Origin of the sequence: Acidovorax sp. SUPP950, assembly GCF_030158935.1 — a bacterium.
In the GTDB taxonomy this organism is placed as follows: Bacteria; Pseudomonadota; Gammaproteobacteria; order Burkholderiales; family Burkholderiaceae_C; genus Paracidovorax.
This window is the reverse complement of the sequence record NZ_BQXE01000001.1, coordinates 1,742,701-1,799,191: the sequence shown is the minus strand read 5'-3', so window position 1 is coordinate 1,799,191 and position 56,491 is coordinate 1,742,701. Positions and strand designations below refer to the sequence as shown.

General features: G+C 69.1%; 48 protein-coding genes, 1 tRNA gene and 1 CRISPR repeat array (1 of these 50 cut by a window edge). Of the genes, 24 read left to right on the top strand and 25 right to left on the bottom strand.

Annotated features, from left to right (window positions below; all coding sequences use genetic code 11):
* Positions 1-122 precede the first annotated feature (122 nt).
* Entirely contained in the window at positions 123-1,595 is a 1,473-nt protein-coding gene (locus AVME950_RS08320; RefSeq protein WP_284429413.1) for a cryptochrome/photolyase family protein, read from the bottom strand.
* 21 nt (positions 1,596-1,616) lie between these two features.
* Between AVME950_RS08320 and AVME950_RS08315 the strand changes: the two genes are divergently transcribed.
* The 6 genes from AVME950_RS08315 to AVME950_RS08290 all read left to right on the top strand — a co-directional run bounded on the left by AVME950_RS08315 (position 1,617) and on the right by AVME950_RS08290 (position 6,295).
* A complete protein-coding gene (locus AVME950_RS08315; protein ID WP_284429412.1) occupies positions 1,617-2,216 on the top strand; it encodes a YqgE/AlgH family protein in 600 nt (199 codons plus the stop codon).
* The gene (gene ruvX / locus AVME950_RS08310) at positions 2,213-2,647 is read left to right on the top strand and encodes a Holliday junction resolvase RuvX (RefSeq protein WP_284393231.1); all 435 of its coding nucleotides are present in this window, start codon (positions 2,213-2,215) and stop codon (positions 2,645-2,647) included. The genes AVME950_RS08315 and ruvX overlap by 4 nt, the downstream gene beginning before the upstream one ends.
* On the top strand, positions 2,644-3,186 hold the full coding sequence (pyrR, locus tag AVME950_RS08305; RefSeq protein WP_284429411.1) for a bifunctional pyr operon transcriptional regulator/uracil phosphoribosyltransferase PyrR: 543 nt from the start codon (positions 2,644-2,646) through the stop codon (positions 3,184-3,186). Before ruvX ends, pyrR begins: the two co-directional genes overlap by 4 nt.
* Entirely contained in the window at positions 3,090-4,151 is a 1,062-nt protein-coding gene (locus AVME950_RS08300; RefSeq protein ID WP_487089147.1) for an aspartate carbamoyltransferase catalytic subunit, read from the top strand. Before pyrR ends, AVME950_RS08300 begins: the two co-directional genes overlap by 97 nt.
* A gap of 70 nt (positions 4,152-4,221) precedes the next feature.
* The gene (locus AVME950_RS08295) at positions 4,222-5,523 is read left to right on the top strand and encodes a dihydroorotase (protein ID WP_272567375.1); all 1,302 of its coding nucleotides are present in this window, start codon (positions 4,222-4,224) and stop codon (positions 5,521-5,523) included.
* 31 nt (positions 5,524-5,554) lie between these two features.
* A complete protein-coding gene (locus tag AVME950_RS08290) occupies positions 5,555-6,295 on the top strand; it encodes a lysophospholipid acyltransferase family protein (RefSeq protein ID WP_284429410.1) in 741 nt (246 codons plus the stop codon).
* A 79-nt stretch (positions 6,296-6,374) separates the two neighbouring features.
* Here the strand turns inward: AVME950_RS08290 and AVME950_RS08285 are convergent, their stop codons facing one another.
* A complete protein-coding gene (locus AVME950_RS08285; protein ID WP_284429409.1) occupies positions 6,375-6,827 on the bottom strand; it encodes an Lrp/AsnC family transcriptional regulator in 453 nt (150 codons plus the stop codon).
* Between the two features lie 319 nt (positions 6,828-7,146).
* Between AVME950_RS08285 and AVME950_RS08280 the strand changes: the two genes are divergently transcribed.
* Together AVME950_RS08280 and AVME950_RS08275 are read left to right on the top strand one after the other, a co-directional pair.
* Positions 7,147-7,911: a 2OG-Fe dioxygenase family protein gene (locus AVME950_RS08280; protein ID WP_284429408.1), complete on the top strand. Its 765-nt coding sequence runs from the start codon at positions 7,147-7,149 to the stop codon at positions 7,909-7,911.
* Positions 7,912-7,914: 3 nt separating this feature from the next.
* Positions 7,915-8,829 carry a LysO family transporter gene (locus AVME950_RS08275; RefSeq protein ID WP_284429407.1) on the top strand — a complete coding sequence of 305 codons (915 nt, stop codon included), beginning with the start codon at positions 7,915-7,917 and terminating at the stop codon, positions 8,827-8,829.
* A gap of 68 nt (positions 8,830-8,897) precedes the next feature.
* Here the strand turns inward: AVME950_RS08275 and AVME950_RS08270 are convergent, their stop codons facing one another.
* Entirely contained in the window at positions 8,898-9,965 is a 1,068-nt protein-coding gene (locus AVME950_RS08270; protein WP_284429406.1) for an ABC transporter ATP-binding protein, read from the bottom strand.
* Between the two features lie 148 nt (positions 9,966-10,113).
* Between AVME950_RS08270 and AVME950_RS08265 the strand changes: the two genes are divergently transcribed.
* Positions 10,114-11,742, top strand: coding sequence for an ABC transporter permease (locus AVME950_RS08265; protein WP_284429405.1), 1,629 nt, complete (start codon positions 10,114-10,116; stop codon positions 11,740-11,742).
* Positions 11,743-11,775: 33 nt separating this feature from the next.
* Positions 11,776-13,350: direct repeats of the CRISPR family, unit length 32 nt; unit sequence GTTTCAACCCACGCGCCCGCACGGGGCGCGAC.
* A gap of 203 nt (positions 13,351-13,553) precedes the next feature.
* Here AVME950_RS08265 and cas2 read toward each other — a convergent pair.
* The 7 genes from cas2 to AVME950_RS08230 are packed head-to-tail and all read right to left on the bottom strand — an operon-like array spanning position 13,554 to position 21,287.
* Entirely contained in the window at positions 13,554-13,844 is a 291-nt protein-coding gene (gene cas2, locus AVME950_RS08260) for a CRISPR-associated endonuclease Cas2 (RefSeq protein WP_284429404.1), read from the bottom strand.
* A gap of 13 nt (positions 13,845-13,857) precedes the next feature.
* Positions 13,858-14,898: a type I-C CRISPR-associated endonuclease Cas1c gene (gene cas1c / locus AVME950_RS08255; protein WP_284429403.1), complete on the bottom strand. Its 1,041-nt coding sequence runs from the start codon at positions 14,896-14,898 to the stop codon at positions 13,858-13,860.
* Positions 14,883-15,542 (bottom strand): CRISPR-associated protein Cas4, encoded by a 660-nt coding sequence (gene cas4, locus AVME950_RS08250; RefSeq protein ID WP_284429402.1) that lies wholly within the window; start codon positions 15,540-15,542, stop codon positions 14,883-14,885. The genes cas1c and cas4 overlap by 16 nt, the downstream gene beginning before the upstream one ends.
* A 28-nt stretch (positions 15,543-15,570) precedes the next feature.
* Positions 15,571-16,452 carry a type I-C CRISPR-associated protein Cas7/Csd2 gene (cas7c, locus tag AVME950_RS08245; RefSeq protein WP_284429401.1) on the bottom strand — a complete coding sequence of 294 codons (882 nt, stop codon included), beginning with the start codon at positions 16,450-16,452 and terminating at the stop codon, positions 15,571-15,573.
* Complete coding sequence (gene cas8c, locus AVME950_RS08240; protein WP_284429400.1) at positions 16,449-18,275, bottom strand: type I-C CRISPR-associated protein Cas8c/Csd1; 1,827 nt, start codon at positions 18,273-18,275, stop codon at positions 16,449-16,451. Before cas8c ends, cas7c begins: the two co-directional genes overlap by 4 nt.
* Positions 18,272-18,946 (bottom strand): type I-C CRISPR-associated protein Cas5c, encoded by a 675-nt coding sequence (gene cas5c, locus AVME950_RS08235; protein WP_284429399.1) that lies wholly within the window; start codon positions 18,944-18,946, stop codon positions 18,272-18,274. The genes cas8c and cas5c overlap by 4 nt, the downstream gene beginning before the upstream one ends.
* Positions 18,947-18,998: 52 nt before the next feature.
* Complete coding sequence (locus tag AVME950_RS08230) at positions 18,999-21,287, bottom strand: CRISPR-associated endonuclease Cas3'' (RefSeq protein WP_284429398.1); 2,289 nt, start codon at positions 21,285-21,287, stop codon at positions 18,999-19,001.
* A gap of 247 nt (positions 21,288-21,534) precedes the next feature.
* Between AVME950_RS08230 and AVME950_RS08225 the strand changes: the two genes are divergently transcribed.
* The 4 genes from AVME950_RS08225 to AVME950_RS08210 all read left to right on the top strand — a co-directional run bounded on the left by AVME950_RS08225 (position 21,535) and on the right by AVME950_RS08210 (position 26,777).
* Complete coding sequence (locus AVME950_RS08225) at positions 21,535-23,064, top strand: DegQ family serine endoprotease (RefSeq protein WP_284429397.1); 1,530 nt, start codon at positions 21,535-21,537, stop codon at positions 23,062-23,064.
* A 166-nt stretch (positions 23,065-23,230) separates the two neighbouring features.
* The gene (locus AVME950_RS08220) at positions 23,231-23,890 is read left to right on the top strand and encodes a response regulator transcription factor (RefSeq protein WP_272565085.1); all 660 of its coding nucleotides are present in this window, start codon (positions 23,231-23,233) and stop codon (positions 23,888-23,890) included.
* Positions 23,890-25,380, top strand: coding sequence for an ATP-binding protein (locus AVME950_RS08215; protein ID WP_502869387.1), 1,491 nt, complete (start codon positions 23,890-23,892; stop codon positions 25,378-25,380). Before AVME950_RS08220 ends, AVME950_RS08215 begins: the two co-directional genes overlap by 1 nt.
* Positions 25,377-26,777 carry a phospholipase D-like domain-containing protein gene (locus AVME950_RS08210; protein WP_284429395.1) on the top strand — a complete coding sequence of 467 codons (1,401 nt, stop codon included), beginning with the start codon at positions 25,377-25,379 and terminating at the stop codon, positions 26,775-26,777. Before AVME950_RS08215 ends, AVME950_RS08210 begins: the two co-directional genes overlap by 4 nt.
* Positions 26,778-26,921: 144 nt before the next feature.
* On the opposite strand, the gene AVME950_RS08205 is transcribed toward AVME950_RS08210, so the two are convergent.
* From AVME950_RS08205 to AVME950_RS08195, 3 genes are all read right to left on the bottom strand, one after another.
* Entirely contained in the window at positions 26,922-28,457 is a 1,536-nt protein-coding gene (locus tag AVME950_RS08205) for a PepSY domain-containing protein (protein ID WP_284429394.1), read from the bottom strand.
* Between the two features lie 21 nt (positions 28,458-28,478).
* Complete coding sequence (locus tag AVME950_RS08200; RefSeq protein ID WP_284429393.1) at positions 28,479-30,746, bottom strand: TonB-dependent receptor; 2,268 nt, start codon at positions 30,744-30,746, stop codon at positions 28,479-28,481.
* Between the two features lie 187 nt (positions 30,747-30,933).
* Positions 30,934-31,317: a DUF2946 family protein gene (locus tag AVME950_RS08195; RefSeq protein WP_284429392.1), complete on the bottom strand. Its 384-nt coding sequence runs from the start codon at positions 31,315-31,317 to the stop codon at positions 30,934-30,936.
* A 205-nt stretch (positions 31,318-31,522) separates the two neighbouring features.
* Here AVME950_RS08195 and AVME950_RS08190 point away from each other — a divergent pair, with 205 nt between their 5' ends.
* The 5 genes from AVME950_RS08190 (at position 31,523) to AVME950_RS08170 (ending at position 35,751) form a co-directional block, all read left to right on the top strand.
* Entirely contained in the window at positions 31,523-32,044 is a 522-nt protein-coding gene (locus AVME950_RS08190; RefSeq protein ID WP_284429391.1) for a DUF2127 domain-containing protein, read from the top strand.
* Positions 32,045-32,262: 218 nt separating this feature from the next.
* The gene (locus AVME950_RS08185) at positions 32,263-33,777 is read left to right on the top strand and encodes a lyase family protein (RefSeq protein ID WP_284429390.1); all 1,515 of its coding nucleotides are present in this window, start codon (positions 32,263-32,265) and stop codon (positions 33,775-33,777) included.
* 52 nt (positions 33,778-33,829) lie between these two features.
* Positions 33,830-34,273: an META domain-containing protein gene (locus AVME950_RS08180; protein ID WP_284429389.1), complete on the top strand. Its 444-nt coding sequence runs from the start codon at positions 33,830-33,832 to the stop codon at positions 34,271-34,273.
* Positions 34,274-34,398: 125 nt separating this feature from the next.
* Positions 34,399-34,659: a hypothetical protein gene (locus AVME950_RS08175; RefSeq protein WP_284405358.1), complete on the top strand. Its 261-nt coding sequence runs from the start codon at positions 34,399-34,401 to the stop codon at positions 34,657-34,659.
* Between the two features lie 363 nt (positions 34,660-35,022).
* Positions 35,023-35,751, top strand: a complete 729-nt coding sequence (locus AVME950_RS08170; protein ID WP_284429388.1) for an IPTL-CTERM sorting domain-containing protein — start codon at positions 35,023-35,025, stop codon at positions 35,749-35,751.
* A gap of 233 nt (positions 35,752-35,984) precedes the next feature.
* Here the strand turns inward: AVME950_RS08170 and AVME950_RS08165 are convergent, their stop codons facing one another.
* The gene (locus tag AVME950_RS08165; protein WP_284429387.1) at positions 35,985-36,512 is read right to left on the bottom strand and encodes a hypothetical protein; all 528 of its coding nucleotides are present in this window, start codon (positions 36,510-36,512) and stop codon (positions 35,985-35,987) included.
* 20 nt (positions 36,513-36,532) lie between these two features.
* Positions 36,533-36,607: transfer RNA gene (locus AVME950_RS08160), tRNA-Arg, on the bottom strand.
* A 175-nt stretch (positions 36,608-36,782) separates the two neighbouring features.
* Here AVME950_RS08160 and AVME950_RS08155 point away from each other — a divergent pair.
* The gene (locus tag AVME950_RS08155; protein WP_284429386.1) at positions 36,783-37,277 is read left to right on the top strand and encodes a guanylate cyclase; all 495 of its coding nucleotides are present in this window, start codon (positions 36,783-36,785) and stop codon (positions 37,275-37,277) included.
* A gap of 9 nt (positions 37,278-37,286) precedes the next feature.
* On the opposite strand, the gene AVME950_RS08150 is transcribed toward AVME950_RS08155, so the two are convergent.
* From AVME950_RS08150 to AVME950_RS08125, 6 genes are all read right to left on the bottom strand, one after another.
* Entirely contained in the window at positions 37,287-41,480 is a 4,194-nt protein-coding gene (locus AVME950_RS08150; protein ID WP_284429385.1) for a translocation/assembly module TamB domain-containing protein, read from the bottom strand.
* A gap of 18 nt (positions 41,481-41,498) precedes the next feature.
* Complete coding sequence (locus tag AVME950_RS08145) at positions 41,499-43,451, bottom strand: autotransporter assembly complex protein TamA (protein WP_502869370.1); 1,953 nt, start codon at positions 43,449-43,451, stop codon at positions 41,499-41,501.
* Between the two features lie 98 nt (positions 43,452-43,549).
* Positions 43,550-44,737, bottom strand: a complete 1,188-nt coding sequence (locus tag AVME950_RS08140) for a vWA domain-containing protein (RefSeq protein ID WP_284429383.1) — start codon at positions 44,735-44,737, stop codon at positions 43,550-43,552.
* 28 nt (positions 44,738-44,765) lie between these two features.
* A complete protein-coding gene (locus AVME950_RS08135; protein ID WP_272565070.1) occupies positions 44,766-45,368 on the bottom strand; it encodes a GNAT family N-acetyltransferase in 603 nt (200 codons plus the stop codon).
* Between the two features lie 8 nt (positions 45,369-45,376).
* Entirely contained in the window at positions 45,377-45,607 is a 231-nt protein-coding gene (locus AVME950_RS08130) for a hypothetical protein (RefSeq protein WP_284393299.1), read from the bottom strand.
* Positions 45,608-45,617: 10 nt separating this feature from the next.
* Positions 45,618-46,472 (bottom strand): AAA family ATPase, encoded by an 855-nt coding sequence (locus tag AVME950_RS08125; RefSeq protein ID WP_284393300.1) that lies wholly within the window; start codon positions 46,470-46,472, stop codon positions 45,618-45,620.
* Positions 46,473-46,576: 104 nt separating this feature from the next.
* Between AVME950_RS08125 and AVME950_RS08120 the strand changes: the two genes are divergently transcribed.
* Positions 46,577-47,242, top strand: a complete 666-nt coding sequence (locus AVME950_RS08120; protein ID WP_272565067.1) for a c-type cytochrome — start codon at positions 46,577-46,579, stop codon at positions 47,240-47,242.
* Between the two features lie 210 nt (positions 47,243-47,452).
* Entirely contained in the window at positions 47,453-48,499 is a 1,047-nt protein-coding gene (locus AVME950_RS08115) for a hypothetical protein (protein WP_284429382.1), read from the top strand.
* Between the two features lie 37 nt (positions 48,500-48,536).
* Here the strand turns inward: AVME950_RS08115 and AVME950_RS08110 are convergent, their stop codons facing one another.
* The 4 genes from AVME950_RS08110 to AVME950_RS08095 all read right to left on the bottom strand — a co-directional run bounded on the left by AVME950_RS08110 (position 48,537) and on the right by AVME950_RS08095 (position 54,590).
* Positions 48,537-51,056, bottom strand: a complete 2,520-nt coding sequence (locus AVME950_RS08110; protein WP_284427033.1) for a bifunctional diguanylate cyclase/phosphodiesterase — start codon at positions 51,054-51,056, stop codon at positions 48,537-48,539.
* Positions 51,057-51,218: 162 nt separating this feature from the next.
* Positions 51,219-51,653: a DUF1841 family protein gene (locus AVME950_RS08105; protein WP_284393307.1), complete on the bottom strand. Its 435-nt coding sequence runs from the start codon at positions 51,651-51,653 to the stop codon at positions 51,219-51,221.
* Positions 51,654-51,775: 122 nt separating this feature from the next.
* Positions 51,776-53,629, bottom strand: a complete 1,854-nt coding sequence (locus tag AVME950_RS08100; RefSeq protein ID WP_284429381.1) for a methyl-accepting chemotaxis protein — start codon at positions 53,627-53,629, stop codon at positions 51,776-51,778.
* A gap of 160 nt (positions 53,630-53,789) precedes the next feature.
* Complete coding sequence (locus tag AVME950_RS08095; RefSeq protein ID WP_284429380.1) at positions 53,790-54,590, bottom strand: IclR family transcriptional regulator; 801 nt, start codon at positions 54,588-54,590, stop codon at positions 53,790-53,792.
* Positions 54,591-54,699: 109 nt separating this feature from the next.
* Between AVME950_RS08095 and AVME950_RS08090 the strand changes: the two genes are divergently transcribed.
* The 3 genes in view from AVME950_RS08090 to pcaF are tightly spaced (at most 50 nt apart) and all read left to right on the top strand, a layout consistent with a single transcriptional unit that may run on beyond the window.
* Positions 54,700-55,401, top strand: coding sequence for a 3-oxoacid CoA-transferase subunit A (locus tag AVME950_RS08090; protein WP_284429379.1), 702 nt, complete (start codon positions 54,700-54,702; stop codon positions 55,399-55,401).
* Between the two features lie 29 nt (positions 55,402-55,430).
* A complete protein-coding gene (locus AVME950_RS08085; protein ID WP_284405375.1) occupies positions 55,431-56,084 on the top strand; it encodes a 3-oxoacid CoA-transferase subunit B in 654 nt (217 codons plus the stop codon).
* A gap of 50 nt (positions 56,085-56,134) precedes the next feature.
* Positions 56,135-56,491: the start of a 3-oxoadipyl-CoA thiolase gene (gene pcaF / locus AVME950_RS08080; RefSeq protein ID WP_284429378.1), read on the top strand. It continues 846 nt past the right edge of the window; only the first 357 of its 1,203 coding nucleotides appear in the window; the start codon lies at positions 56,135-56,137; its stop codon lies beyond the right edge, outside the window.

Below are 56,491 nucleotides of genomic sequence, written 5' to 3'. Positions count from 1 at the left end.
TTTCGAGCGGCCCTTTTTCTTTTCATCCAGCGGGCCGGCCGCACCACCAGATCAAGGTGGCTGTCGGCATGGTTGCGCGCTGTCCCGCCAAGGCCATCGCGCCGGCATTCGCCGCCGCCGGGTCAGTCCTTTGCGGCCTTGACCACCCCGTACCGCGCGAGCGTGCGTTGCCGCGCCTCGTCATGGTCCACCACCGGGCGGGGGTAGTCCTTGCCCAGCACCACGCCCGCCGCCTGCAGCTCCAGGGGGGCCGCCGTCCAGGGCGCATGCAGCGCCTTGCCCTGCAGGCCCGCCAGTTGCGGCAGATAGCGGCGGATGAATTGGCCGTCCCGATCGAACTTCTCGCTCTGGCTCACGGGGTTGAAGATGCGAAAGTAGGGCTGGGCGTCGCAGCCGCTGGAGCTGGCCCATTGCCAGCCGCCGTTGTTGGCCGACAGGTCGAAGTCGTTCAGCTTCTCGGCAAAGTAGCGCTCGCCCCATCGCCAGTCGAGACCCAGGTCCTTGGTGAGAAAGCTGGCCACCACCATGCGCAGGCGGTTGTGCATGTAGCCCGTCTGGTTGATCTGCGCCATGGCGGCATCGACCAGCGGGTAGCCCGTGCGGCCCTCGCACCACGCGGCGAACAGGGCTTTGGCGTGGGCGCCGCTTTCCCATTCGATCGCATCGTAGGCCGGCTTGAAGCTGGCGCCCGCCACGTGGGGGTGGTGGGCGAGGATCTGGAAATAGAAGTCGCGCCAGATCAGCTCGCTCAGCCAGGTGGCGGCCCCGGCGCTGCCTTTGCGGCTGCGTTCGTGCGCCGCGCGTGCGGCCACCCGGGGCGACAGCGTGCCAAAGCGCAGGTGCACGCTCAGGTAGCTCGGGCCCTTCACCGCCGGGAAGTCGCGGGCCTCGCCGTAGTGGTCGATGCGGCCGAGGAAGTCCTCGAACAGGGCCTGCGCGCCCTGCATGCCCGTGGGCAGGTGCAGCGACTTCAGGCCCGTGGGCTCGAACCCCAGCGACTGCAGCGACGGCACCCCGCGGCGCAGGCCCGCAGGCCTGGGGGCCAGCCGGGCGGCGTGGCGCTCGACGGGGTAGGAGCTCAGGTAAAAATCGTCGGCCTTGCGCAGCCAGGCATTCTTGTAGGGCGTGAACACGGTGTACGGCGTGCCCGACTGGGTCAGCACCTCGGCGCGTTCGAAGATGCTGTGGTCCTTGAAGGTGAGCAGGCGCTTGCCCATGCCATCCAGGGCGCCGCGCACGCGTGCATCGCGTTCGAGCGCGAGCGGCTCGTCGTCGTGGTTGGCGAACACCGCCTGCACGTCCAGTGCCTGGGCGAGCGCGGGAATGTCCTGGTGGGCGATGGCGTGGCGCACGATCAGGCCGCCATGCGGGTCCTTGGAGAGCGCCCGCAGGGCCTCGTCCAGCTCCACCAGGGATTCGCGGATGAACTCCACGCGCCGGTCCGCGCGGGGCAGGCCGTCGAGGATCTCGCGGTCGAAAACGAACGCGCAATGCACCTGCGCGCACTGGCGCAGGGCGTGGTACAGGGCGGCGTGGTCGTTGCTGCGCAGGTCGCGGCGGAACCAGACAAGGCCCGATGAAAAGGTGTGCTCCATGATCGTCGTTAAAATTGCCAAATGCCTGCCGATTCTGCGCCCATGAACCTGACGCACCATTTCTTGATCGCCATGCCGGGACTGGAAGACGCGTCGTTTGCCCGCAGCGTCGTGTACCTGTGCGAACACAGCGAGCGTGGTGCGCTCGGCCTCATCATCAACAAACCCTCCGACATCAGCCTCAAGGGGCTGTTCGACAAGGTCGATCTGTCGCTGCGCCGCGCCGACCTGTCCCAGGAGCCCGTCTTCCAGGGCGGCCCGGTCCAGACCGAGCGCGGCTTCGTGCTGCACGAGCCCATGCTGACCGACAGCGTGGACACCGACGAATCGGCCTATGCCTCCACCATGACCATTCCGGGCGGGCTGGAGATGACGACCTCCAAGGATGTGCTCGAGGCCCTGTCCACCGGCGCCGGCCCGCGCCGGGTGCTGGTCACCCTGGGCTACGCGTCCTGGGGCGAGGGGCAGCTCGAATCCGAACTGGCCGAAAACAGCTGGCTGACCGTGGGCGCCGACCTGTCGGTGATCTTCGACACGCCGGTGGGCGAGCGCTACGACCGCGCCCTGGGCCTGCTGGGGCTGCAGTCCTGGATGCTCTCGCCCGACGCGGGGCATGCATGAGCGGCACGCCCGCCGCCGCTCCCACCGCCCCGCTGGCCGTCCCCGCGCATTTCCAGAGCTTTCTGGCGCTTGACTTCGGTCTCAAGCGCACCGGGGTCGCGGTGGGTTCGCGCCTGCTGCGCACCGCCACCCCCCAGGCCACCATCCGCGCCGAAGGCGATGCCCGCTTCGCGCAGGTGGCCGAGCGCATCCGCGAATGGCAGCCCGATGCGCTGGTCATCGGCGTGCCCTACCACCCCGACGGCGCGAGCCACGAGAACACCGCGCGCGCCCTCAAGTTCGCGCGCCAGCTGCGCGGGCGCTTCGGCCTGCAGGTGTTCGAGGTGGACGAGCGCTACAGCACCACCGAGGCGCATTCGACCGGCGCCCGCGATGCCGACGCCGCCTCCGCCTGCATCATCCTGGAGCAGTTTTTGAGGAATCTTCCATGAGTGCCACGCCTCCGACTTCACCCACGCCTTCACCGCCCACCCCGGGCACCCTCGCGCTCGACGCCGAAGCGCTGTACCGCGAACTGCTGCGCGGCGTGCGCAGCCTGCGCACCGCCCACACCCAACTGGCGGGCATCGCCTCGGGCGGCGCCTGGCTGGCCAAGCGGCTGCAAAAGGACCTGGGCCTGCCGGGCGAGGCGGGCGTGCTGTCGTCGGCCATGCACCGCGACGATTTCTCGCAGCGCGGCATGGCGGTGAGCGCGCAGACGGCGCTGCCCTTCGACGTGAACGGCGCCGACATCCTGCTGCTGGACGACGTGCTCTACACCGGCCGCACCATCCGCGCGGTGCTCAACGAACTGTTCGACTACGGCCGCCCCGCCAGCGTGCGGCTGGCCGTGCTGGTGGACCGGGGCGGGCGCGAACTGCCGGTGCAGGCCGAATTCGCCGCCGCCCGCGTGGCGCTGCCGGACACGCAATCGCTGGCGCTGGCCCGAACCGAGGCCGGCACCTTCCACTTCCAAGTCCAAGAGGCCTGACGGTGCTGTACAAGCGCAACCCCCAACTGAACGCCAACGGCGAGCTGATCCACCTGCTGTCCATCGAGGGCCTGCCCAAGAGCATCGTCACGCACATCCTCGACACCGCGGCCAACTTCGTGTCGGTGAACGACCGCGAGGTCAAGAAGGTGCCCCTGCTGCGCGGCAAGAGCGTGTTCAACCTGTTCTTCGAAAACAGCACGCGCACCCGCACCACCTTCGAGATCGCCGCCAAGCGCCTGTCTGCCGATGTGATCAACCTGGACATCGCGCGCAGTTCGGCCAGCAAAGGCGAGTCGCTGCTGGACACCATCGCCAACCTCTCGGCGATGGCCGCCGACCTGTTCGTGGTGCGGCACAGCGAATCGGGCGCGCCCTACCTGATCGCCCAGCACGTGGCGCCGCACGTGCACGTCATCAATGCGGGCGATGGCCGGCATGCCCACCCCACCCAGGGGCTGCTGGACATGTACACCATCCGCCACTACAAGAAGGATTTCAGCAACCTCACGGTGGCCATCGTGGGCGACGTGCTGCATTCGCGCGTGGCCCGCTCCGACATCCACGGCCTCACCACGCTCGGCTGCGCCGAGGTGCGCGTGGTGGGCCCGCGCACGCTGGTGCCGACCGACATGGCCCAGATGGGCGTGCGCGTGTGCCACACGCTGGAGGAGGGCATCAAGGACGCCGACGTGGTCATCATGCTGCGCCTGCAGAACGAGCGCATGAGTGGCGCGCTGCTGCCGTCCAGCCAGGAATACTTCAAGAGCTTCGGTCTCACGCCCGAGAAGCTGCAGCTGGCCAAGCCCGATGCCATCGTCATGCACCCGGGCCCCATCAACCGCGGCGTGGAGATCGACTCCGCCGTGGTGGACGGCAAGCAGAGCGTGATCCTGCCGCAGGTCACCTTCGGCATCGCGGTGCGCATGGCGGTGATGTCGATCGTCGCTGGCAACGAGGCGTGATCGTTGCTATGAAATTTATAGCTATATGCCCTAGTGATATCTGCGCTGGCGGCCTTTTTTGCTTAAAACCATGAAGATACTGATCCAGAACGGCCGCGTGATCGACCCTGCCAGCGGCCTCGACCAGACCGGCGATATCGCGCTGGCCGCGGGGCGGGTCATCGCCGTGCAGCGGGTGCCCCGCGACTTCACGCCCAACCGCGTGATCGACGCCACCGGCTGCATCGTGCTGCCCGGGCTGGTGGACCTGGCGGCGCGGCTGCGCGAGCCGGGCCACGAGCACGAGGGCATGCTCGAATCCGAAATGGCGGCGGCCGTGGCCGGCGGCGTGACCAGCCTGGTGTGCCCGCCCGACACCGACCCCGTGCTGGACGAGCCCGGCCTGGTGGAGATGCTCAAGTTCCGCGCCGAGAAGCTGCACCAGGCGCGCCTGTTTCCCCTGGGCGCGCTCACCCGCGGCCTGGCCGGCGAGGTGCTGACCGAAATGGCCGAGCTGACCGAATCCGGCTGCGTGGGCTTCGGCCAGGCCGACGTGCCGCTGGCCAGCACCCAGGTCACGCAGCGCGCGCTGCAGTACGCCGCCACGTTCGGCTACACGGTGTGGCTGCGCCCGCAGGAACTGCACCTGGGGCGCGGCGTGGCGGCCAGCGGGCCGCTGGCCACGCGCCTGGGCCTGTCGGGCGTGCCCGTGGCGGCCGAGACCATCGCGCTGCACACCATCTTCGAGTTGCTCAAGACCACGGGCGCACGCGTGCACCTGTGCCGCATCAGCAGCGCGGCGGGCGTGGAACTGGTGCGCCGCGCCAAGGCCGAGGGCCTGAAGGTGACCTGCGACGTGAGCATCAACTCCCTGCTGCTCACCGACACCGACATCGGCTTCTTCGACAGCCGCGCCCGCCTGTCGCCGCCGCTGCGCCAGCAGCGCGACCGCGACGCCCTCCTGGCCGCGCTGGCCGACGGCACCATCGATGCACTGGTGTCCGACCACACCCCGGTGGACGAAGACGCCAAGACCCTGCCGTTCGCCGAGGCCGAACCGGGCGCGACCGGGCTCGAACTGCTGCTGGGCATCGCCCTCAAGTGGTCCGCCGACCACGGCGTGCCGCTGGCGCGTGCGCTGGCCACCGTCACGTCGGAACCCGCCCGCGTGCTGGGCAGCGCCCTGGGCACGCTGCAGGCCAGCGTGGGCCAGATCGTGGAAGGCGGCGTGGCCGACCTGTGCGTGGTCGATCCCGCCGCGGCCTGGACCGTGGAGGCCGGTGCGCTGCGCAGCCAGGGCAAGCACACGCCGTTCTCCGGCTACGAACTGCCCGGCCGCGTGCGCTGCACCCTGGTGGGCGGGCAGATCGCCTTCGAGCGCGGCAGCGAGTGAGCGTGCGCACCGCCGCCACCGGGCCCGCGGCATGAAGCGCCAGGTCCGCGCCGCATGGCGCCTGGTGCGCGTGCTGGTGCATCTGGTGACCGGGCTGGGCACCGTGGCGCTGCGGTTTCCCCGCATGCCGGAAAGCGAGCAGCACGCGCGCGTGCAGGCCTGGTCGCGGCAGATGCTGGTGCACGCCGGCATCACCCTCGACGTGCGCGGCACGCCCGCGCCCCATGGCCCGGTGCTGCTGGTGGCCAACCACCTGTCCTGGCTCGACATCACCGTCATGCATGCCGCGCGGCATTGCCGGTTCATCTCCAAGTCGGACGTCAAGGGCTGGCCGCTGGTGGGCACGCTCGCCACGGCGGCCGGCACGCTCTACCTGGAGCGCAGTTCGCGCCGCGATGCCGTCCGCATGGTCCGGCTGATGCAGGAAGCGCTGGCGCGCCGCGAGGTGCTGGCCGTGTTTCCCGAAGGCACCACGGCCGATGGCACCGCGCTGCTGCCGTTCCACGCCAACCTGCTGCAGGCCGCCGTGGCCGCCGATGCCCCCGTGCAGCCGGTGGGCCTGTGTTTCGTGGAGCGCGCCACCGGCGCGCCGACCACCGCGCCCAACTACGTGGGCGACGACACCCTGGTCGGTTCCCTGTGGCGCACCTTGACCGCAGACGCCTTGGTGGCGGTGGTGCATTACGGCCCGCTGCAGCAGGCGCAGGGCCGCGACCGCCGCGCCTGGGCCGACGATCTGCGCCACGCCGTGGACGCCCTGCGCCGCCCCTGAGCCACGCCCCAAGGCACGCCTGCCGGCATCGCAGCCATCGGTGCCGCTGCGCCGCTGCGCCGCTGCGCCAGTGTCCGTGTCAATGGGTGCGGGCGGGATCTTCCAGCGGCAGGAGCCGGTTGGCGATCTGCGTGGACTTCACGATGGACGTGCTCGTCGTGGCATACGGCGCGAGCTTGCCCAGGCAAGGGTCCAGCGCGTCGATGTCGCGCAAATAAAGCCGGCAGAAGAATGCGTCGTCGCCAGTGACCTTGTCGCATTGCACGACTTCGTCGATTTCACGAATCACCTGCTCGACCCGGGATAGCTCTCCGGGCAGCGGGCGCACCCGCACGATCGCTGCAATCGGAAACCCAATGGCCTTGGGCGATACCTGGATGGAGAATTTCTCGATCACTCCCTGGTCGATCAGTCGCTTGATCCGTTCGGCGCAACTGGGCTGGGACAGGCCGACCCGCTCGCTGAGCGCTTTCACGGTGGTCTTGGCGTCTTCGTGCAAAGCGCTCAACAGATTCCGATCAATGTTGTCCATATTATTCAAATGAGGTAACAGCTAAAAATATCTAATTTAATTAGGATGATTGGCATTTGAATCTCATTTTTTGCATTCCTCTCATTCGCTCCCCCTTATTAGAATGGGTGCCGTTTCAGCAGAGGGGCAATATAAGCGACCTGGGGCGAAATCGGAGGCGCGATTTTCTCCGGGCTTATGCGGATCGGGCATGGCTTATTGCGTGCCAGGAATGCTGCTGGACTTTCCATGTGGCGCGCTCCCGGCGGTCGGCTCGCGGCAAAGCGACATTTGCCGCCGTGAATCGACCGCGGTGCCGCCTTTTCAATGCAGAGATCAAATGATTCAACACCAGCTCAAGACACACGGTTACTGCCAATTCATCCCCGAGATCGAATGCGATCCCGACGAACTGAAAATCCTGCACCAGGAGTTCGATGGCCTGGAGCACGACCCCTACGCGCCTGCGCAGGTCCAGCGGTTCCGGCGGTATGGCAACGGGATCATCCTTCCGTGGGCCGACCAGGCCGACATCCATTGGATTCCGACGGTGCGGGACGACCAGGGCGCCCGCCTGTCTGGCTACGATCAGGGCGGCAACAACCCGGAGCACCCCGACATCCGGTACTTTCACGCCCTGAGCGAGGCCGCCAAGGCCACCGATTTCCTCGGCGATCTGGTGAAGAAGGATTTCTCGCACACCTTCTGGTCGGAGGCCGACCGCCGTGCACCCATCTACTTCGGCGTGCATTTCGTGAAGCTCCGGTCCGGCTCGTCGTCCGACCTGGGCATCAGCTCACCCGACTGCTTCCACCAGGACGGCGAGCCCTTCACGTTCGCCCATCTGATGCGCCGCACGAAAAGCACCGTGGGCGGCACCAATTACATCGGCACGGTGGAAGCGCGTGGCCTCGGGCTGCACGAAGTGCCCAAGGAGCAGGTCATCGCGGAATTCGAACTCTCGCAGTTTCTCGAGAGCTTCGTGGTGCATGATCCGCGCGTATCCCATTATGTGACGCCCATTCGTCGAAAAGAAAATGAAATGGGTGACGGAGAACGCTGCGTTATACTCATCGACTTTTCCAGAATGAGGCAGAGCATTTAAGCCATGGGTGTTTTTTATTCCTTGCTCCCGATCGTGCTGGCGCTGGTGGGCGGTTTCCTTTCCGGGAAAATCATTCCGCCCCGATTTTGCAAGCGGCTGATCGGTTGGATATTGCCCCTGGTCTGGCTGCTGCTTTTCCTGATCGGCGTGGAGTTTGGCGAGGTCATTCTTTCTGCGCAATCGGTCGGGCAGGTGGTCAGGACGGCCGTGATCTTCGCCCTGCTGACCACCCTGGTGCCCTGCGGCCTGATTTTTGCGGCCGGCATTCGCAGCAGCGGCACGGCGGGCACCAAGGCCGGCAAACTGGGCTTTCACACCATCTGGCCGCCGCTGAAGGAGTGCTGCATCGCCCTGTCCATGGTGGCGCTGGGCAGTGCCCTGTTTTTCGTCAACCAGGCGTATCTGGCCGGTGCCCTCTGGCTGCCATCGAGCTCCGCCATCCTGCTGGCCTTGATCGTGTTGGTGGGCATCGACCTGGCCCACGTCAAGCTCAGTTCCCATTGGTTTTCATGGGCCGTGCTGTCGGTGCCGGTGCTCGTGGTGATCGGATCGTTCGTGGGTGCGGCCGCGGCGTCCTGGGCTACGGGCGAGGCCATGAGAACCTCGCTGGCGCTGTCGAGCGGCTTCGGCTGGTTCACCCTGTCGAGCGTCATGGTGGGGCACCACCTCGGGCAGACCTATGGGACCATGGCGCTGATGACCGACTTGTTCAGGGAGCTGATAGCGATCATCGCGCTCTACGCCATCGGTCGCTACCAGCCCGCGATCGGCATCGGCAGCGCAGGGGCCACGGCACTGGACTCCACGCTGCCGATCGTCAAGCAGGCCTGCCATCCGGATGCGGTTCCGCTGGCCCTGGTGAGCGGCTTCATCCTCACCATCCTGGCCCCCGTCTTCATCGCCTTCTTCCTGTCGTAGACGGCCGCTGTTCGCCTTGGATGGGGGCGAGGCAGGCCGTCGCCACCATCGACGCGCCCATCGCGGGATCAGGCCCGCGGAAACGCCACCACGTGGTCCACCTGCGGGCGAATGCCGATCCACTCGCCCACGGCGTGGTCGTGGTGGCTCGGCACGTGGGCCATCACCGTGAGGCCGTCCCGCAGCTGCAGCGTGTACAGGAACTCCGAGCCCCGGAACGACTTGCGGACGATGCGCGCCTGCACGGGCGAGGCGTCGTCGTGCACCACGTCGTCGGCCCGCAGCAGCACGTCGCATTCCCCGCCGGGGTAGCCCGTGGGCAGGGGGCACTCGGCCGCATCGGTCAGGTCGCCCAGCGGCGTGTGGGCCACCACGTTGTCCCCGCGCTGCTCCAGCGTGGCCGGCGCGAACACCCCGTGGCCGATGAAGTCGGCCACGAAGCGCGTGGCCGGGCGGTGGTAGAGCGCGTAGGCATCGTCCCACTGGTGCAACTGGCCGCTTTCCATCACGCCGATGCGGTCGCCGATGGCGAAGGCCTCCAGCTGATCGTGCGTGACGAACAGCGCCGTGGCGCCGGCCGCTTTCAGAATGCCGCGCACCTCGTGCGCCAGGCGCTCGCGCAGGTCCACGTCCAGGTTGGAAAACGGTTCGTCCAGCAGCATCAGCTGCGGCCGGGGCGCCAGCGCGCGGGCCAGCGCCACGCGCTGCTGCTGCCCGCCGGAGAGCTCGTGCGGAAAGCGTGCGGCGCTGCCCTCCAGGCCCACGAGCCGCAGCACCTCGTCCACGCGCGCTGCCTGTTCGGCGCGCGGCAGGCGGTGGATGCCGAAGGCCACGTTGCGCCCCACGGACAGGTGGGGGAAGAGGGCGTAGTCCTGGAACACCATGCCGATGCGCCGCTGCTCCGGTGGCACGCTGCGGCCCGCGCCGCCGCTCACCACCGCGCCGCTGAGCCGGATCTCGCCGGCCGTCACGGGCTCCAGCCCGGCCACTGCGCGCAGCAGCGTGGTCTTGCCGCAGCCGGAGGGGCCGATGAGCACGCCGATCTCGCCCGCTGCGAGGCCCAGGGTGACGCCGCGCACGGCGGCTTGCGCGCGGCCGGCGTAGCGCACTTCCAGTTGGGAGACTTCAAGGAACATGGCCGCGATTCTAGAAGGCGCCAATGCGTAGAATTCGCATTTGCATCCAGACGACCTTGCCGGTCTGCCCCCTCAGCGCTCGACCGAGGCCGTCTTCGACCGGAATGCCCCGTCCGATTCTCCCGACCCTTCCCTTCAGGGCCCGCCCTTGCCACGCCTTCTTTCCGCCCTGCGATCCATTCCCCTGCTGCTGCTCGCCGCCGCGCTGACCTTGCCGGTGCTGGCCGTGCTTGCGTCGTGGCTGCCGGGCAGCGCCGGTGGCGCCGAGGCCGGGGCCATCCTGCGCGAAATGGCCGTCACGGTGTTACCCGGCTACTCCGCCACCACCGTGTGGCTGGGCCTGGCCGTGGCCATCGGCGCGGCGGTGGTGGGCACAGCGACGGCCGCCGCCGTCACCCTGTTCGACTTTCGCGGCCGCCGCACGCTGGAATGGCTGCTGCTGCTGCCGCTGGCCATGCCGGCCTATGTGACCGCCTACGCGTACACCGACTTCCTGCAGTTCAGCGGCCCGCTGCAGGTGTGGCTGCGCGAAACCTATGGCCTGCAAGGCCGGCTGCTGCCCGAGGTGCGCAGCCTGGGCGGTGCGGTGTGGGTGTTCATCTTCTCGCTCTATCCCTATGTGTACCTGCTGGCCCGCACGGCACTGGGCGAGCGCGCCGCCCACCTCATGGAAGCCGCCCGCCTGCTGGGGGCGCCGCTGGCGCGGCGCGTGCGCACCGTCGCGCTGCCGCTGGCGCGCCCCGCGGTCGCGGCCGGCGTGGCGCTGGTTCTCATGGAAACACTGGCCGACTTTGGCGTGGTGAGCTACTTCGGCATCCAGACCTTCACCACCGGCATCTACAAGGCTTGGCTGTCGATGGACAACCGCCTGGCCGCGGCGCAGCTGGCCACCATCCTGCTCGTGCTCGTCATGCTGCTGCTGCAGCTGGAGCAGCGTGCGCAGCGGCGCATGCGCTTTGCCGCGGGCGGGGCGGGCCGTGCGGGCTCCGCCGAGGCCCAGCCGCAGCGGCTGCAGGGACTGCGCTGCGCCGCCGCCTGGGCGGTGTGCGTGCTGCCGGTGGTTTTCGGCTTCGTGGCCCCGGTGGCCTTCATGCTGCGGCCCCTGGCGGCCGACTGGTCCGTGCTGCCCTGGTCGCGCTTTCTGGAGTGGGCCGGCAACAGCGTGCGCCTGGGCAGCATCACCGCCGTGCTGGCCGTGGCCATCGCCCTGGTGCTGGCCTTCGCCGTGCGGCGGCGGGCCGGCGCGCTCACCCGCGGCGTGGCGCAACTGGCCAGCCTGGGGTATGCCGTGCCCGGCGCCGTGATCGTCGTGGGCCTGCTGCTGCCCGTGGGCTGGCTGCAGGCGGCAGCCCCCCAGTGGGGCCTGCCATCGATCATCACCGCCACGGCGGTCGGCATCGTGTGGGCCTACCTCGTGCGGTTCTGCGCCGTGGCGCTGCAGTCCATGCAAAGCGGCTACGCGCGCATTCCCGCCAGCCTGGACGACTCCGCCCGCATGCTGGGCGCCGGCGGCGCCGGCCTGCTGGCCCGGGTGCACTGGCCCCTGCTCCAGCGCTCCACGGCCGCCGCGGCGCTGCTGGTGTTCGTCGACGTGATGAAGGAACTGCCCGCCACGATGGTGCTGCGGCCCTTCAACAGCGACACCCTGGCCGTGGTCGCCTACCAGTTGGCGCGCGACGAGCGGCTGGGCGAGGCGGCCTTGCCGTCGCTGGCGCTGGTGGCGGTGGGGCTGGTGCCGGTTGTGCTGTTGAGTCGGACGTTGCGGAGCCGGGGGTGAGGGGGAGATAGAGGGGGCGGCTTTTCAAAGCCTGTTTAAAACCACGCACCCGCACGGGGCGCGACGGGCGATCAGGTCACGTTGCCGAAGTCGCCGTAGATGTTTCAACCCACGCGCCCGCACGGGGCGCGACGCAAGTCCGCGATGGCCCATCGCAGCTGCTGATTGTTTCAACCCACGCGCCCGCATGGGGCGCGACCCCAAGATGCGCCGTTGATGAGATCCACCGCTTTGGTTTCAACCCACGCGCCCGCACGGGGCGCGACGCGGCCATCGGCGCCCCAGATGAATTCCTTGCGACTGTTTCAACCCACGCGCCCGCACGGGGCGCGACTCAATCAGGTCCAAGTACCCAGGATCAATGGCCGCGTTTCAACCCACGCGCCCGCACGGGGCGCGACCTGCCTGGGGATCGGGTGATGGAGTTGGACTCCGTGTTTCAACCCACGCGCCCGCACGGGGCGCGACCAGCCGCGATCTTCGCGCCACGTGCCGGGGATGAGTTTCAACCAACGCGCCCGCACGGGGCGCGACGGGGCCTTGGATTGAGCAGCCGTGCCGTGCTGCAAGTTTCAACCCACGCGCTCGCACGGGGCGCGACAGACTGCCGTTTCCAAGGTCCACAGCACACGCTCGTTTCAACCCACGCGCCCGCACGGGGCGCGACACCGTTCGCGCTGGGGAATCTCTGATGGCTGAAAGTTTCAACCCACGCGCCCGCACGGGGCGCGACGGACCGGGCAAGGGAGCATTGCGCAGCAAGACCGTGTTTCAACCCACGCGCCCGCACGGGGCGCGACCTGTCGTGCCTTTCATGGCCGGAAACGCAATGGCTGTTTCAACCCACGCGCCCGCACGGGGCGCGACCTTGAGCACGCCGCGCTTGCCCAGATCGATGCCCTTGTTTCAACCCACGCGCCCGCACGGGGCGCGACGCCTGGCCTGGGGTGATGTGGGCGAGCAGCCCTTGAGTTTCAACCCACGCGCCCGCACGGGGCGCGACCACGGACCGCAAAAGCACCGGCTCCGTCACGTTCGAGTTTCAACCCACGCGCCCGCACGGGGCGCGACGGCAGGCGGACATAAAGGGCTGTGTCGTGCTCAAGTTTCAACCCACGCGCCCGCACGGGGCGCGACAGGCCCGCCCGCGAGCGCCACGGGCCGCACAGCCAGGTTTCAACCCACGCGCCCGCACGGGGCGCGACCGCCACACGCCCACGGGTGGGCCGCCCACCTGCTGGTTTCAACCCACGCGCCCGCACGGGGCGCGACGTCTATAAGCCTCGTTACATTCGCGATCTTGTTAACCAGTTTCAACCCACGCGCCCGCACGGGGCGCGACAGCGGAGCAAAACGGACGAGGCCCGGAGCCTTTGGGTTTCAACCCACGCGCCCGCACGGGGCGCGACGCGTGGAAGAAATACGCCATGGCGCAGGGCGGCGTGTTTCAACCCACGCGCCCGCACGGGGCGCGACTGAGTCATGTTTGGTGTTTGGACTGCAGTGCAGGTGTTTCAACCCACGCGCCCGCACGGGGCGCGACCACCACGGCGGCCACCAGCCCAAGCCGCCTATGGTTTCAACCCACGCGCCCGCACGGGGCGCGACGGCCCATTTATAACCGCCTGTCCCCACTAGCAAAAATCCCCTCTCTCCGCGAACCCCTTCCCCCTGGCAGGCGTACCAGCGCCTCTCCCACGTGCCAGGAGAAAAATCATCGATCAATCAAAGAGTTAGAACTCCGCGAAGCGCGATGGCCGTGCCCAGTCGCTTGGGGTTCGCAAAATGGCGCCGCCGGTGCCCAAGGCGTGTTAGAGAATGAGCGGAGCGTTCAGGTCGAGAACGGGCTTGGCCCCCACGTGTTCCACCCGGTCTTTCCATTGTTGGCCCAGGTAGTAAAACCGCAGGCTGTCCGTGGCCGGGTCGATGATCTGGACCAAGCGGTTTTTCAGGGCCACCCATTGTGCCGAGTCCACTTCGATCTCGAACACCGAGTACTGCACGCGCTGGCCAAAATCCAGGCACGCTTTGGCGATGTACCGCAGGCGCCGGGCACCCACCTTGTCCTGCGAACGGACGTCATAGCTCACAAGCACCATCATGATCGGCGATGCCTCATTTCCAAAGGAAGGGTGGGTAGGCGTCGAGGTCGCCGCGCAAATGGCGGGCCAGCAATTGGGCCTGAATGAATGGAAACAGCCCGATGGGCGCCTTCTCTTGCAGAAAAACGTGTCGCAGCGTTTCGCGCTTGCGCTCCTGGTAGGCCGTCAGCACCGTCTTGCGCGATTCTTCGCGCAGCAGCACGGCGCCGTTGTCCATCGTCTGAAAATCGCGCTCGCCGATCTGGCGCAAGTTGATCAGCGACAGCGCCAGCCGGTCGGCCAGCAGCGGCCGAAACTCCTCCAGAAGGTCCAGCGCCAAGCTGGGCCGGCCTGGCCGGTCGCGGTGCAGAAAGCCCACCGCCGGATCCAGCCCCACGCTTTCCAGGGCCGAGCGGCAATCGTGTGTCACCAGCGTGTATAAAAAAGAGAGCAGGGCGTTGACCGCATCCAGCGGCGGCCTGCGGCTGCGCCCGGTGAACCGCATGGCGGTGCCGGGCACGCGGATGAGGTGGTCGAACACCCCGAAGTAAGCCTGCGCCGCTTCGCCCTCGTACCCGCGCAGCAGGTCCACCGACGGTGTCTGGGCCAATTTACCGGCGATGCGTTCCAGACGCTGGTGGGCATGCGCCAGGGCGGCTTCGTCTCCGGCCGCCAGCTTGCTGCTGTGATCGCGCAGGGCCCGGCCCAGCACGGCGCGCTGGTTGTGCAGCTTGCCCTGCAAAAGATTGCGCACGATGCCGGCACACCCCTCGGGGTTGTCCGCGTTGCGGTACTGCGCGCGCCGCAGCAGGACGTTGCCGGACACGGGTCCTTCCACCCGTGCCAGAAACCTGCCGTTGGTCGTGAGAAAGCAGGTGCTGATGCCCTGCTCCGCGCAATAGCCCAGCAAAGGGGGCGACACCAGCACGCGGCCAAAGCACACCAGGCTTTCCAGCATGTGCACGGGCAGCCGGGCACGCACCGTTTGCTCGACTTCCATCACGATGTTCGCACCATCCTTGTGAAGCCAAGCCCCTTCGGTGGTCACATAAAGGGTGTTCAGCTGTCTGCGCATGGTGGCTCCGCCTCGCTGTCTTCTTTCAGTTGTCGGGCGAGCCAGTCGTTCACGCTGCTCTTGCGACCCAACAGTTTGGGTTGGCACAGGTCGAGCAGCGAGCAGGCATCGCAGCGCTTGGGGCTGTACTGCGCGGTGGGTGTGATGTTCGCGTCCAGCATGGCGCGTGTGGCACCGATGGTTTCCCGCGTGAGTTGGCGCAGGGCCTGATCGAACGGCACATCGGTGCGCCGGCGCGTCTCGCCATAGAACAGGGCGCCTTGCGCAATCGGCTGCTCCAGCATCGCTTCCAGGCACAGGGCCTGCGCGCACAATTGCACTTCGTCTGCGCGATGGGCCTTGGGCCGCCCGCGTTTGTATTCCACGGGAAACGCCTGTTCGCCGTCTTCGTTCTCGTGGAACTCCACCACATCCGCAATGCCGGTGATACCCAGCCCCGGGTGCGCCAGCGGCATGGCCGTGACCGTGCGGACACCGCGTCGGCGCTCGCCCCGGGGCTTGTCGGCGCGCTCGTGCAGCACCCGCCCCTCTGCGGTGTGGCGGCTTTCCGCCCACAGCTGCTCCACATGGATGAGGGCGCACTGGCGAGGGCAATACAGGTAGTGTTGCAGTGCCGAAAGGGCAATGAAGTCCGATTCGTCCACGGCCTGCCTCCAGGCGTGCGAAGCCGCGCTAGATCAGCTCACGAACGGCCACGCCCGAAGGAATGGCCGCTCGGTCGATCTCCACGCGGTAATCCGCAAACCGGCGTGGAGCGCTGTCTGCATCGGCCTGTGCCGGTGTGATCCGGACGGCATCGAACAGCACATGCGCCGGTGCATTGCCCATGGCGCTTTCATGCTCGAACACGATCAGCTTGCGGGCCGCCATTTCGCCGCGAGCGGCCGAGCGGTCGTGTTCGAACATGTTGATGAGCGCGCGCCAGAACAGCTCCAGGTCTGCGTCGGAAAAGCCCGTGCGCTCGGCCAGCTTGGCCGAGACAAAACCGTGCGCGCGGTACAGGCCATAGGGAATGATGTGCTTTCGGCCCATGGTGCGGTTGTCGCCGCTCTGCGCCTCGGCCTCCTTCTCGGTGGTCACGGCCATGCGGGTGATCGAAATCTCCAGCGGCACCACGGGGTCGATGGAGGTGGCGAACGCCATCTGCACCGGCCCGCGCACCTGGCCCGCGTTGACACCCGTGGTCATCACCGCGCCGAAGGTGCGCACGTCGAAGAAGTTGTTGCACATCCATTGCGTGATGGCGCGTGCTTTCTCTTCTTCCTTGGGCAGTTTCTTGTCTTCAGGTTTCAGCGACTGGGCATCGTAGGCTTTGCGGTGCTGGTTGTTGAGCACGGCCTTTTCCTGCATGTAGATGGCATAGCGCTCGTCGGCCGGTTTGTCCAGGCTGACGAAGTTGCGGATCTTGCGCTTGAGGCACACGTCGGTCACCAGGCCCCGGTTGGTCTCGGGGTCCAGGCGCGGCAGGTTGCCGGCGTCTGGATCGCCATTGGGGTTGCCGTTGGTGATGTCGAAAAGGTACACGAACTCGTAGCGGTGGGTGATGGCGGTCATGCGGCGGCTCCCTCGGTGTTGTCGGTGTTGGAATCTGCGGTGTCTTGTTCGGCCTCCGTGCCGCCTTTGGTGAAACGGCTTTGGGACTGGTGGTAGTACCCGATGGCGAAGCGGCCCTGGTCCTCGATGCGCAAGCTGCGCGGAAACTGCTCCCCCAGGCCATCGACGATTTCGCGGATGTCCTTTTCCAGGTTCACGGCCAGGCCCGGCTTGTCCTTGCGCAGCTTGCCCAGGTGGTTCTGCGTATTGCGCAGCAGCACTGGAAAGACGGATGCCGGCGTGGCCGATGCCGCGCCGTAATACCGGTCGCGGATGGTGGCATTGACTTGGCCGCCGAGCGCGCTGCGCTGCACCGCTTCCAGCACCGCGAACAGGCGGCCCAGCCGGTAGCCTGGGTTTTCGGATTGCTTGTCGAGACTCACGGGAACCTCCTCCTTGTGGATGTGTGTGTGGATGCCCAGCCGCTTCTCCCGGGCCAGGATGCCTTTGCAGATCGCCGCGCGCAGGCCTGACAGGTTGCCGTCCGAGCGGATGCGCATGAGGGTGTTGGCCAGCAGGCTGCGCGGATAGGGCCGGCCGCTGAGCACCGAGCGCATGAATTCGCCGGCCAGGTTGTTGAAGGCATCGTCCATCTTGGGCATGGCGCCTTCGCGGTTCGGTACCGTCGCAAGGAGGACGCGGCGCGCGGCCGGCGCGGTCTTCCAGGGCACGGGTTCGATCCGAAAGTCCTGCGCATGCTCTGCCAGGCGCTGGGCGAATAGGCCCAGCGTGCCCGTCTCCCAGAAGCGGATGGAGATGCGCGAGGCGTTCGGAGCCAGCCCCAGCACGAACATGCGCGTGCCGTCCTGCAGCTTTGGATTCAGTTCGCTCAAGGGGCGTCCCTTCGCGATCTGCTCCAGCACCTCACGCACCCGCGCCGCTTCCTGGGAGTCGTCCGGCGGCGCGTTGAGCAGCGACTCGAATGTCAGTTCGGCTTCCTGCGCCTGATCGGCATCGTCCGCCTCCGCCCAAAACACCACGCTCGCATCGCCGATCTGGATGCGCTGGCGGTTGTGCTCGCCGCGCCGCAGCAGGTGGTTGAGCACGGTGGTATAGGCAAAGGCGGCCTGCTCGGAAACGGGCGCGTTCTCGCCCTGGCTCTTGCCATACGACGTGAACGACTCCAGGTTGAACGACACGATGGATGCGCCAGAGCTTTGCGCACCGTTCACGCCCTTGATGCCCGGGTGCAGACGCGCCACTGGCAGTTGCTCGCCGGTCACCAGGCAGTGGGCCAGCGCGTGGGGCGCCGCATCTTCACTGCCCAGCAACCGTGCGCGCACCGTTTGCGCGGCGGGGCGCTCGTGCAGGTAGGTGCGCTCGCCGTCCAGGCGAAAGACGACGTTGGCGTCCAGCATCTCCGGCGTGAAGGGGGCCTCGGCAAAGCGCTCATGCGTCCAGCTGGACAGAAAGCCCAGCAGCGCCTTGAGTCCCGCATCCTCCGTGCCTGCCAGGCTTTCCTGGTGCAGCGCCTTGAAGGCTTCGTGCTCCTTGTCCGCACGCTTGCTCGTGGCGCTGGCGCCCAGCACATAGCTGGTCTTGTCCCAAAGAAAGTTCGACTTGATGCCCACAGTGCGCTTTTCGGGCTGCGGCACGTTCATCGGGCGCGGCAGCGGCTTTTTCCCGGAGGTGTCGCGGATGTCGTTCACATCCACCACGCGCCCATCGGGTGCCAGCAGAATCTCGTAGCTGATCTTCTCGGGGCTGTAGCCGAAAGGCGAGAGCCCCTCTTCGCCGCGCGCCAGCAGGCGCTGGTAGTAGGTGTTGAGGGCCTGCAGGATCATGCCTTGACCTCTTCGCTGTGCCAGGGCGGCACCTCGATCACGCCGTCCGCCATCTGCGCGCGGAAGAAGCGGGGCGACATGCCCCGGTCGAAATCGATGTCGTGCAGCGTCCAGCCCAGGTCGCGCGCCTCCTGAAGGCTTTCGTGCTTCTCGGGGATGGGGTCGCTGTCTTCGATCAGCTGGAAGTTCGCCGGAAACTCCCGCACGCCCATGCAGGGCTGCTGAAAGCACTGCCCCTTGCGCGCGCGGCGGTTGAAGATGTCCAGGTGCTTGCCGACCGAGTCCTCGGCGCCGGCCTTGGGAGTCAGATCGAAGTGCGCTTCGATCACATAGGCCACGTCGCGCAGGATGGTGGCAGCGCGCTGTTGCCGGTCTTCATCGACGTAATTCGTCAGCCCCGCGGTGTCGCCGGCCTTCATGGCCTTGGTCACGCTGGCGGGGGAGAGCTTGCCGCCCACTTCGTTGCGCCGAATGGATTCGAAGCGGATGGGATTCAGCACATGGATGCGGTCGACGTGCCATCGGATCGCCGGCTTCCAGTGGATCGCATCGAGGATCCCGCGCGCGGCGGAGGGGGTGATGACGTCGTAGGAGACGCGTTCCACCTTCATTTCGGGGCGCGTAAAGCAAGCGCGTTCGCCCCAGACCTTGAGCTTCACTCCATATCCCATGGGCCCTCCCGGTTGTTTCATTGGATCATCGCTGGCCGCCCCGACAGCGGGCTTACCAGTTCAGGTGTTCGGTGCGGATGAATGCCGGGTGATCCCAGCTCAATCCAAATTGCGGGTCGTAGAGGCCGTCGTGGGCGAGCACCATGAACTGGTCGCCCCATTTTTGAGGCGCGACAGGAATGACCGCGCCCGCGTTGTACAAAGCATCGAAGCCCTGGCGGGGCAGTTGCACCAGATAGGGCTGCAGCTTGCGCGCGAGGCCGACGCTGCCTTCGGCGTGCTCCAGGTCGCGCAGAAAGCCTTTGGCATCGTCGTCATACGGCACGATCACCGGCATCTGCACGGTGTCGATCATGCGGAATTTCGTGGCCAGCGTTTCCATGGGAAGGCTGTCGATGCGGCTTTCGCGCAGCAGGCCCATGAGGTCGGGCTTGTCGAGCGCATCGCCTCCCTTTTGCCAATACAACAGAGCGAAGTAGCGGCCGATGGCCTCGGGCGACAAAGGGTCGCCTGCGTTCTGACGCAGCACTTCGCGGGCGGCCTGGGCGTATTGCTTCAGTTCAGGCGGCGGGGCCCAGTCTTCGTTGGCGGTGGCAAACACCCGCACGTCGCTGGCGTCCAGGGGCCTGCCGCCTTCGCGGTTGCAGCGGCCTGCCGCCTGGGCAATGGAGTCCAGGCCCGCTTCGGCGCGCAACACGGTAGGGAAATCGACATCCACCCCGGCTTCGATCAAGCTCGTGCTCACCACCCGGCACGGCTCACCATCCTTGAGCATCTGCCGCACCTCGGCCAGCACGGCGCTGCGGTGTTTGGCGCACATCAGCGTGGTCAGGTGGCGTGCGCCGGGCAGATCGGCCATGGCCTGGTAAACGGCCCTCGCATGGCGGCGGTTGTTGACGATGCACAGCACCTGTTCGCGCGAGCGCATCTCGGTGGCCAGCGCCTCGTCGCTCAGCGTGCCCACATGCCGCACCCGCACGCGTTCGAGCTGGCGGAACAGCCTGTCCGGCTCGGGTGCCAGCTCGCGCACGCCCGTGAGCCCGCCCTCGAACGCCGGCGCCTCCAGGGCGGGCTGCGTGGCCGTGCACAGCACCACGCTCGTGCGGTAGTTGCGGGCCAGCTCATCGATGGCGGCCACGCAGGGCCGCAGCAACTGCAGCGGCATGGTCTGCGCCTCGTCCAGGATCACCACGCTGCCCGCGATGTGGTGCAGCTTGCGGCACTGCGAGGGCTTGGCCGCGAACAGGCTTTCGAAGAACTGCACGGCGGTGGTGACGACGATGGGAGCATCCCAGTTCTCCATGGCAAGGCGCAGCTTCTGGACCGACTGGTACTTCTCGGGGTCATTGCGCGGGGGCGGCTGTTCCACGAAGGCGCTGTGGTGCTCCAGCACGGCAGCCTCGCCCAGCGGGCCCAGTGCCTTGCGGAACACGGCGGCGTTCTGCTCGACGATGCTGGTGAACGGGATCACGAAGATCACGCGCTGCAGCCCGTGGCGAATGGCGTGGTCAAGCGCGAACGCCAGCGATGCCAGTGTCTTGCCGCCCCCCGTGGGCACCGTGAGCGAAAACAATCCTGGCTCCTGCTCCGCCTGGCCCCGCACATGGCGCAGGATGTTGGCACGCAGGCGGTTCACGCCGCTATCGGGCTGGAACTGGCCCAGGAAGTGGTCGAGCTGCTCGCGCAGCGCCACGAGCGTGGGCGGCGCGCCGCCGCCACGGCGCAGGTCGGGGCGTTTTTCAGCGAGGTGGTAGAACGCCTCGGTATCGAGGAAGTCCGCATCCACCAGGCACGAGAACAGCATGCGGGCGAGAAACGCCAGCTGGAACGGATACCGGTCCTTGGCCTGTTGGCGGCCCTGGCCGCTGTAGGGCTTGAAGCCCGCAGGCGCCCCGAGGCGGGCGGGCAAGGGGATGTCCTGTTCCCAGGCGGGGTGCAGCGCCGGCAGGTCGGACGACAGCCGGTCGGCCAGGGCCGTGCGTTCGCCCTCGCCCTGCCCATTGGCCAGCCCCGCATGGTGGCCGGCAATGCCGTAGGCCAGCAGTTGCCCCATGTCCCCCAGGCGCTCCTGCGCGATGCGTGCCCCCCAGGTGGAGTGGTCCACACGCAGCGGACTGCCGCGCAGCCTTTCCTGAAAGGGCTCGGTGTACTTGCCCAGGTCATGCAGATGCCCGATCACCCGGGCCAGCGCCTCACCGCCGAAAACAGCTGCGAATTCTCCGGCCCCTCGGCCCACGGCGTGCAGATGGTCCGGCAGGGGCTGCCAGCCGTGCGGGTCCGCGCTGCCGGTGGAATGCGCATAAAAGCGCGGCGTGCCAGTGCCTTGCTCTGGGGCGTTCAATGGTTTGTCCTCCCTTTGGATCGGTGGCCGCAGTCCCTTATGGATGAGCTGTCGGCGGGGGCATTGTGGCGGTTGTGTGTGGCGGGCCGCCTGCGGGATTTCCCTTTGGTGCGCCTTCTCGGTCACGTCCAACGACTGAACTGCGCCGCACCGGGCCTGCATCGCCAGCCCCCGGATGCCCCTAAGCCACACCTAAGTCTCGTTGCCCAAACTGCCCCCCATGCAACGACCCAACGAAAGGATTGCCATGAACTCCGTTCTATCGACCCCCCGCCGCCTGACCCTGGCCCTGCTCACTGCCGGCGCCATCGGGGCCACCGGCGCGGGGCTGGTGACCAACATGCATTCCAGCCGCGCCGCCATGCCGCCTGCCGCGGTGCAGCCGGCGGCCATGCCGTCCACGGGCGGCGTGACGGCGCCGGACTTCGCGCAGATCACGGCGCGCAACGGTCCGGCGGTGGTCAACATCAGCGTGAGCGGTACCACCAAGACGTCCATGACCGATTCGGACGACGACGATGACGAGACCGCGGCCCACCCGCGCAGCGGCGCGCAGGGCATCGACCCCAACGATCCGATGTTCGAGTTCTTCCGCCGTTTCGGCATGGTGCCGCCGGGCCTGCAGGCCCCCGGCCGCCAGCGCGAGGTGCCCACGCGGGGCGAGGGATCGGGCTTCATCGTGAGCGCCGATGGCGTGATCCTCACCAACGCCCACGTGGTCAAGGGCGCCAACATGGTCACCGTGAAGCTGACCGACCGGCGCGAGTTCCGGGCCAAGGTGCTGGGCTCCGACCCCAAGACCGACATCGCGGTGCTCAAGATCGACGCGAAGGACCTGCCCGTGGTGCAGCTGGGCAGCACGCGCAACCTGGCGGTGGGCGAGTGGGTGCTGGCCATCGGTTCGCCCTTCGGCTTCGAAAACAGCGTGACGGCCGGCGTGGTGAGCGCCAAGGGGCGCTCGCTGCCCGACGACAGCTACGTGCCCTTCATCCAGACCGACGTGGCGGTGAACCCCGGCAACTCGGGCGGCCCGCTGTTCAATGCGCGCGGCGAGGTGGTGGGCATCAATTCGCAGATCTACAGCCGCTCGGGCGGCTACCAGGGCGTGTCGTTCTCCATCCCGATCGAGGTGGCCGCCAAGGTCAAGGACCAGATCCTGGCCACGGGCAAGGCCAGCCACGCGCGCCTGGGCGTGTCGGTGCAGGAGGTGAACCAGGCCTTTGCCGATTCGTTCCAGCTCGACAAGCCCGAAGGGGCGCTGGTGGCCGGCGTGGAAGAGGGCGGCCCGGCCGACAAGGCGGGCCTGAAGTCAGGCGACGTGATCCGCAGCGTGAACGGGCAGCCCATCGTGGCCTCGGGCGACCTGCCGGCCATCGTGGGCCAGGCGGCACCCGGCACGCAGGCGCGGCTGGAGGTGTGGCGCCATGGCAAGCGCGAGGAGTTCACCGCCACGCTGGGCGATGCGAGCGAGAAGGCCACCAAGATCGCCAGTTCGGAAAAGTCGAGCGGCAAGGGCCGGCTGGGCCTGGCGCTGCGGCCCTTGCAGCCGCAGGAGCGCCGCGATGCCGGCGTGGACGGCGGCCTGCTGGTGGAGGATGCCCGCGGCCCCGCCGCACTGGCCGGCGTGCAGCCCGGCGACGTGCTGCTGGCCATCAACGGCACGCCGGCGCGGGGCGTGGAGCAGGTGCGCGAGGCGATGGCCAAGGCGGGCAAGTCGGTGGCCCTGCTCATCCAGCGCGACGGCGACAAGATCTTCGTGCCGGTGCCGCTGGGCTGAAGCCCCGTCCTGCGTGGCGGCATTGGGCCAGCCGCTATGCTTGGCGGCCATGGACGCCGCCGCCTGTTCGCAACCCCCACGCACCCGCGCCGCTGGCGCTGCGATTGCCGCAGCCGCCGCCGGCGCGGTGGCGTTTGAGACCTGAAAAGAAGAGGAGGGCCGCCCCATGCGCCTGCTGCTCGTGGAAGACGACACCATGATCGGAGAGGCCGTGCACGATCTGCTGCGCGCCGAGCATTACGCGGTGGACTGGGTGCGCGACGGCGAGATGGCCGACACCGCCCTGCGCACGCAGACCTACGACCTCGTGCTGCTGGACCTGGGCCTGCCCCGGCGCGACGGCCTGGCGGTGCTGCGCGACCTGCGCGCGCGCAAGGACCGCACCCCGGTGCTGGTGGCCACCGCGCGCGATGCGCTGGCCCAGCGCGTGGAGGGGCTGGACGCCGGCGCCGACGACTACGTGCTCAAGCCCTACGAACTCGATGAACTGCTGGCCCGCATCCGTGCCCTCACGCGGCGCGCGGCCGGGCGGGCCGAGCCGGCCTACGAGCACAAGGGCGTGCGGATTTTGCCGGCCACGCGCGAGGTGACGGTGAACGGCGCGCCCGTGGTGCTGTCGGCGCGCGAATGGGCCGTGCTGGAGCCGCTGCTGGCGCGCCCGGGCATGGTGCTGTCGCGCACCCAGCTCGAGGAAAAGCTCTACGGCTGGAAGGACGAGATCAGCAGCAACGCCGTGGAGGTGTATGTGCACGGCCTGCGCAAGAAGCTGGGCGCCGAACTGGTGCTGAACGTGCGCGGCGTGGGCTACATGGTGCCCAAGGCATGATGCCGCCCGCCGCCCAGGACCCGCCCCACAGCCAGCCCCCGGGCCCCGGCGGGCCGGCGCCGCGCGCGGGCGCACCGGCGCATTCGCTGCGCGCGCGGCTGCTGTGGTTCCTGCTGGCGGCGATCGTGTGCACGGCGCTGCTGCAGATCCTCCTGTCGTACCGCTCGGCGCTGTCCGAGGCCGACGAGATCTTCGACTACCACATGGAGCAGATGGCGATGGCCCTGCGGCCCGGCCTGCCGGAGGTGCCGGCGAACGCGCCCGGGCCGCTGGTGCACGACGACGAGAACTACGAGTTCGTCGTGCAGGTCTGGTCGGCCGAAGGCTTGCGCGTGTTCGAGTCCGCCGTGGGCGCTGCCCTGCCGCAGCGCGCGGTGCTGGGCTTTTCCAAGGTGAAGGCGCACGGCACCACCTACCGCGTGTTTTCGGTGCAGACGCGCTCCCAGGTCATTCAGGTGGCGCAGGACATGGCCGTGCGCAAGGCGATGGCGCGCGACCTGGCCCTGCGCACGGCCGGGCCCATCGCGCTCATGGCGCCGCTGCTGGCGCTGGCCGTGTGGTGGGTGGTGAGCGGCTCGCTCGCGCCGGTGGAGCGCGTGCGCCGCGAGGTGGCGCAGCGCCAGGCGGACGACCTGTCGCCCGTCGACGGCGATGCGCTGCCCGCCGAGGTGCAGCCGCTGGTGGACGAGCTGAACCTGCTGTTCGCGCGGGTGCAGCGGGCTTTCGAGGCGCAGCAGCACTTCGTGGCCGATGCGGCGCACGAGCTGCGCTCGCCCCTGGCCGCGCTCAAGCTGCAGGCACAAGGGCTGCTGCGCGCGCCCGATGCCGAGGCGCGCGGCGTGGCCGTGGCCCGCCTGTCGGCCGGCATCGACCGGGCCACGCGGCTGGTCGAGCAACTGCTGGCCCTGGCGCGGCAGGAATCCAGCGTGGCCGCCGGGGCGCCCGCGCAGCCCGTGGTGCTGGCCGACCTGGCGCTGCAGGCCGTGGCCGATGCGGCGCCCGCCGCCCAGCAGCGCGGCATCGACCTGGGCCTGGCCCGGGCGGATGCCACCCCCATTGCGGGCCATGCCGAGGCCCTGCGCATCCTGCTGCGCAACCTGGTGGACAACGCGGTCAAGTACACGCCCGACGGCGGCGTGGTGGACGTGCATGTGATCGCGGATGCGTCCGCGAACGGCGCGGAAGCGGGCGGCGCCGTCACCCTGGTGGTGGACGACAGCGGCCCGGGCATCGGCGAAGGCGACCGCGAGCGCGTGCTGGGCCGGTTCTACCGCGCGCCGCAGGCGGCCGAGGGCGGTGCGCAGGTGCCGGGCAGCGGGCTGGGCCTGGCGATCGTGCAGTCCATCGCGCGCATGCACCAGGCGCAGGTTGCCCTGGAGGGCTCGCCGCGCCTTGGGGGCTTGCGGGTGTCGGTGCGGTTCGATGCGCTGGCGGGGGCCGCACCCTCCGCGCCGGCCCCGCAGGCGCCATCGGCCGGGGACGGCGCTTGACCGGCTTCGCCGTCCTCTCGGGCCTGGGCCACGCGGTGTTCGTGGCGGTGGGCCTGCTGATCTATGTGATGGGCACGCGCATCGGGCGGCAGCGGCGCCACCCCTCCGCCGCGGTGGCCTGGGTGCTGGCCATCGTGGCCTTTCCGTACGTGGCGGTGCCGCTGTTCGTGCTGTTCGGCGTCCGCAAGTTCGCGCGGCCCCTGCGCCGTCCGCGCAAGGCGCAGCAGGAGACCGCCGCGGCCGCCGCGCAGCCCGCCGGCCCGCCCTGGGCCGCGCGGCTGCTGGCCAGCATGGAGTTGGAGCCGGCGGTGCGCAACGCGCGCGTCGTGCTGCACGCCGACGGCACGCAGGCCCTGCGCACGCTGCTCGCGACCATCGCCTCGGCGGGGCACCGGCTGGACGTGTGCACCTTCGTCTTCGGCGACGACCCGGTGGGCCGGCAGGTTGCGCGGGCCCTGGGCGAATGCGCGCAGCGCGGCGTCGCCGTGCGGCTGCTGCTGGACGCGGTGGGCAGCCTGGCCACGCCCGGCGCGCTGGTGAAAACGCTGCAGGCGCAGGGCGTGCAGGTGCGCCGCTTCATGCCCATGCTGCACAACCCGATGCGCGGGCGCACCAACCTGCGCAACCACCGCAAGCTGGTGGTGGCCGACGGCGAGCGGCTGTGGAGCGGCGGACGCAACCTGGCCTGCGAATACTTCCTCGACCAGCCCGGCCACCCGGCCTGGATCGACCTGAGCTACGAGGTGCACGGCCCCCTGGCCCTGCAGGCCGCCGCGCAGTTCGAGGCCGACTGGAGCACCGCGAGCGGCCGCCTGGTGCGCGCCGCGCTGCCCCAGCCGCTGCCGCCGGGCCCGCCAGATGGCCCGTTGGCCCAGTGGGTGCCCAGCGGACCGGACCACGCCGACGACACCGTGCATGCCCTGCTGCTGGCCGGCGCCTACCACGCGCAGGAGCGCATCGTGGCGGTGACACCGTATTTCGTGCCCGACGACGCGCTGCTGGACGCCTGGTGCATGGCCTGCCGCCGCGGCGTGCGCGTGAGCCTGCTGTTGCCCTGGCGGTCCAACCACCGCCTGGCCGACTGGGCCCGCGAGCGCGCCCTGCGCGAACTGGCCCAGGCCGGTGCCGAGGTGTGGCTCGCACCGGGCATGGTGCACGCCAAGGCCGTGCTGATCGACGACGACCTGGCCCTGTCCGGCTCGCTCAACCTCGACGCGCGCAGCCTGTTCCTCAACTACGAGGCGATGACGGCCTTCTACGGCCCGGCCGAGGTGCAGTGGCTCTCGGACTGGTGCGCGCGCCAGATCGCCCTGGCGCGGCCCTATGTGCCCCGGCGCCCGTCCTGGCCGCGCGACATCGGCGAGGGCGTGGTGCGGGCGGTGGGCTTTCAGCTGTAGGACGGCCGTTCGCCCGGCGCGGGGCTCCCGCAAAGCGGTGTTTTGCTATTGTTTTTATAGCTTCATCGGCAATAAGTACTAGGGCATGAGGCGGTTTTTATATCGAAACCGCCCGGCGGGCGCCCGGGCCGGCCGGTCTTGCGCTCACGCCCGGCCCGCCTTGCGCCGCAGCCGCCGCCAGCCGATCACCATGCCCGTAGCGCTCAACGCCGCGCCCCCCAGGCCCAGCACCAGCATCACCGCGTCCCACAGCGGGCGCCGCTCCAGCAGCGGCACCCAGTCCCAGCTGTGCAGCATGGCGAAGAGCCAGCGGCTGGCGCGGCGGTGGCCGTCCAGGCGGCCCAGCACGGCGCCGGTGAGCGGGTCCACGTGCACCCAGGTGGCGTGTTCGTCGGCGAACACCGCGCGCAGCACCGGCAGGGGTTTGGCGGGCGCACCCGTCATGGTGTGGGGCGCGCGGGCGTAGTAGTACAGGTCGTAGTGCGCCAGCGTGTCCACGCGCACCAGGGGCGCCACCACCAGGCGGGCGATGGCCTCGCGCAGCGCGGCGGCGTCGATGGCGGTGGGCGCGGCCGTGGCGGCATCGAGCACCTCGGGCGCGCCCTGGGCGGGCTGCGCCAGCACCAGCGTGCGGCCCGTGGCGCGCACCCAGCGCAGTTCGCGCGTGGCGCCGCCGGTCGGGGCGAGCAGCGCGGCCAGCGAGGCCGCGGGCGGGTGCGGGCCCTGCGGCGGGCCCACGGCCAGCGGCCCGCCCTGCAGCGCCGCCAGATTCAGCGGCGGCGCGCCGCTGTCGAACAGTTTCCACGGGTTCATCGACATGAAGCCGCTGAAGATCCACGCGATGGTCGCCGCCGAAAACACCAGTCCCAGCGCATGGTGCCAGCGCATCGCGGGCGTGGGGTAGGGCGTGCGCGCGCCGCTGCGGTAGCGCCCGCGAAAGCGCCAGCGCTGCAGGCCCACGACGGTGCCGGCCAGCGCCGCCAGCGTGCCGGCCACGGCGAGCGTATTCACCGTGGCGCTCCAGTAGGGTTGCAGTGCGTTGCCGCGCAGCGGGTAGAGCCAGTGGATCCACGTGCCCACGTAGCCCCACAGGCGCTCGGTGCGCGGCGCATCGCGCACCACCTCGCCCGTGGTGCCGGACACGTAGAGCACGGTGCCGTCCGCATCGTGCAGCCGCACGCGGTGCAGCGGCCGGTGCGTGTCCAGCCCGCGCGAATGGGTGAACGCATCTTCCTGCAGCGTGCCCTCGTAGTCCGCGGCCACGCGGGGGCCGGCCCAGGCCGCGGCGCTGGCCAGCGCGCGTGGCGCGTCCACCGCGCGCAGCACCTCGCCCGTCGCCGCGTCGATCACCGTGGCGGGCGAGCGGGGTGGCGCCCCTTCGGGCCGGACCAGGTACACCGCGCGCCCGCCGCTGGCCACCGCCAGGCGCAGCTCGGCCAGCGGCACCAGCGCCAGGCCGGCGGGCGCCAGCGCGGCGGCGGGCTCCCGCAGGCCCGCGCCGTCGCCCAGCGGCGGCAGGTGGGCGGTGCGCTCGGCCTCGGTGAGCTGGGGGTAGCCCACGTACATCATCACGATGCCGGAGACGAACCACATGGCGAAGAAGCCGCACAGCAGCACCCCCAGCCAGCGGTGGGTGAGAAACAGCCAGCGCTTGGCGCGCACAGGGCGGGTCCAGTCCATGGTGCGTTTCCCCGTCGGCGTTCAGAACGCCACCTGCAGCGACACGTCCACCGTGCGCGGTGCGCCCAGGTACACCTGCGCGCTGCGCGCTTCGGCCGCGTAGAGGCGGTCGGTGGCGTTGCGCAGGTGGCCCGAGAGCGTGGCGGTGGGCGAGAGCTTCCACGACAGCCCCAGGTCCAGCAGCGTGTACGAGGGCCAATACTGCGTGTTGGCCGCGTCCGCAGAGATGCTCCCCACGCGCCGCGCCCCCGCCGTGGCCTGCAGCGCGGGCGTGACCGCATAGCCCAGCCACAGGTTGGCCACGCTCTCGGGCGTGTTGGTGGGCGTGCGGCCGGCCAGCGACACGCCGCCCTGCACGAACTGCTCGTAGCGGGCGCGGGTGCGCATCGCGTTGGCCTGCAAATGCCATCGGTCGGTCAGGCGCAGGCCCACGGCGACCTCCGCGCCGCGCGACGACTGCTCGCCCACCAGCACGGTGAACGCGGGGTTGTTGGGGTCCTGCGAGGCGATGTTGCGCCGCGTGATCTGGAACGCCGCCACTGTGGCCGTGCCCCGTCCGCCCCAGAAGTCGAACTTGGCGCCCGCTTCCAGCTGCCGGCCCGTGGTGAGCGCGCTGTTGTTGGCGACGTCGGCGAACGAGGCCGTGGACAGCGAGCCCGACGGCGGGTCGCTCGCCGTGGCGTACTGGGCGTACACGTTGGCGCCGGGGGCCACGTCCCACACCACGCCCAGGCGGCCGGTGGTGGGCGTGTAGCTGCGCTCGAACGTGGCGGGGCTGGTGGCGGTGACGGCGCGGCGGTTGGTCAGGTCCAGCGCGATGCGCTCCTGCCGCAGCGCCGTCACCAGGTTCACGCCGGGCACCAGGGCCGTGCGGTTCTCCACGAACACCGCGGTGGTCTGCACGCGGTTGTCGCGGTCGGCGCGAAAGCCGGGGGCCATGCCGGGAATGTCGAAGAACCGCTCGGTCGTGAAGCGGTACGGGTCCACCGTGCTCACCGTGCCGGCCAGGCTGTTGGGAAAGCGCGTCTGCCGGTTCACGCTCACGTCCAGGCCGAAGGCCCAGTCGCTCGGCCGGCCGGCCAGCGTGCCGTGCCAGGTGGCTTCGGTGCGGTTGCCCACCAGTTGCTGGTCGTGCCGCTGCAAATAAGCGCTGCCGCGCGAGACCTGCGTGTTGGCCGCGTTGAACTGGTAGGTCTCCACGTTGCGGTAGTCGCGCAGCGCGTCGTAGGCATAGAGCGTGTTGCGCCACTGCAGGGCGTCGGACACGCGCCACTGCGCCACCGAGCGCAGCCACTGCACGCGGTGGGCGTACGTGCCGTCGCTGCTGTTGTAGTTGGTAAAGCGCGTCCCGGGATCGATGCGCAGTGCGCCCACGGCGGGGTTGAGCACCGGCGTGCCCCAGTAGGGGCGGTCCACCGCGTCCTTCTGGTACTCGTACGCCAGCAGGTGCGTGAAGCCGCCGCCCAGGTCGGACAGCAGCGATGCGGCCAGCTGCGTGGACCGGGTCTGCGTGCCCGCGGTCCAGCTGCCGGCGTCGCGGTGGTTCACGTCGATGCGCGCGAAGTGGCTCGGACCTGCGCCGCCGTCCTGCGGCCCCGCGATGCGGCGGTTGAGGCCCACCGAGGCTTCCTTGAGCCCGTACGAGCCCGCGCGCAGCCGGCCTTCCGCGAAGTCGCCGCTGCGGTCGGGCGTCTTGGTGATGTAGTTGAGCGAGCCGCCCACGGCCCCCGCGCCGTACAGGAAGCTCGACGCGCCGCCGACGGCCTCCACCCGGTCGTAGATCCAGCTGTCCACCGCGCGCGTGGCGCTGCCGTATTGCACCGTGATGCCGTTGTACAGCTGCGTGACCGAGTTGTTGCTGAAGCCCCGGTAGCTGGCCGCCATCGAGCCCGGCGCGTTGTGCGCGGTCACGCCGGGGATCGCCCGCAGGATCTCCTGCGTGTCCTGCGCGCCACGGGCTTCGATGGAGGCGCGGTCCACCACGGTGACCGAGGCGGGCGTCTCGCGCGGCGTGAGGCCCAGGCGGCTGCCGGTCTCGGCGGGGGTGTCCAGGTTCAGCCGGCCCAGGGGCTCGGCCGGTGTGCCCGAGACGGTCACCGGCGCCAGCGTGGGCACGGACGACAGGGGCGCGTCCTGCGCCGGGGCGGCGGCGGGCCCGAAACCGGCCAGCGCCGCCAGCACCGCGTGGGCCAGCGGCGAGCGTGCCTTGCGCGGTGTTCGGGCCGAAATCGGCTGCGGCTGCAGTGGTGGCGCGGGCAGGGCGGAGGAAAAAAAGGAAGTCGTGGTCATGGCATCGATCAGCACGCGGATCGCCCGCACCCGGCGCGCGCCGCCCGCCGCGCAGTGGCGGCGGTACGGCAGTGCGCCCGGCGGGCCGGATCAGCAAAGGGGAGGGGAAATGCGTTCGCGCGGGGCGGCAGTCACCCGCCCACGGGCGGATGGCCGCGCTGCGGCGAACGCAGGGAGCCGGCGAGGCTCAGGTGTGCTGAAAGACCGGGGGCCCGCGCGCAGGCAATGGCGCGGCCGTGGCGGCCGCGATGCGCGCCGCCGCAATTGCCTGCATGGCATGCCCTAGCGGCAGCGGCTGCGGCAGGGTTTGCACCGCCACCACCGGGGGCGGCGCGCCGTGGGGAATGCACAGGGGGCAGTCCATGGCCGTCTGCCCCATCTCCACCGGCCCGTCGTCGGTCTGCACATAGACCTTGACCATGCCGGACGTGGAGCAGACCCACTCCATCGCCCGCGCATGCACCAGCGGCGAGGCCGTGGCCACCGCCATCGCCGCCATGAAGCCCATCAACACCCAACGGCGCAGCGCACGCAGGGCGTGCAGCAGGGCGATGGAAGTCGGTTGCTTCATTTTTGATAGCACTATGCCGGGAGGTTGATTGCGCTGGAGACCTTTTTGACCCAGATCCGCGTTCGTGGAGCAGCGCCATCGGATCGTCGGGGTGGGCCGCCGGATTGTAGGCCGGGGCCCCGGCTGCGCGGTGGGGTCGGCGGCGCGCGTGCCGGCAGGGCCGACAATCGGCCTGGTGCCCGTCCGCCTTCGTCACCCATTCACCATGCATCCATCCACGCCGTTCGCGTGGGAGGCGTTTTTCATGAACCAGGCCGTCCGTCTCGTCGCGTTCCTCGAAGCTTTCAAGGGCCTGCTCGTCCTGGCCGCTGCCACCGGGCTGCTGTCGCTGGCACACCGGGACATCTACGCCATCGCCGTGCGGCTCATCGAGCATGCGCACCTCAACCCCGCAGCCAGATACCCGCAGATTTTTCTGGATGCGGCCCGCAACGTGCAGGACTCCCGGCTCATGCTGCTGGCCCTGGGCGCTGCCGCGTATGCCGCGCTGCGGCTGGTGGAGGCGTACGGCCTCTTCAAGGAACGCCCCTGGGCCGAGGTGCTGGCCGCGGGCAGCGGGGCGATCTACCTGCCGTTCGAGTTCATCGGTTTTCTGCACCACAGCAATGCGCTGCACGCGGGCATTTTCGTGGTCAACGCGCTGGTGGTGGGGGTGATGGTGCGGGCGCTGCTACAGCGGCGCGCTGCGCGGCCGAGCGGTGCGCCGCAGGGCCTGCACGGCCGCTGACGCCGATGGCGGGTGGCGGCGCCGGGGCGGCTACCATGGCCTTTTCCCCCGCGGAGTTCCCATGCGCAAAGCAATGACCGTCCTCGCCGTCGTCGGCACCCTCGCCGCCCTGTACTTTGCGTACCGCTACGGCGTGTATTGAGCACTGAACCAGCGCGCCCATCATCGCCACGGCCACCCGCGCCGGTGGAACGAACCCATTACAGAGACAACAGGCCATGCCCATGAAACCCACCCGACTCGCCATTGCCGCCGCCCTTTCCCTGGCGGCCCTCGTGCCCCACGCGGGCGCCCAGACCCCCGCCAAAAAGCACGACGATTTTTTCTGGCTCGGCGAGATCAACAAGGCCACCGCCGTCATCAACACCGACGAAGGCCTGCTCGACAAATCGCTGTCGCCCCTCGTCTACAAAGGCATCACCCAGGTGCTGGCCAACGGCGACAAGCCGGGCGGCAAGCGGCCCTCATTGGTCATCACCTTCGAGCCGTTGCTGATCGAGGCCGCCGGCCCCCAGATCACGCTGCTGCACGCCGGCCGATCGAGCCAGGACATGCTGGCCACCGAGCGGTCCGCCATCCTGCGCGATGAAATGCTCCACCTGGCCGAGGCGCTCAGCCAAACCACCGCCACCCTGATCGAACTCGCCGGCAAGCACCGGGCCACCGTGGTGCCCAACTACACCAACGGCGTGGCGGCCCAGCCCAACAGCTACGGCCACTATCTGCTGGGCATCGCCGCCGGGCTGGAGCGCGACGCCCAGCGCATCCGCGAAGCCTATGCCCGCATGGACCGCTCGCCCATGGGCACCACGGTGCTCAACGGCACCAGTTGGCCATTGAACCGCCAGCGCATGGCGGACTACCTGGGCTTTTCCGCCACGGTGGACAACGCGTACGACGCCGCGCAGATCTCCGCCGTGGACCAGCCCGTGGAGGCCGGCGCCATCGTCATGGCCATCGCCCTGCATGCCGGCAGCTTCATCGAAGACGTGATGACCCAATACGCCCAGCCGCGCCCCTGGATCCTGCTGCAGGAAGGCGGCGGCAACACGTATGTCTCCAGCGCCATGCCGCAAAAGCGCAATCCCGGCCTGCTCAACAGCACCCGCCGCGACGCATCCACCGCGCTCAACCTGGGCATGGGCCCCGCATTGCAGGCGCACAACATCCCCCCCGGCATGAGCGACCCCAAGGAGGTCCGCACCAACGCCGCGATGGTGCAGGCGGCGGTCGGCGTACTGAACAACTGGACGCGCATCCTCAACAACCTGGTGATCGATCCCCAGCGTGCGCTGGAGGAGCTCAACAGCGATTGGACCGCATCGCAGGAACTGGCCGATGTGCTGATGCGCCAATACAAGCTGCCCTTCCGCGTCGGCCACCATTTCGCCTCGGAGGTCGTGGAATACGCCAAGGCCAAGGACATCAAGCCCCTCGCGTTTCCGTATGCGCAGGCGCAACGCATCTACGCCGAGACGGTGAAGGGAACGGAGTTTGCACAGGTGCTGCCCCTGTCCGAGGCCGAGTTCCGTTCCACGCTCGACCCCGTGGCGATCGTCAGGAACCGCCAGACCGCCGGCGGCCCGCAGCCCGCCGAAATGGACCGCATGCTGCGCGAGGCCTCCCAGCGCGTGGCCGAGCAGGACGGCTGGATCAAGGCCCGGCGCGCGCAGATCGCGGCGTCGCTGGCGCGGCTGGATGCGGATTTCGAGAAGTTGGGCGGGGCCCGCTAGGGTGCTCGCGCTCATCGCTGGTGCTGCGCTCGCTCTGATAGCGAGTGGCGCGATGGCCTCGCCCCCTCAGCGGGAGGCAGAGCCAGCTCGCGAAAACTTCTACCTCGGCACGCTGGGTAACGCTGAATGGGGCCTGGTCTCGATCTTCGGCCCTGATGGCACAGAGCGGCACGATTGGCCAAAGACCGGCATGGGCAATTCCGGCCCATCGGTACGGTTGAGCTTTCCAGGTGCCGGGCTTTTTGGCCTGCGCGTGTGCAACGGGTCGACATTCCGATACCGGTGGTGGGCCGAGGATGGCGGCATTCGTGCCGAGCCAGTTTTCCAGACGATGGCTGCGTGCGGCGATCAGCCCCTGATGCAGATGGAGGCCTGGGCCAATCGGCAGTTGTCGCAAATTCGCCGATATAGCCTGTACACCGCAGCCGGTGGCACCTTGAGGCTCAGGCTGTCTTTTGCCGATGGCAGCCGTTGGGAGCTGCAAGGCTCGCCTTGACGCGGTCGGTGCCGCGCGGCTTCGACGCATTTCGAAACAGCCGAGGGCAAGGGCCGGGCTATGGTGCGACTGTCACAGGCAGGTTGTGGCCATCGTTCCATCCATGCACCAGGAGAAGAAAACCCATGGCACTCGTTCCATGCCCCGAATGCAACCGACAGATTTCCGATCAGGCAACCGCTTGCCCCGGCTGCGGCCATCCGCAGGCACCCGCCATCAGCAGGCGCTCTGCCTTTGAATCCGGCACCCACGAGGGCCGCCACGCCGGTACCGTGAAAGCCGGCATTGCCGGGATGACCGCCGCCAGCCTGGGCGGCTGGGCCGCGCGGGCGGTGGCGGTGGTGGTGCTCGGCATCGTCGCGGTCGTCGCGATGCTCAGCCGTTGAGACGCGGTCTGCGGGCGCTGACCCCGCATGCCTTGGACCGACCGTCCCTGGAAACTCCGGCTCGCCGCCATGCGCTGCGTCCGCTCACCGGCGGCGGCCTGCCCCGGGTGATCGACGGCTGGCTGGCGCAAGCCCCCTAAAAAAACGCGACTTTCCGCAGATCCAGGGCTGGAACGCTTGTAAGAAACCCGTCAGAAACGCATGATCCCGGGTCTTTTTCGACCTGCTGCCAGTTGATCCATGGTTTTTGCGTTCTCCCCGCCTGTTCCCCCCTTTCTGGATATTCGGAGATGGGCTGCCCGATGGGCCCTATTCATTGCGCTCGCCGCCCTCTCGCAGGGCGCGTGGGCCATGCAGATCTTCGTGAAAACCGTCTCCGGAAGGACCATCGCTCTGGACGTGGAGCCCAGCGACTCGATTGAGAACGTGAAGGCCAAGATCCAGGACCAGGAAGGCATTGCGCCCGAGCAGCAGCGGCTGATCTTTGCGGGCAAGCAACTGGAAGACGGCCGAACCCTCTCGGACTACAACATCCAGAAGGAATCGACCCTGCATCTGGTGGTGCGCCTGCCGAGCGTCGAGGACTCGTTCACCGGCGCTTCGCCCGCCGGCAGTGGGCAGATCACCGCGTCGCTGACCGGCGTGAGCGGTTGCACGTTCGACACCGCGCAGACCGCGTTCGAGGTGCCATCCAGCCGCCCCGCGGGCGCGCAGTTTCCCCAAGGCGTCTTCCGCTTCGTGACCACCACCTGCGCGGGCAAGGTCACCGTGACGTTGAAGTACCCGCAGGCGCTGGCAGCGGGCAGCCGCTTCATGAAGTACGGCCCGCGCACCGCGGGCGCGGCGCAGTCGGAGTGGTTCGAATGGCCGGGCGCCCAGATCAATGGGGACACGGTGACCTTCGACATCGAGGACAACGGCCCGGGGGACGCCGATCCGGCAGTGGGCACGATCTCCGATCCGGGCGGGCCGGCGGTGATCGCCGCGGCGCCGGCGAGTGCCGCCGCCATTCCCACGCTGTCGCACTTCGGCTTGGCGATGCTGACGGCCTTGCTGGGGCTGCTGGCATGGCATCGGCGGCGATCTGCCTGAGCGCAGCGCGTGTCTGGTCCTGAGGGAGGCCTCTCACGGGGGCTGTGGGGCACTGCGTTCTGGCAACGCAGCATCTGGCGCCATTGAAATGCCGGCGCACGGATGAGGTGAACAGCTTGCTCGAACCGGGCGCGTGCTCAACGAAAGGCTTGTGCAAAGGCTTCCCAGGATAGGCCGGTGCCTCTTGCGAGGTCGCTCGTCACGCCGTCAATTCGGCGATGGCGCACCCCGTCTCAGCAACGGAGCCTGTGCTGCTGATCCCTGGCATCCTTGCGCTCCCGCCTCACCCAGTCCAGGTCGTAGTACCGGCTGCCGGCCCGCCCCATGCTGTCCAGCATCCTGACCCGCTCTTCCAGCGCAGCGCATGTGCCGTTGTTGGCCTGGGAGGGCTGTGGTGCTGGCAGGGCGTGGCTTTGAATGGGCGCAGCTGCAGCTGCCTCGGCTTGCGCCTTCTGATGCCTGCCGGCCTCCACTTGGTCATTCCACGACACGTTGGCAGGCACCCGCTGAATCCGTTCGATGGTCCACCCTCTTTGTGCGCAGTGCTCGGCGGTCCAGTACAACCCGCCCTGGGGGGCGCGACAGAGGTAGATTTCCTTGGTTCGCGGGCCACTCGGATCGCTGATGATCGGCGAGGTGTCGATGAGCTTCGCGCCTTTGCATGGCTCATCGGTGTACGTTTTTCCGCAGCGATACACCTCAGCCGACGCGGCAAGAGGCAGCGCACAGGCGGCGGCAGCAAGGACGAGGCGAAAAGCCATTGCGCTAAAGGAAGGAAATCTGGTCCCCTCGACAGGAATCGAACCTGTATCTAGCGCTTAGGAGGCACTCGTTCTATCCATTGAACTACGAGGAGGACGGGCGATTGTAAAGGCGTGGCCGTGGCAGCTTTTCCCCGCCGTGCTGAGACCTCCGCAAAAGAAGATCGCGCCCGGCGCGGGGCCACAGGCCATGGGAGCGCCGCATTTCCGCAGTGGCAACGCGCCCCGGGCGGTGCGCCGCTCTAAAATGCCTCCGCAATGATTTCACCGATGACGCCTCCACAGTTCCACGCCCTGCTCCTGGCGGAGGGACTCTCTCCCGCCATGGAGGCCCTCAACCGCGGTGTGCCGCATCGGTACACCGGCATCTTCCAGGTGATCGAGTCGCAGCTCATCAACGTCTTTCTCTACGACAAGCAGCACCAGATCCGGCCCGAGGCGCTGGCCGTGGTGGCGCTGGACAACAGCTTTTGCCAGTTCGTGCTGCGCGATGGCTCGCTGCTGGTGGACAACTCGATGCACGACGAGCGGCTGCTGGCCAGCTCGTTCCGCGGGGTGGTGGTGGCCTACCACGGCGTGCCGGTGACCGATCACCGCGGCGGCCTGTACGGCACGCTGTGCCATTTCGATCTGGTGGAGCAGGGGCTGGCGTCCGCCCAGTTCGAATTGCTGCAGGCCGCGGGGAGCCTGCTCTATCCCTATCTGCCGCACGGGGATGGCCGGGTGCAGAACGCGCCCCAGTTCGCCCGCGCCGCGGCGGGCTGATGGGCCCCGTCAGTCGTACCGCACCGTGTAGATCAGGTCCACCGCGCTTTGCGCGCCGGTCTGGCCGCGCAGCGTGAGGCTCTTGGTCAGGTCGTAGAAGATGTACAGCGTGCCCAGGGCGCCCGAGAGGCTGCGCTCGTAGGTCACGTACAGGTCCTTGGACAGGCGCTTGCCGAAGGTGAGCGCGGCGGCCGAGGCATCCTCGCCCGAGCCGGGGCCCTTGAACCCGATTTCGTCGAGCCCCACGCGCTTGGCGAAGTTGCCGGCACCGGCATTGCCGTTACCCCCGAGCAGCGCCAGCGCCGCCTGCTGCAGCAGCGCGGCCTCGGCGCCGCCGGCGGCGCCGCTGCGGCCCAGCACCACCCAGGAGAGCTTTTCGGCGTCGGGCAGATCGGGGTCGGAATAGAGCCGCACGCGCGGCGCCTTGGCCGAGCCGGTGACCTGCACGCCGGCGCGCACGCTGATGTTCGGCCGGATGGCCAGGATGTCCAGCGCGGGGTTGTCGTACGGGCCGTTGAAGCGTGCCAGGCCCGTCTCCACATCGAGCGACTGGCCCCAGGCGCGGTAGCGGCCTTCCACGGTGCGCACCTCGCCAGTGACGCGCGGCGGCGCCCCGGCGACGGTGGCGCCGCGGATTTCCAGTTCGCCCGCCAGGCGGGTGGTGATGCCGTGGCCCTGCAGCGCGAAGTCGTCGCCCAGGTTGAGGGTGACGGCGATGTCCGGCGGCTTGGCGGCTTCCACGCGGCCAGCGGCCTGTCCCGCGCGTTCGGCCTGCTTGACGGTTTCGCGGTCCTTGGCGGCGGAGCGCACGACCACGTCGGTGCCCAGGCTGGGTGCGCCGGCCTCGGGCAGGATGATGGTGGCGCGGTCGGTGGTGAGCTTGCCGCGCAGCGTGAACTGGCCCTGCCGCAGCCGCGCCTGCAGATTGCCGGACACGCTGACCTGGCGGTCGGCGCGCACCAGCACCTGCAGGGCGCGCGCCTCGGCGTCGAAGTCCATGGCGATGCCGGAGCCGGAGCCGGTGGCGCCGCTGCCGCCCGTGGCCCACGACACACTGCCTTGGCCGGTGAGCGTGCCGCCGTCGCGCGGGGCCGCGGTGCGGTTGCCGCTGAAGCCGGCGATGCGGGCGTTGCTGCCCTGGCCGCCGTTCACGCGAAATTCGGTGATGTCGAGCCGGTCGCCGTTCAGCGTGGCGCGCAGGCGCCCGTCCTGCAGGTCCACGCCGTCGATGAGCGATCGCACCGACAGCTGGTCGGCGCCGAGCGTGCCGCTCCATCGGGGCGCGGCGCGGTTGCCGGCGAGGGCGACATTGGCGTCCAGCGTGCCCTTCACGCGCCAGCCCGGCGGTGCCAGGGCGGACCACACGCCCACGTCCGGCAGCTGGGCGCGCACGGTGGCGGCCAGCGGTGCATCGGCAGGCCATTGCCAGCCGCCATCGGCACGGGCCAGCCGGGTGCTGCCATCGGCCTGCACGCGGCCGGCGCGTTCGCTGTCCCACTGCACACGGGCACGCACGGTGTCGCCCTCGGCCTGCAGCTGCACTTCGGCCTGCCGCACGCCCGCCGGCGTGCCGGGCCCTTCGCTCGTCTGCGCGCGGCCGGCGCCCTGGCCCTGGCCGCTGCTGTGCACCACCGTCGTGGCGGGCGCGGCGCTGCCGGCCAGCACGCGGATGTCGCCGCTGGCGCGCCGCACGCTGGCACTGGCGCGCAGGGTGTCGCCCGCGTCCACGTCCCAGTCGCCGTCGAACACGAGGTTGCCCGCCAGGCCCAGCCGCTGCAGTGCTTCCTGGCCTTGCGGGCCGAACGCTTCGGTCCAGGCCATGGGCAACCCCTGCAGGCGGCCCTGCGTGCGCAAGGCGATGGCGCCATTGGCGGCCTGGGCAAAGCGCACGGGCTCCCAGTGCAGCGTGACCTGCCCCGGCGCCGGGCCGGAGACGGTGGCCTGGCCGCCCGAGGTCTCCACCTGCAGGCTGGGCGACTGGCGCAGAGCAACGGACAGCGGCTGGTTGAACTGCACCGTCCAGGGGCCGGGCAGTTGCTCGTCGCGGGCCTGCGCACGCAACTCGGTGATCTGCGCGTTCCATTGCCCGGGGGCGGCCGTGCCCGCGGTGCCGCGCAGGCGCAGGTCCAGTCGACGCCGGTCCACGCGCGCCTCGCCGTCCAGCGACAGCGTGGACTGGGGCAATCCGCCGGCCAGTTCGGCGCGCACCGCCGTGAGCCGCACGGCCATGGGCGCGGCCGAGCCGCTGGCGGGCAGGGAGACGTCGAAGCGCGGCGCGGCCAGCCGGGCCTGCCATTCGAACCGCTCGCCGGCAGCGGCGCGGGCCGTGCCTGCGGCGGCCGGGGCCAGCAGGCCCGCCGCCTGCAATTGGCGCTGCAGGGTCTGCCAGCCGCCGTTCCAGCGGGTGGTGAGCTGGGCGTCGCCCTGCATGGATGCGCCGCGCAGGGCGGTGGCCAGGCCGGGCAAGGACTCGATCCAGCGCTGCACGCGCTGCGCATCGGCCACCCGCAGCTCCAACTGGCCGTTGCCTGCCCGGGGAGCGATCTGGCCGTCCATCTGGGCCGTGGCACCCGGCACGGTGGCCTGCAACTGTCCTTTGACCGACAGGTCGGCCGTGCCGATCTGCAACTGGCGTGCATTCACCTGTGCCTGCAGGGCATCGAGCTGCAGGCGGGCGAGCGCCAGCCGGCTGCCTTGCCAGGTGCCTTCGGTGGCCAGGCGCTCGACGCGCAAGGCTGCCGGTGCGCCGGTGCGCCGGGGTGCCGCGGCACCGGTGGCACGCAGGTCGGCGGAAAAGCGCACCAGCGGTTCGCCGTCGCCGCCTTCGCTGCGGGCCTGCGCCTGCCCGGCGACGGGGGTGGAGTCCAGGGTGCTGTAGAGGGCGCTGGGGCGCAGGCCTCGCACTTCGGCACGGCCTTCCATGGCGCGCGTGGCGGGGGTGAAGCGGCCCTGCAGCGCCACGCTGCCGTTGCCGATGCGCGCGGTGGCGTCGGGCACGGTCCACTGCGTGCCGTCGAAGGCGGCCTGGGCATCGATGCTTTCCAGGGGCAGCCGGCGCTGGTCCCACGGTCCCGGCACGGCGTTGCGCAACTGGGCACCGATGGCCCAGCCCGCGGCGGTGGCACCGGGTGCGGCAGCAGCGGCCGGGTCCACGCGCAACTGCCCGCTCAGCGAGGTCACGGGAGCTTGCGGCCACAGGGCGGCCAGATCCAGGGATTCGACCTCGGCGCGCGCCTGCAGCACCGGCTGCGCAGCCCAGGGTGCGATCTCGGCCTGCACGTCGGCACGCATCGGTTCGGCGGGTTTCGCGGGTCGGGCCGCTGGCTTGCCGGGTTTGGCGGATGGGCCGGGGGCGGGACGCGAGGCTTGCGCTGTCGGCGGAGCCGCTGTCAATGGCTCGGCGGCCTGTGCCTGCAATTGGGCGGTGATCTGCAGCCGTGCGGCTGCGGTGGCCAACGTGCCTTTGGCCTCGGCATGGGCCTTGGCTTCGATGTCGTCGCCGCCGCCCGGCGATGCCGTGCGCACGGTGCCGTCAGCCTTCAGCTCCAGCGCCATCGGCGCCTGGGCCTGCACGGTGGCCTGGCCGGAATAGTGGCCCTGGGCGAAGGCCACGCTGTCCAGCGCCAGCCGGTGGTGGGTGCCGTCGTAGCGGTAGTGGCCCGCCAGCCCCTGCGCGGAGACAGGGCTGGGCGCGGCCCAGGTGATGCTGTCCACGCGGAACGGCAGGTCGATGCGCAGCGGCAGTTCCAGCGATTGCAGCGGCTGTGGCGGCGTGTCGGGTTCGGTGCGCGGCGGGCCCTGCGGGATGATCTTGACCTCGGCCGCATGCACCTCGCCCAGGGTGAGCTGGCGCTGCAGCAAGGGCGCCAGCTGCCAGGCAATGCGTGCATCGTTGACTTCCACCGCCAGCGTGGGGCTGCTCCAGCGCAGCCAGCCGATGTGGCCGCCGGCGCGCAGCGAGCCGGTCACGTCGCGGGTTTCGAGTTGCTGGTCGGCGGGAAGGTAGCGTGCCGCGCGGTCCAGCGTGGTGGCCAGCGAGGCCTGGCCGCCGGCCCACCACCAGGCCGCACCGAGGACGAGGGCGACCAGGGCCAGCAGCGCGGCGAGGGTCCAGGCGGCGATGCGCCAGCCGCGCCGGCGCCGGGGTGCGGGAACGGGGGCCGCCGCGGCGGCGTAGGGGTTGCGGGGAGCGCGCGTTGCCATGGGTCTTTCAGATGGCGGTCAGAAGCTGAAGCCCAGCCGCAGGTGCAGCCGCAGTTGCTTGGCCTGCACGCCATAGGCCACGTCGGCCTGCAGCGGCCCCACGGGGCTGCGCCAGCGCAGGCCGGCGCCCACGCCCACGCGCGGGTCCAGGTCGCCCGCGCGGTCGGCCACGGCGCCGGCATCGATGAACATGGCGGTTTCGAAATCGGTGCGGTTGCCGCGGAACTCGATCGGCCGCTGCCATTCGGCGCTGGCCACGGTCAGGTAGCGGCCGCCATACAGCTGGCCGTTGGAGGTGCGCGCCCCGATCTCGCGGTAGCCGTAGCCGCGCACCGTGGTGTCGCCCCCGGTCAGGAACAGCGTGGTCACCGGGATCTCGGCCGCGCGGCGCGCAAGCACTGCGCCGCCTTCGGCGCGCAGGGCCAGCCGGCTGGTGCGGGTGACGCCTTCGCCCATGTCCACGCGGCCCATGGGGTAGAACGACTGCCACCGCAGGTAGGCCCGCACGAACGGGTCGCGCTCGGGCCGCAGCGTGGTGCCCACGCCCAACTCCGCGGCCAGGCCGAAGCCCCGCGTGGGATTGGTGGTGTTGTTGAAGTAGCGGCCCGTCCAGCCGTAGTTGGCGCTGATGGCCGCGCTGGAGGGCGGCGCGTCCGTGCCCTGGCTCTTGGCGGTGTCGTGCTGCAGGAAATAGCTGCGGTCGATGTGGTCGGTGCTCTTGCTGCGGCCGCCCCGCAGGCGGCTGCTGTTGACCTCGTAGTCGCCCGTGGTCTCGCGCTGCACCTGCGCGCCGGTGAACCAGCGCCAGCCGTCCTCGCCGGGCAGGTCGGTCCAGTCGGTGGACAGCAGCTTGTTCTTGCGGTCCACCGAGACCTTGCTGACGGCGCGCCAGCCGATGCCGGGCAACTGGTTGTGGATGTGGTCCACGCTCAGCCGCGGGCCGCTGTCGGTCGACAGGCCCACGCCGAACACCACCTTCTGCAGGGGTGCCTCGCGCACCTGGGCCACCACGGGCGCGGCCTGCGGGTCGGTGCCGTCGGTTTCCAGCGAGAGGAACACGGCGTCGTAGTAGCCGCTGCTGGCCAGCCGCATCTGCGCATCGAGCAACTGGGCTTCGCTGTAGTCGGCGCCCGTGGGCAGGCGGGCAATGCGGCGCGCACCGTCGGCGCTGTAGCGCTCGCCGCCCTGCACGCGCAGCGCGCCGAAGCGGTAGGGCGGTCCGGGGTCGTAGGTCACGCCCAGCTGGGCTTCGTTGCGGTCGGCGTCGATTTCCGCGCGGCTTTTGGCGATGCTGGCGGTGGGATAGCGGGTGGCCTGCAATTGGCGTAGGCCCTGGGATTTGGCGCCGTCCCAGGCGTCCTGCGTGAAGGGCTGGCCGGGCGCGAGCGACCAGCTGCGCTGCACGCGCGCGCGTCGGTTGGCGAACTGGGGCGAATCGGCCTCGGCGCCGGTGAAATCGATGTCGGCGCGGGCCACGCGGGTCTGCGGGCCGGGCTCCACCTCCACGGTGATGGTGCGCGGCGCGCCGGCGCTGCCGGGCGTCTCCTGCATCGTGATGGTGAGCGTGGGGCTGAAATAGCCCAGGGTGCCGAGCAACTCGCGCGCGTTGGACTCGGCCGCGCCCAGCAGGCGGGTGATCTCGCTCGACTGCAGGTCGGGCAGCTGGCGAAAGCGCTGCAGCTCCATGTGCCGCGTGAGGTATTCGCGCACCGCATCGGGTGCGCGCACTTCGAGCGAGAACGCATCGGGCCCGGTGCCGGCACCGGCATCGGACTGGATGGTGTTGTTGTCCACCGTGCCTTCCTTGGCGCCCGGCAGCAGGCTGCAGCCCTGCAGGGCCACCAGGCTCGAAAGCAGCAACGCCGGCCACAAGGCCGGCGTCGGAAATCGTCTCGAAGAATGCGTTGCGGGGAGGGACACGTAAAAGAGGGCTTGGTGGGGCTGGAAGGGGGTGCTGCCAGGCCGTCGCATCCGGGGTGCGCAACGGCAATTGGGGGCACTATGGCCTGAAAAACGCACCGCCGCTGTCAGACAGCGGCGCGCGCTGGGTGGTCCCGGCGGTCAGGCGGTCACTTGGACAGCAGCCGCATGGTTTCTTCCAGGCCCTTGAGCGACAGCGGATACATGCGCTGGCCCACGATCTGCTGGATGATGCCGATGCTCTGCCGGTACTGCCACACGCCCTGGGGCTCGGGGTTGATCCAGGCGAACCGGGGAAAGGCATGGATCAAACGCTGCAGCCACTCGGCGCCGGCCTCTTCGTTGTCGTATTCCACGCTGCCGCCGGGCTGCAGGATCTCGTAGGGGCTCATGGTGGCATCGCCCACGAAGATGAGCTTGTAGTCCTTGTTGTACTTGCGGATGATGTCCCAGGTCGGAAACTTCTCGGCGAAGCGGCGGCGGTTGTTCTTCCACATGAAGTCGTACACGCAGTTGTGGAAGTAATAGAACTCCAGGTGCTTGAACTCCGTCTTCACCGCGGAAAAGAGCTCTTCCACGCGCTGCACGTGCTCGTCCATGGTGCCGCCCACGTCCATGAGCAGCAGCACCTTCACGTTGTTGTGGCGCTCGGGGACCATCTTGATGTCCAGGTAGCCCGCGTTCGCCGCCGTGCTGCGGATGGTGTCCGGCAGATCCAGCTCCATCTCGTGCCCTTCGCGAGCGAACTTGCGCAGCCGCCGCAGCGCCACCTTGATGTTGCGCGTGCCCAGTTCCTGCGTGTCGTCGTAGTCCTTGTAGGCGCGCTGGTCCCACACCTTCACGGCGCTCTTGTTCTTGCCGGCGCCGCCGATGCGCACGCCCTGCGGGTTGTAGCCGCCGTGGCCGAACGGGCTGGTGCCACCCGTGCCGATCCACTTGTTGCCGCCTTCGTGGCGTTCCTTCTGCTCTTCCAGGCGCTTCTTGAGCGTCTCCATCAGCTCGTCCCAGCCCATCTTCTCGATGGCGGCCTTCTGCTCGGGCGTGAGTTCGCGCTCCAGGATCTTGCGCAGCCAGTCGGCGGGGATGTCCTTGCGGAAGTCGGCCACCATCTCCACGCCCTGGAAGTAGGCGCCGAAGGCCCGGTCGAACTTGTCGAAGTGCTTTTCGTCCTTCACGAGCACGGTGCGCGCGAGGTGGTAGAAGTCGTCCAGGCTCCAGGCGTCCTCGGAGTTCGGGCCCACCACGCCGGCCTGCAGGGCCTCCAGCAGGGTGAGGTATTCCTTCACCGAGACCGGCAACTGGCCGGCGCGCAGGGTGTAGAAGAAGTCGATCAGCATGGGTTGAAGCCTTTTAGCCCTGTGGCGCTTATTCCACTAGGGCATGCTGCTGCAAAAGGTATAGCAACTGGGCTTTGGCTTCCGGCCATTCGCCCGAGCGCATGCTGTACATCACCGTGTCGCGGATGGTGCCGTCGCGGCGCAGCGCGTGGCCGCGCAGCACGCCGTCTTTTTTTGCACCCAGGCGCTCGATGGCGCGCTGCGAGGCGAAGTTGTAGTTGTCGGTGCGCCAGCCCACCACGTGGCAGCCCAGCGTGTCGAAGGCGTGGCCCAGCAGCAGCAGCTTGCACGTGGTGTTGACGTGCGTGCGCTGCACGCTCTTGGCATACCAGGTGAAGCCGATCTCCACCCGCTTCACGGCCGGCACGATGTCGTGGTAGCTGCTGGTGCCCAGCACTTTGCCGGTGTCTTCCTGCACCACGGCGAAGGCGAAACGGTGGCCTTGCTCGCGGCCGGCCAGGGCGGTCTCGATGTAGGCGCGCACGTCCTGCGGCTCGGGGACGGAGGTGATGCGCAGCGTCCAAAGCGCGCCGTCGGTGGCCGCGGCGCGCAGGCCCTCTTCATGCGACAGCGCGAGGGGCTCCAGGCGGATGCCGCGATCGCGCAGGGTGACGGGTTCGACGAAAGCCATGGAAAGAATCACTCCTTGTCGCTGGGTGCGCGGCTGGCGCGCCAGCGCCGTGCCGCCTGCAGGCCGAAGCCGCCGCCCAGGCCCACGAGGGCGATGCCCGCCAGGCTGGACGGGCCGTAGCCCGAGGTGAAGATGTCAAAGCCCAGCAGGTGGCCGATCCAGTAGCCCGCGAGCGCGCCGCCCACGAAGCCCACGGCGTCGGACAGGCCTTCCATCAGCAGGCGGCGTGCGCTGCTCATCGCGGGCCCTTCATCGGTTGCGCTGGTTCATGAAGACCAGCTTCTCGAACAGGCCCACGTCCTGTTCGTTCTTGAGCAGGGCACCCACCAGCGGCGGCACGGCGACCTTGTGGTCGGCGCTTTGCAGGGCTTCGAGCGGAATGTCTTCGGCCACGAGCAGCTTGAGCCAGTCGATGAGTTCGCTGGTGGACGGCTTCTTCTTCAGGCCCGGCAGGCCGCGCACGTCGTAGAACGTCTTCATCGCCACGGCGAGCAGTTCGGCCTTGAGCGTGGGAAAGTGCACGTCGACGATCTTGCGCATCGTCTCGGCTTCGGGGAACTTGATGTAGTGGAAGAAGCAGCGGCGCAGGAACGCGTCGGGCAGCTCTTTTTCGTTGTTGGACGTGATGAAGACCAGCGGCCGGTGCTTGGCGCGGATGAGTTCGCGCGTCTCGTAGCAGTAGAACTCCATGCGGTCGATCTCACGCAGCAGATCGTTCGGGAATTCGATGTCGGCCTTGTCGATCTCGTCGATCAGCAGCGCCACGGGCTGGTCGGCGGTGAAGGCCTGCCACAGCACGCCCTGCACGATGTAGTTCCGGATGTCCTTCACGCGCTCGCTGCTGTCGGCATCGCCCAACTGGCTGTCGCGCAGGCGGCTCACGGCGTCGTATTCGTACAGCCCCTGCTGCGCCTTGGTGGTGGACTTGATGTGCCACTGCAGGAGCGGCATGCCCAGCTCGCGCGAGACCTCTTCGGCCAGCATGGTCTTGCCGGTGCCGGGCTCGCCCTTGACGAGCAGCGGGCGCTGCAAGGTGATGGCCGCATTCACTGCGAGCATCAGGTCCTGGGTGGCAACGTAACTCTGTGAGCCTTGGAATTTCATGGGCCGTAAATAGGGTAATCGTTGATAAAAGGCCTGGAAAGGCGCTGGCTATAATCGTTTTCTGCCCGAGCACCGACAAACTTCCACGAGATTGTGCGCGCAAAATGAACAAGAAGTTGACCACGATATTTGCCCTGGCTGTCGCTTGCGTGACCGCGGTTTCGCAGGCCCAGGAGACCAAGGGCGATGCCAAGGCGGGCCAGGGCAAGGTCGCCATGTGCATCGGTTGCCACGGCATCCCGGGCTACCAGGCCAGCTTTCCCGAAGTGCACAAGGTGCCCATGATTTCGGGGCAGGGCGAGCGCTACATCGCCTCGGCCCTGAACGCCTACAAGAAGGGCGACCGCAAGCATCCGACCATGCGCGGCATTGCCGACTCGCTCACCGACCAGGACATCGCCGATGTGTCCGCGTACTACGCGGCCCAGGTGCGCGAGGGCGCCAACCTGCCGGCCAAGCCCACCCGCGAGCCGAGCGTGCAGGTGGCGCAGCTGCTGCAAAAGGGCGCGTGCGTGTCCTGCCACGGCGATAACTTCGCCAAGCCCATCGATCCGTCGTATCCCAAGATTTCAGGCCAGCATGCGGACTATCTGTTCGTGGCGCTCAAGGCCTACAAGGCCGACCCGAACAACGCGCACCTGGGCCGCTCCAACGCCATCATGGCGGGCATTGCCAAGCAGTTCACGAATGCCGAGCTGAAGGCGCTGGCGGGCTACATCGGTTCGCTCGACGGCGAGCTGCAGGTGGTGCCTCAGTCGCGTTTTCGCTGACCGTCGCGCACCGGGGCCTCGCCCCGCGGCTGTCCATCCCAACCCGCCTTCTGGCGGGTTTTTCTTTGGCTGGAAGATGGCTCAGGCCATGCCATGGGGCGGGTGCGCAGCAGGGCCGATGGAGGTCCGGATCGGCGTGTAGGGGCGTTATATTTTGGTGTGCCCTGTCTTTCGTTTCATCCCATCAACGCATCTCCATGAGGCCAACGCATGAGCATTTCCGTCGCCAATCGCCCAATACAGAATTCCTCTGCCCTGTCGGAGTCGGGGCGGCTGGCCCTGGCTTTCGTGGATGGCGGGCTGCAATGGCTGGACTGGGCCATCGCTTCGCCCGGGGCCCATTACCACTTCCCCGATGAGACCGCCCTGCTGGATGGCACGCAGAAAGGCCTGCACGGGTCTCCCATGGCGCTGCTGCCCCGCTTGGGGCTGGCGGTCAGCCCGGTCAAGCTGATGACGCTGGGATTGAGCGACCTTCGCACCCTGGCGCTTGCCGAAGCCGGCGATGCCAGCCCTGCAGTGGTCGCGCAGGTCCAGCGCGTCCTGCAAGAGCATCGGCTGCTCACCGCCGCGGACCTGCGCAATGCGCAGGCGTTCCTGGCCTCGCTGGGCGTGGCGGGGGCCCCGGTGTTCCAGTGCATCGATTTCATGGACTGGGTGGCGCTGTGCGAATTGCCGGGCGGATCCTTTGGCGGGCCCGCGCCCTCGCAGCCGCTGCAGTCGGATGCCGCGACATTCGGCGTGGATCAGGCGCGCACGCCCCGCGAGTTCGCCGACTACTACCGCGTCTATTTGCACTTGGCGGCCCATCTGCCCGAACTTGCGCAGGCGTCCGCGGCACAACGCAGCGAGGTGGCGCAAGAGGCGCTGTACGCCTTGCTGCCGGCACTTCTCGGCGCGCTCGATGGTCCGACGCTGAGTTCGGTGCCCATGCCTGCGGTGGAGGTGCACATGGCGGTGCGCAACTGGTTGGCGATGGGGCGGCGCATCGGCTTTTCGAGCCTGTCCGAGGGCGTCCGCTGCATCGTCGAAAGCGGGCACTACCGCGGCGAGACCGGCGATGCAGCCGCGCGGAGCGTTGACGCGGCCCTCCAGCAGGCGATGGCGGTGCTGAACGCCAATGACCTGCGGTCGGCGCGGCTGGGCCAGGACGGGGCGACGATGACCGTCCCGGCCGGGTCCGAGAACGCGCAGATTGAACTGCAGGTGTCCAGCGCAGGCCTTGTTTCTCTGAAGCGCCTGGGCGCCGCCGCATAGCCGGCGCTGCAGGCCCGTCCGGCGCCTGGCGGCCCCCTCACTCGCGCGGGGACAGGTCCAGAAGTTCCAGCGGTGCCGGCCGGCCGAAGTGGTAGCCCTGGGCCTGGGCGCAGCCCATGGCGCGCAATTGGCGGGCCTCGCCCTCGGTTTCCACGCCCTCGGCCACCACGGCCACGCCGAACCCCTTGGCGATGTGCAGCACGGCGGTCACGATGGCCGCGTCCTGGGGTGAATGCAGCAGGTTGCGCACGAAGCGCTGGTCGATCTTCAGGCAGTCGAACGGCAGCCGGCTCAGGTAGGCCAGCGAGGAATACCCCGTACCGAAATCATCGATGGCGATCTTCACGCCCAGCGCGCGGATGGCGGCCAGGCGCGCCTGCGTCACGCCGTCGTCTTCGATCAGCACCGATTCGGTCAGCTCCAGCGTGAGGTGGTCCGGCGGAAGTCTGCTGTCGCGCAGCACCTGCTGCAGCGTGGCGGGAAAGTCCGACTGGATGAGCTGGCGCGCTGACACGTTCACATGGATGTCGAATCCCTCCGGCAGACGGGGCAACTGGTCCGCGATGGCCTGCGTGGCCGCGCGCAGCACCCAGTCGCCCAGGGCCAGGATGAGGTCGGATTCCTCGGCGATGGGAATGAACGTGCCGGGCGGCACCAGCCCGCGCGTGGGGCTGTTCCAGCGCACCAGGGCTTCCGCCCCTGTGACGCGCCCGCTGGCCAGGTCGATCACGGGCTGGTAGTGCACGAGAAACTGGCCTTTTTCCAGCGCCTGGCGCAGTTCGATGGCGAGCCGCGTGCGCTCCATCGACTGCTCGACCATGCAGGGCTCGAACACCACGCACTGGTTGCGGCCGCGCCGCTTGGCCTCGCCCAGCGCGATGCTGCCGTTGCGCAGCCATTCCGCCAGATGCTCGCCCGCCAGCGAGCCCGCGACCACGCCCACCGAGGCATTGAGCATGACCTCGTCCGCCCCCACGGAAAACGGGGTGGAGAACAGGCCCAGCACGGCCTTGCCGATGGTGTCTTCCGCCACCGCGTGCCCGTCCAGGTGCAGCAGCGCGAATTCGTCACCGCCCAGCCGCGCCATCAGCACGGTGGCTGGCAGGTGCTGGCGCATGCGCTCCGCGATGGCCTGCATCAGCCGGTCGCCGGTGCCGAAGCCCACGCTGTCGTTGATGGCGCGAAACGCATCCAGCCCCACCAGGCTCAGCACGGCCCAGCGCGGGGATTTCCAGTCGGCTTTCTCCAGCAGGCCGCGCCGGGTGAGCAGGCGGGTGAGGGGGTCGCTCAGCAATTGCTCGCGCATCTGCTGGAAGGACTGGCGCAGCCGGTCGGCCATCTGGTTGAAGGCCTGGATGAGCGTCGTGGTCTCGCGCAGCGCGCTGGTGTGCGGCAGCAGACCCGGTTCCCAGTCCCCGCGCGACAGGCGGTTGGCGGCGTCGGCCGTGAGCAGGATGGGGCGCGCCACGCGCTGCACCGCCCACAGCCCCAGCAGCAGCCCGAGCAGGGCGATGCCGCTCGCCGCCAGAATGGAACGGCGGCTGATGACGCGCGTGTCGCCCAGCAGGTCGGACTCTGGGAGCAGCACGACGATGCGCCAGTCGATGCCGGGCTGCTGCGTGAACGGGGTCACGCGGGCGAAGTAGCGTTCGCCGTTGTGCGCGAACTGAAAGTCGATGCCCGCATCGGAGCGGGCGTGGGGCAGGGCGGCGGCGGCGGCGCGGATCGGCGCGCTGGCGCTCCGGCCGGCGGTGAGCCGCTCCCGCTCTCCGCCGCGCGGGGCGGGCTGCTCCGACAGCACCGAGCCGCCCTCGGACTGCGCCACCAGCCGCTGCTCCGTGTCCAGGATGAAGATGTGGCCGTTCCCGCGCAAGGGGTCGTCCCGCAGGAACTGGTTGAGCGTGTCCAGGCGCACATCGGCCTCCATCACGCCCACCATCTGGCCGCTGGCGATCACGGCGGAGGCGGCCGAGATGGTCACATCGGCGCGCTCTCCGGCCGTGGTGTAGATCGGCGACCAGCCCGCGCGCCCGGACCGGGCCACGGGCACATACCAGGGCCGGATGCGCGGGTCGTAGCCGCGGAACGAGGCCGACACCGCGTCGGGCGTGCCGCTCTGGTACACGTGCATCAGGCCCTCGGTCGAGCGGTCCTTGAGGATGAGCCGAAAGCCGTCCGCTTCGCGGCGCATGCCGGTGTATTCGCCGTCGCGGCTGCCGAAGCTCAGCAGGCTGATCTGCCGCTCGTCGCGGTACAGGGCGTCGAACACGGCGCGCAGGTGTTCGTGGATGGGCCGCATGTCGCCCGGCTGGTACAGGCCGTGGCGGCCGATCGCATCGGCGATGTCGCGCTGGATCTCGAAGGGCCGGGAGAGAAAGCGCGACAGCCGGTCCCGGGCGGTGAGCGTCACGGCGTCCAGCAGCCGCACGCTTTCCTGGTCGATCAGGTGGCCGATCTGCCGCTGCTGCGTGAAGGCATGCAATGCCACGGTGGCCGCGAACAGCACGGCGAACGGGACGGCAATGGCGGTGCGCAGCGAAATCTGCCACCGGCGCATGTCAGGCCCCCTGGTCGGGTGCGAGGGCACCGCGGATGCGTGGGCACCGTGCACGGTGCGGCCTGGCCCGAGGAGCTACCGCGGCGGCGGGCGACGCTGCCAGCCGGTCAGCGATCTGGAGGGCGGTTCTGGACATGGCGGCGTGCGGCAGGCGGTGAGCCCTCAGTCCCGGGTGGCGCGCCGCTGCACGCAGGCGACATATGCATCGCCATCGGGCGGGCGGCCGGAACGCTGGCTTTCCCACAGCATCTGCCCGAGGCATTCCATGGCGGCATGGTGCGCATCGAGCAGTGAGTCCTTGCGGGCGGCCAGCAGTTCGACCGCCTGGCGGATGCCGCGGGGCTGGTCGATGCTGCACTGCTCGCTGATCGACAGGTGCATGGACAGATGCAGGAAGGGGTTGGTGCGGTCCGGCGTCTCGTCGTAGTTGCGGGCCAGGGCTGCATCGACATCGGCCAGATCGGCGTGGTATTCGGGGTGCTCTGCGATCCACAGGCTGGCCAGGGTCTCGATGGCTTCCATGGGCTGGCCGGCCTGGGATTTGGCGTACACGGCGCAGAAAAAGCGCCGCACATCGGCTTGGGACGGATTGAACATGGCAGCCAGCGTAGCACGGGCAAAGCGGGTTTCAGGCAGGGGTTGCACGGGAGGAAACCGTGCATTCCGGCATGCGGTGCGCCGCTGCGCCCCGCATCGCCGGCGCGGCCGGCCGCAAGCTGTCAGAAGGTCTCCCAGTCGTCGGCGTTGTGCTTGCCGCCTGCTGCGGGCGCTGCTGCGGCGGCGGCGGGGGGCGCGGCGATGGCGCGGGGCTTCGGGGCGGGGGCCTTGGGGGCCGCGGGGGCCTTGCCTGCCGGCGCTTTGGCGGCGGGAGCCGACAGCCGGGAGGGCGCGGTCTTGGGCGTGGGCCGGGCTGCTGTGGCCGCCTGTGCGGGCAAGGCGGCCGTCGGGCGAACCGGCGCCCCGAGGGGGGCGGAAACCGGCGCCGAGGCAGGCGGGGCCATTACCGCAGGGCGCGGCGCTGCCATGCCGCTGCCGGGGGCCAGCTTGAACACGGCCACGGCCTGCACCAGTTGGTCCGCCTGCACGCGCAGGCCCGAGGCTGCGGCCGCGCTTTGCTCGACCAGGGCGGCGTTCTGCTGGGTGGCCTGGTCCATCTGCACCACGGCTTCGCCGACCTGGGCGACGCCATCGCTCTGCTCGCGGCTGGCCGCGCTGATCTCGCCCACGATGGCGGTCACCCGGCGGATGGAGGTCACCACCTCCTGCATGGTGGCACCGGCCTGGTCCACCAGGGCCGTGCCCTGTTCCACGCGCTCCACGCTGGCGCTGATGAGGTTCTTGATTTCCTTGGCGGCATCGGCCGAGCGTCCGGCCAGGCTGCGCACCTCGCTGGCCACCACGGCGAAGCCGCGCCCCTGCTCGCCCGCGCGGGCGGCTTCCACGGCGGCGTTGAGCGCCAGGATGTTGGTCTGGAAGGCAATGCTGTCGATCACGGAGATGATGTCCGAGATCTTGCGCGAGCTGTCGTTGATGCCCTTCATGGTGTCCACCACCTGGTTGACCACCTCGCCGCCCTTCACCGCGACGTCGCTCGCATCCTGCGCGAGTTGGTTGGCCTGGCGGGCGTTGTCGGCGTTCTGGCGCACGGTGCTGCCCAGTTCCTCCATGGACGCGGCCGTCTCTTCCAGGGCCGAGGCCTGCTGCTCGGTGCGCTGGCTCAGGTCATTGTTGCCCTGGGCGATCTCCGCGCTGGCGGTGGCCACGCTCTCGGCATTGCCGCGCACGGTGCCCACGGTCTGCACCAGGTTGCTCTGCATGCGCTGCAGGGCAGTCAGCAGGGCACCGGTTTCGTCCCTGGATTGGGAAACGATCGGCACGCTCAGGTTGCCGTCGGCCACGCGGTCGGCGGCGTCCACGGCGTCCTGCAAGGGGGCCGTGACGGAACGCGTGATGAAGAAAGCGCAGACCGCACCGATCAGCGCGGCGATGAGCGCCACCACCCAGACGATCGTGCGGGCGGTGAGGTAAGCGGCGTGGGCTGCGGCGCCGCCGTCCTGCATGTTCTTTTCCTGCAGGTCCACCATCTTCTTCAGGGTGGCCAGGAAGGTGCCCTGAATGGCGTAGCGGGGGCCGAACAGCAGTTGCTGGCCCTCCTCGTTCTTGTTCTGCACGCCGAGGGCGCCCACATCCTGGCTGAATGCGATGAAGGCTGCGCTCTGGGTCTTGATGTCCTGGATGAGCGCGCGTTCTTCTGCGGTGTCGGCCAGTTTTTCCAGCGTGCCGATGAGCGTGGCCATCGATGCGACGTTCTTGTCCAGCGCCGCCTTGTTGGGCACCATGGCTTTTTCATCGGCCAGGATGATGAGGTTGCGTACCACGCGTGCCGTGTCCATGGTGAGGTAGGACAGCTGCTGGCTGGCCGCGGCCTTGGGGTACAGGTCGGTGATGAGTTGCTGCGAGGCTTCGTCCTGGTCGGCGAGGCGGAACAGGCTCATGCCGGTGATGATTGCCATGAGCAGGAGCACCACGCCGAAGCCGAGGCCCAGGCGCACGCCCAGTTTGAGATTTTTCATGGAAGGGACTTCCTGGAAATGACCGATTGGAGAGATGGCAACAGCAAGCTGCCTATTTGTCATTAATCGTAACCACTAATTGCCAGGGGCCCTGGGCGCCGCCTGTTTTTTGGCGGTTGCGCCGGCCGGCTGTGGGAAAAATTCCACAGCGGACGGCGTGTCAGCGGCGGGTGCCCAGCGTGCGCGAAATGGCTTCGGCGGCCTTGAGCAGGGCCGGCAGCAACTCGGTCTGCATCATCTCGGCGCTGGTCCGGTTGGCCTGCCCGCTGATGTTGAGTGCCGCCACCGTTTCCCCCGCCCGGTTGCGCAGCGGTGCGGCGACCGAGATCAGGCCCTCTTCCAGTTCCTGGTTGATCAGGCACCAGCCCTGCGCCCGGGCCTGGCGCACGGCGGCGAGCAGGGTGTCGTCGTCCAGCAGGGTGTGAGGCGTGAGCCGCTGGCGCGGCACCCTCGGCAGCAGGGCGGCCACGTCGGCATCGGGCTGGCCGGCCAGCAGCACGCGGCCCATCGACGTCCAGAAGGCGGGCAGGCGCGAGCCCACGCCCAGGTTGGTGCTCATGATCTTGTGGGTGTGCACGCGCAGCACGTAGACGATGTCGCTGCCGTCCAGCACGGCGGCCGAGCAGGATTCGTGCACCTGATCCACCAGCGCTTCCATCGTCGGCTCGGCCAGATCCCAGATCGGCATGGACGACAGGTAGGCAAAGCCCAGGTCCAGGATGCGCGGGGTCAGCCGGAACAGCCGCCCATCGCTTTCCACATACCCCAGCGTCTGCAAGGTGAGCAGGATGCGCCGCGCCCCGGCGCGCGTGAGGCCCGTGCGGGCGGCCACTTCGCTCAGCGTCTGCTGCGGCGCGGTGGCGCTGAACGAGCGGATCACCTCCAGCCCACGGGCGAACGACTGCACATAGCTGTCGCCCGGCCTAGGGTTATCACCAGTCTCCGCGGGGGTATCGCTCATAAGCATTTGGTCCTAAAATTCATTATACGAACATTTGTTCTATATGCGAACAAACATCCCGCCGCTGAGGCGGGACCCGAATTCTCACCTTTAGGCTTCTCCTCTCCCCATGATCAACAAGATTGCGGATTCCGTGGCCCAGGCCCTGTCGGGCATCCAGGATGGCGCCACCGTGCTGATCGGCGGCTTCGGCACCGCCGGCATTCCCGGCGAACTGATCGACGGGCTGATCGATCAGGGCGCGCGCGACCTCACCGTGGTGAACAATAACGCCGGCAACGCCGATGCGGGCCTGGCCGCGCTGCTCAAGGCTGGGCGGGTGCGCAAGATCATCTGCAGCTTTCCGCGCCAGGTGGACAGCCACGTGTTCGACGGCCTGTACCGCTCCGGCCAGCTGGAGCTGGAACTGGTGCCCCAGGGCAACTTGGCCGAGCGCCTGCGGGCGGCCGGGGCCGGCATTGGTGCCTTCTTCTGCCCCACGGGCTACGGCACGGAGCTGGCCAAGGGCAAGGAGACGCGCGAGATCGGCAGCAAGCAGTACGTGCTGGAGTACCCCATCCAGGGCGATGTGGCACTGATCAAGGCCGAGCGGGGCGACCGCTGGGGCAACCTCACCTACCGCATGTCCGCCCGCAACTTCGGCCCCGTCATGGCCACCGCCGCGCGGCGCACCGTGGCCACGGTGCACGAGGTGGTGGAGCTGGGCGCGCTCGACCCCGAGGCCATCGTCACGCCCGGCATCTACGTGAGCCACGTGGTGCGGATCGACCGCGTGGCCACGCAGGCCGGCGGCTTCAAGAAGTCAGCATGAAAATGGCCCCCAGCGCAACAGGAGGTAGCGTGAGCAGCTATCAAAAAAGAAGCAAAGACGAACTGGCCGCCCGCGTGGCGCAGGACATCCACGACGGTGCCTACGTCAACCTGGGCATCGGCCAGCCCACGCTGGTGGCCAACCACATTCCGCCGGGCCGCGAAGTCATCCTGCAAAGCGAGAACGGCATCCTGGGCATGGGCCCGGCGCCGGCCGCGGGCGACGAGGACTACGACCTCATCAACGCCGGCAAGCAGCCCGTCACGCTGCTGGCGGGCGGTGCGTACTTCCACCATGCCGACAGCTTCGCCATGATGCGCGGCGGCCACCTGGACATCTGCGTGCTGGGCGCCTTCCAGGTCAGCGCCACGGGCGACCTGGCCAACTGGAGCACGGGCGAGCCCGGCGCCATCCCCGCCGTGGGCGGCGCCATGGACCTGGCCATCGGTGCCAAGCAGACCTGGGTGATGATGGACCTGCTCACCAAGCAGGGCCAGTCCAAGGTCGTGCCGCAATGCACCTACCCGCTGACCGGCATCGGCTGCGTCAAGCGCATCTACAGCGACCTGGCCACGCTGGCCTGCACGCCCGAGGGCCTGGTGCTCATCGATGCCGTGCCGGGCCTCGACCATGCCGAACTCGAACGCCTCGTGGGCCTGCCCATCCGGCCATCGCACGCCTGACACCGGCCGCCGCGGCGCCTTTTCCGACCAACACCCTGGAGACAAAGACCATGACGCAAGCCTTCATCTGCGACGCCATCCGCACGCCCTTCGGCCGCTACGGCGGTGCCCTGTCCAGCGTGCGCACCGACGACCTGGGCGCCATCCCGCTCAAGGCGCTGATGGCCCGCAACCCGAACGTGGACTGGGCCGCCGTGGTGGACGTGCTCTACGGATGCGCCAACCAGGCCGGCGAAGACAACCGCAACGTCGCCCGCATGTCCGCGCTGCTGGCCGGCCTGCCGATCGACGTGCCCGGCGCCACGATCAACCGCCTGTGCGGCTCGGGCCTGGACGCCGTGGGCACGGCCGCACGCGCCATCAAGTCCGGTGAGGCGGGCCTGATGATCGCCGGCGGCGTGGAGAGC

What these genes read in the sequence shown, in the direction of transcription:
- AVME950_RS08320 (WP_284429413.1), bottom strand. Translation starts at nt 1,595, where the DNA reads ATGGAGCACACCTTTTCATCGGGCCTTGTCTGGTTCCGCCGCGACCTG.
- AVME950_RS08315 (WP_284429412.1), top strand. Translation starts at nt 1,617, where the DNA reads ATGCCTGCCGATTCTGCGCCCATGAACCTGACGCACCATTTCTTGATC.
- ruvX (WP_284393231.1), top strand. Translation starts at nt 2,213, where the DNA reads ATGAGCGGCACGCCCGCCGCCGCTCCCACCGCCCCGCTGGCCGTCCCC.
- pyrR (WP_284429411.1), top strand. Translation starts at nt 2,644, where the DNA reads ATGAGTGCCACGCCTCCGACTTCACCCACGCCTTCACCGCCCACCCCG.
- AVME950_RS08295 (WP_272567375.1), top strand. Translation starts at nt 4,222, where the DNA reads ATGAAGATACTGATCCAGAACGGCCGCGTGATCGACCCTGCCAGCGGC.
- AVME950_RS08290 (WP_284429410.1), top strand. Translation starts at nt 5,555, where the DNA reads ATGAAGCGCCAGGTCCGCGCCGCATGGCGCCTGGTGCGCGTGCTGGTG.
- AVME950_RS08285 (WP_284429409.1), bottom strand. Translation starts at nt 6,827, where the DNA reads ATGGACAACATTGATCGGAATCTGTTGAGCGCTTTGCACGAAGACGCC.
- AVME950_RS08280 (WP_284429408.1), top strand. Translation starts at nt 7,147, where the DNA reads ATGATTCAACACCAGCTCAAGACACACGGTTACTGCCAATTCATCCCC.
- AVME950_RS08275 (WP_284429407.1), top strand. Translation starts at nt 7,915, where the DNA reads ATGGGTGTTTTTTATTCCTTGCTCCCGATCGTGCTGGCGCTGGTGGGC.
- AVME950_RS08270 (WP_284429406.1), bottom strand. Translation starts at nt 9,965, where the DNA reads ATGTTCCTTGAAGTCTCCCAACTGGAAGTGCGCTACGCCGGCCGCGCG.
- cas2 (WP_284429404.1), bottom strand. Translation starts at nt 13,844, where the DNA reads ATGATGGTGCTTGTGAGCTATGACGTCCGTTCGCAGGACAAGGTGGGT.
- cas1c (WP_284429403.1), bottom strand. Translation starts at nt 14,898, where the DNA reads ATGCGCAGACAGCTGAACACCCTTTATGTGACCACCGAAGGGGCTTGG.
- cas7c (WP_284429401.1), bottom strand. Translation starts at nt 16,452, where the DNA reads ATGACCGCCATCACCCACCGCTACGAGTTCGTGTACCTTTTCGACATC.
- cas8c (WP_284429400.1), bottom strand. Translation starts at nt 18,275, where the DNA reads ATGATCCTGCAGGCCCTCAACACCTACTACCAGCGCCTGCTGGCGCGC.
- cas5c (WP_284429399.1), bottom strand. Translation starts at nt 18,946, where the DNA reads ATGGGATATGGAGTGAAGCTCAAGGTCTGGGGCGAACGCGCTTGCTTT.
- AVME950_RS08225 (WP_284429397.1), top strand. Translation starts at nt 21,535, where the DNA reads ATGAACTCCGTTCTATCGACCCCCCGCCGCCTGACCCTGGCCCTGCTC.
- AVME950_RS08220 (WP_272565085.1), top strand. Translation starts at nt 23,231, where the DNA reads ATGCGCCTGCTGCTCGTGGAAGACGACACCATGATCGGAGAGGCCGTG.
- AVME950_RS08215 (WP_502869387.1), top strand. Translation starts at nt 23,890, where the DNA reads ATGCCGCCCGCCGCCCAGGACCCGCCCCACAGCCAGCCCCCGGGCCCC.
- AVME950_RS08205 (WP_284429394.1), bottom strand. Translation starts at nt 28,457, where the DNA reads ATGGACTGGACCCGCCCTGTGCGCGCCAAGCGCTGGCTGTTTCTCACC.
- AVME950_RS08200 (WP_284429393.1), bottom strand. Translation starts at nt 30,746, where the DNA reads ATGACCACGACTTCCTTTTTTTCCTCCGCCCTGCCCGCGCCACCACTG.
- AVME950_RS08195 (WP_284429392.1), bottom strand. Translation starts at nt 31,317, where the DNA reads ATGAAGCAACCGACTTCCATCGCCCTGCTGCACGCCCTGCGTGCGCTG.
- AVME950_RS08190 (WP_284429391.1), top strand. Translation starts at nt 31,523, where the DNA reads ATGCATCCATCCACGCCGTTCGCGTGGGAGGCGTTTTTCATGAACCAG.
- AVME950_RS08185 (WP_284429390.1), top strand. Translation starts at nt 32,263, where the DNA reads ATGCCCATGAAACCCACCCGACTCGCCATTGCCGCCGCCCTTTCCCTG.
- AVME950_RS08180 (WP_284429389.1), top strand. Translation starts at nt 33,830, where the DNA reads ATGGCCTCGCCCCCTCAGCGGGAGGCAGAGCCAGCTCGCGAAAACTTC.
- AVME950_RS08175 (WP_284405358.1), top strand. Translation starts at nt 34,399, where the DNA reads ATGGCACTCGTTCCATGCCCCGAATGCAACCGACAGATTTCCGATCAG.
- AVME950_RS08165 (WP_284429387.1), bottom strand. Translation starts at nt 36,512, where the DNA reads ATGGCTTTTCGCCTCGTCCTTGCTGCCGCCGCCTGTGCGCTGCCTCTT.
- AVME950_RS08155 (WP_284429386.1), top strand. Translation starts at nt 36,783, where the DNA reads ATGACGCCTCCACAGTTCCACGCCCTGCTCCTGGCGGAGGGACTCTCT.
- AVME950_RS08150 (WP_284429385.1), bottom strand. Translation starts at nt 41,480, where the DNA reads ATGGCAACGCGCGCTCCCCGCAACCCCTACGCCGCCGCGGCGGCCCCC.
- AVME950_RS08145 (WP_502869370.1), bottom strand. Translation starts at nt 43,451, where the DNA reads ATGCGACGGCCTGGCAGCACCCCCTTCCAGCCCCACCAAGCCCTCTTT.
- AVME950_RS08140 (WP_284429383.1), bottom strand. Translation starts at nt 44,737, where the DNA reads ATGCTGATCGACTTCTTCTACACCCTGCGCGCCGGCCAGTTGCCGGTC.
- AVME950_RS08135 (WP_272565070.1), bottom strand. Translation starts at nt 45,368, where the DNA reads ATGGCTTTCGTCGAACCCGTCACCCTGCGCGATCGCGGCATCCGCCTG.
- AVME950_RS08130 (WP_284393299.1), bottom strand. Translation starts at nt 45,607, where the DNA reads ATGAGCAGCGCACGCCGCCTGCTGATGGAAGGCCTGTCCGACGCCGTG.
- AVME950_RS08125 (WP_284393300.1), bottom strand. Translation starts at nt 46,472, where the DNA reads ATGAAATTCCAAGGCTCACAGAGTTACGTTGCCACCCAGGACCTGATG.
- AVME950_RS08120 (WP_272565067.1), top strand. Translation starts at nt 46,577, where the DNA reads ATGAACAAGAAGTTGACCACGATATTTGCCCTGGCTGTCGCTTGCGTG.
- AVME950_RS08115 (WP_284429382.1), top strand. Translation starts at nt 47,453, where the DNA reads ATGAGCATTTCCGTCGCCAATCGCCCAATACAGAATTCCTCTGCCCTG.
- AVME950_RS08110 (WP_284427033.1), bottom strand. Translation starts at nt 51,056, where the DNA reads ATGCGCCGGTGGCAGATTTCGCTGCGCACCGCCATTGCCGTCCCGTTC.
- AVME950_RS08105 (WP_284393307.1), bottom strand. Translation starts at nt 51,653, where the DNA reads ATGTTCAATCCGTCCCAAGCCGATGTGCGGCGCTTTTTCTGCGCCGTG.
- AVME950_RS08100 (WP_284429381.1), bottom strand. Translation starts at nt 53,629, where the DNA reads ATGAAAAATCTCAAACTGGGCGTGCGCCTGGGCCTCGGCTTCGGCGTG.
- AVME950_RS08095 (WP_284429380.1), bottom strand. Translation starts at nt 54,590, where the DNA reads ATGAGCGATACCCCCGCGGAGACTGGTGATAACCCTAGGCCGGGCGAC.
- AVME950_RS08090 (WP_284429379.1), top strand. Translation starts at nt 54,700, where the DNA reads ATGATCAACAAGATTGCGGATTCCGTGGCCCAGGCCCTGTCGGGCATC.